This is a genomic window from Paenibacillus lacisediminis (assembly GCF_046567315.2).
This window is the reverse complement of sequence record NZ_JBKIAX020000006.1, coordinates 288,358-346,028: the sequence shown is the minus strand read 5'-3', so window position 1 is coordinate 346,028 and position 57,671 is coordinate 288,358. Positions and strand designations below refer to the sequence as shown.

Genomic DNA, 57,671 nt, shown 5'->3' with positions numbered 1-57,671 from the left:
GCGGCGTGATCAAGCTGGAGGCGGCGACTTTTCTGCAGAACGCCTTGAAGCTGCTCGGCTTCAACGCGGCTGACGCAAGAATCCGCCATATTGCGGCGGCGATGTCGCATGCCAGTCAGGTGCTGATCTACCGCCTTGGCGCTAAAAACGCGGTGCAAGCTAAGGCCACCATCGGCAATTTGACGGCCACGGCCAAATACGGCGGCTCGCGCGGCAATGACCTGCAAATTGTAGTACAGGCCAGCGTGGATCAACCGGACGCTTTCGAAGTACGCACGCTGCTGGAAGGCGAGGAAGTCGACGCCCAGATCGTCGGCTCAGCTGAGGCGCTCGTAAGTAACGACTTTGTCACGTTTGCGGGTAGCGGCGAATTGACCGAAACGGCGGGGACGGCACTGGCGGGCGGCAAGGAAGGCACCGGCGGAAACGGCGACTGGACCGACGCTTTGGCGGCTTTGGAAGCGGAGGAGTTTGACGTGCTTGGTTTGCCGACCGACGATTCCGCGCTGAAGCAGTTGGCCGTGGCTTTTACTAAACGTCTGCGGGACGATGAAGGCAAGAAGTTCGTCACCGTCCTCTACAATTATCCGCAAGCGGACTACGAAGGAGTCATCAGCTTGAAGAACAGCGTCATCACCGCCGATGGACTGACGGTCGAGCCGCTTTACCTGCTGTGGGAAATCGCCGCGATGGAAGCGGGAGCAGCCGTCAACGAATCGCTCACCTATGCGGAGATTCCAAATGCGGTTGACGTAACGCCGAAACTGACGTACAGCGAAACGATCAAGGCACTGCAAAACGGCGAGCTGGTGCTGACGGCAGCGAACGGCAAGGTGCAGATCCAGCAGGATATCAACACCTTCAAGACATTTACGCCCGAAAAAGCCAAGCATTTCAGCAAAAACCGCGTCGTGCGGGTATTGGACACGATCGCACGGGACATTCAGCGTACTTTCGGCGCAAGTTACATCGGGAAAGTCGGAAACAACGCGGACGGCCGCAATTTGCTGAAAGGCGAGGTGCTCAGCTATCTGGGAACCCTGCAGGGCATTGGAGCAATCCAGAATTTTAACGCGGAAACCGATCTGGAAGTGCTGCCGGGCATCGACGGGGACGCCGTTGTCATCAATCTGAGCGTGCAGCCGGTGGATAGTATCGAAAAAATCTACATGACCGTCACGGTCAACTAAGGAGGACGAAACAATGGCAGGTTCTTTTTTTAATGTGAAAGATGCGATAAGCGGTAAACAGGCCAAAGCCTTCGTGAAAATCGGCGATCGGACGGAGGAACTGTTCTACGCCAAAACGTTGGAATCGACGATCGAAAAATCGAAGGTGGACGTCCCGACGCTGGGCAGAACGGGTACGCCGCAGCGGTCGGCCGGCTGGAAAGGTACAGGCACGCTGACCATTTATTACGTCTCCTCCTTTTTCCGCAAGCTGATGGAGGATTACGTAAAGAACGGGAACGACTTCTGGTTCGATCTGATGATTACGAACGAGCAGCCTGGAAGCAGCACGGGCAAACAAACCGTGTTCCTGCGGAACTGCAACCTCGACAGCATCATCGCAGCCAAATTCGACGCGTCCAGCGAGGATATGCTTGAGGAAGAAATTCCTTTTACCTTCGAGGATTATGACGTGACGGAGTCCTTTAACGCGATTCAGCCAACCAACTAACGATTCTTTAACGAAAAAATAAAACCAATCAGGAGGAGATTCACGAATGAGCTCTTTATCTGCTTTTTTTGCGCAAAATGCCGCCGCCGGGCTGGTGGAGGAAGTCGTTGTTTCCGAACGTTTTAAGGATGAGGAGGGCCAGTCGATCCCGTGGCGCCTGCGCAGCATGACTGAGGAGGAGAACGAAGCGATCCGCAAGTCCTGCCAGCGTAAGGTGAAGGACAAAGGGATGGTCAGCTACGAGACGAACACCGACGAGTACCTGGCCAAACTGGCGGTTGCCAGCGTCGTGTTCCCGGACTTGAAAAACGCTGAGCTTCAGCAATCCTATCAGGTGATGGGCGCGGATCAATGCCTGCGGAAAATGCTGCTCCCCGGAGAATACGCCACGCTCGTGCAGAAGGTCCAGGAGATCAACGGCTTCGACAAGAGCATCAACGAACTGGCGGATGAAGTAAAAAACTAATCAATGAGGGCGACGGCGAAACGGTCTGCGCCCTCTTCGCCCTGAACCGCTTTCATTTAATGCCGTGGGAGTTCGCTGCGTTGGGCGCAAAGCAAAAGGCAGCGCTCATCGCAATGATCCAAGAGATCATCAGGAACGAGAAAAAAGCGGCGAAGAAAAAGTGAACATCCTGCCTGGAAAGAAGGTGAAGCCATGGCAACTCCAGATTCCATGATAGTAGTGTACGACAGAATGAGGAACCTGCTTCCTCAAGTCATCCAGCCTGCCGAGCAGTCGATTGTCGTCTGGGAGGCCTCCGCGCGAGCGATGAACGACAACGTTAATGTGATGCTGCAGTTCTTACAGACCCTCCAGCAAATTATATCTAGCGAATTGCAGGCGCATCGGGAAGCGATGCAGGCCACGCAAGCGCAAGAGGAATTTAATCAGGAGCTGGACGAGTCCGCTAAGAAGGGGAACAAGCTTGTTGAAGCTTTTAAAAAGATGGACCTGAGTAAAATCGCGGAGACGGGCAAACAGTTCCTCGGCAAGATCTTAAGCGATGGTGCCCAGCAGCAAGAGGCGCTGAATCAGATATCTTTTCGCGCCGGCAGTCCGGGGGCGGGGCAGCAGATTTTTGACCAGACAGCCTCGCAGGCGCTGCGTTACGGGCAAGATGTGGACACCGCAATGGCCGGTACGCAGAAATTTATGTCGATTACGACCGATCCCGCACAGCTCGCCGAGCTGAATATGCTGGCGATGCGGCTTGAGCAGCTTAACCCCGGGCAAGGGTTAGAAGGGGCGGCCGATGCGCTTTCTCAAGCGCTATCCGGCAATACGGACGGCCTAAGCTCGTTTGATATTCCGGCCGGCACGATCGATAACAGCGGACTCCAAACGGCGGGACAGCAGGGCAACGTAAACGGGGTTATTGCAGCAATGGACCAGTTGCTGAACAAACAGCGGATGACGCAGGCAACTTTTGAAACGATGATGGACTCGCCGGCGGTGAAATGGAAGCGGGTGGTAGACACCTTTAACTTCCAGCTCGGATCGATAGGCCGTCAGGGACTGAACGCGCTTGGCCCGATGTTTGACGCCTTTCTGGAAGTGTTGAACAGCGACGCGTTCCAAGGTTTTATCAACGGCTTGGGGGCAGGGCTGAGCATCGTAGGATCTTTGTTGGGCCAAGTGGCCGATGGGCTGGCGGCGTTCTTTGGAGCATTCACGTCTAACGGATCCTCCTCTTATTTTATCGTCCTCGGAATCATAGCGGCTTTGGGGCTGATGGCAATCATGCTATGGGCGATGGTCGCGCCGGTTGTGACCCAAGCGATAGCTTGGCTGGGCGTTATTGGGCCGATACTGCTCATCGCCGCCGGAATCGCCCTGCTCATCGGTGTGCTGATGAATTTCGGGGTTTCCGCCGAGCAAATCATCGGTTTTGTCGTCGGGCTGTTTTACGGGCTGTATGCCTTTATATATAACGTATTCGCATTAGTTTACAATTTGATTATCAGCTTTGTCGAATTTTGGATCAACGTATTCAGCAATCCAATCTATGCGATTCAAAAGCTGATTTACGATTTGGCGATGACGTTTGGCGGTTATCTGTACGATATGTTGCGTTCCGCCGAGGATTTTGCCGGCGGGTTTATGAGTGTTATTCTTCAGGCGATTAACGGTGCTCTGAAAGGTATTAACAGGTTAATTGAAGGGTTTAACAAGCTGTTTGGCACCGACTATAAGACTATAGAACTGCTTGACGAGAAAAATATTCATGCGCTCAGCGATAAATTTAAGAATAATTTGGATAGCATGGTTCCCCCGGAGATGGCGGATAATGCCGCTGAATTTGGAAGAATGCAATATAAAAACATCGCCGATTCTTCTAAACAAGGGTATTCGGTTGGAGCACAGGGTTTTAACGATCTTGCAAATGGTGCAAACTCTCTCACATCCGGCTTTGGGAAGGATCCGGGCTCGGGCTTTACGGGTGCCGCAGGGCAGGGAGCAAACATCACCAACATCGGCAGCGTCGGGAATGTCGGCAGCGTGGACCGTGTTAATGAGACCGTGGATATTTCCTCGGAGGATTTAAAAATGATGCGTGAGCTGGCCGAACTGAAGAATATCCAAAATTACGTTACCTTGCAGCCGTCGATCAGTTTTGGGGATACCCATGTCCGTCAGCAGAGCGACATCAATACGATCATTGCGCATATCACGGAAAAATTAGAACAGGATATCGTCACCTCGGCGGATGCTGTCTATGGTTGGTAGGAGGGATGGATGGTGCGAGTATATGGCGTTGAGTTAAGTTTTAACAACAGGGCCGAGGTACTGAAGCTGCCGATCAACCCTTCCGAGATCAAAGTCAGTGAGTCCGGTCAAGGCAGTTCGTATGATGTGGCCGGGCTGGGCCAGATCAATGTGATTAAGGATCGGGGGTTGACGGAATACAGCTTTAGCGGCTTGTTCCCGGCCCAATGGTATAAGTTTGTGACGACGGATGACCTGTTGCACCCGGTTGAATATATCAAGATGATCGAAAAATGGATGACCACCAAGCGGCCGATCCGGTTTATTTTCACCAGTGACACTTACGACATCAATACACCGGCCAGTATCGAGTCCTTCACTTGGAAAGAGGTGGCCGGCAGCGGCGGAGACATTGAATACGACATCCAGCTTAAAAAATATGTTTTCTACGCCGCCCAGAAAATTACCCGGGAGACTACCAACGGGGGCAGCCAGGTGCAAAAGAAAACGGCTAAAACCCGGCCAAATGATAAGCAGCAACCGAAGACCTATACGATGGTTGCCGGCGACAGTCTTTGGAAGGTGGCTCAGACGAAGCTTGGAAGTGGAGCCCGCTGGAAGGAAATCCAGAAGCTAAACGGAATTAAGGACTCCGACCTGAAACGGCTGCCTGTAGGAAAGGTGCTGAAGCTGCCATGACCATGGCTGTGAAAATCATCAATCGGGAGGGGACCGGCAACGACGCCGAATGGGATGTTAGCGAAATCGTGAAAGGCCTGTCCTGGAAGACATCCCGGATCGGCAAGGCGGGGAGCGTTTCTTTTACGCTGATTAAAGGCTCTCCTTTTCAAACCACTAATTTTACGTACAACAATGGGGATATCGTGCGGGTCCGGGTGAATGACACGAATGTATTCCACGGCTACATTTTCAGCATTGACGAGGGCCGGGACGAAGCCGTTAAGATCACCGCGTACGATCAGATCAGGTATTTAATGAATACTGACACCTACGTATTTACGGGCGTCACGGCGACGGAGGTTGTCGAGCGGATCGCCAAGGATTTCAGCCTGAAGCTCGGGACGGTGGCTGATACGAGGCATCGAATCCCGACGATGACTGAGGATGGTAAAAAGCTGCTGGATATCATCGACAAGGCGATCACTTTGACCCTTAAACATACAGACCGCGATTACTGCCTCTACGACGATTTCGGTTCGCTCTGTCTGCGCGAAGTGGATGATGCCGGGCTGGATCTGATTATTGGCGACGGCAGTCTGATGTACGACTATGAGGTTAAACGCTCGATCGACAGCGATACGTACAACCAGATTAAGTTATATAAGGACAATAAGGAGACCGGTAAACGAGAAATTTACATGGCCAAGGACACCGTTAATATTAAGCGTTGGGGCTTGTTGCAGCTTTACCAGTCGGTAGACGAAAACTACAACACGGCGCAGATCAGCGAGCTTCTGAACAACTTGGCCCAGCAAAAGAACCGTGTGACCAAGTCGCTCAAGGTAAACGCCCTGGGGGATATCCGCGTCCGCGCCGGCATGCGCGTCCGGATCATCATATCGGAATACGGCGTTGATCAGGCGCTGCTGGTGGATGAGTGTTCTCACGACTTTGACGGGGCGGTGCACACGATGACACTGGATTTGAGGGTGGTGTGAATGGCAGATTTATTGGGTACATTGAAAAAAGCCGCAACGGACGCCGTCCATGCCGGCAACCCTGTCGCAGTACTGTTCGGCGAAGTAAGCAAAGCGGATCCGCTGGAGGTAATCGTTGATCAACGGTTTACACTCACTGCGGATTTTTTGTATGTGACAGAACGCTTAACCCGATATGAAATCGATCTAAAACACAACCATACGTTTGACGGAGGGGCGACCAGTGATGCGCTGACGAACAAACTCGATTTAAAGCATAATCACACGATTGAAGGCGGTGTTACTGGCGATGCGTTGTTAGATCCAGTTGATTTAAAACATAATCACACATATGGTGGCGGTGTTACCGGGGAGGCATTGCCGGAAAAAATAGTGATCCGCGAAGGGCTGAAAGCCGGTGATACCGTATTGCTGTTGCGCATGCAGGGCGGACAAAAATACGTCGTATGGGATAGGGTGGTGAGCGAATCATGATTCCGGAAACAGATGAGAACCTGCTAAATGAGCCGTTAGTGGACCAGCCCATGCCATCCTTGACTTGGCACCTTGATTTGGACAAGGGACGAATCATCGGGAAGACGGACGGCTTGGACGCTATCAAACAGGCGGTATTCAAGGTTTTCCAGACGGATCGCTTTTGGTATGACATCTATTCATTCAATTATGGCCACGAATTAACGCTGCTGCTCGGCAGCAGCCCAGTATTTGCCCGGTCCGAGGCGAACCGGATGATTCAGGAGGCATTATTGCCTGATGACCGGATCGACTCGGTGGAAAATGTGGAGGTTGAAGTAGATGGCGATCAACTCATCATCCGTTTTACCGTGGTGACAGCGTACGGCAGTTTTGAGCAGGAGGTGAGCCGTAATGTATGAACACATGACTTTTGATTTTATATTGCAGCGGATGCTCTCCCGGGTACCGGATACGATCGACAAAAGGGAGGGCAGCGTTATTTATGACGCATGCGCGCCGGCCGCGGCCGAGCTGGCCCAGATGTACATTGAATTGGATGTTAACTACAATCTTTCATTCGTGGACACGGCCAGCGGCGAATATCTGAGCCGGAAAACGGCCGAGTTCGGGGTTAACCGCATACCGGCGACACCGGCGGAGCGAAAAGGGATGTTTTACAACTCGGCCAATGACCTCATGGACGTACCTCTGGGTACACGGTTTGCGATTGCCGATTTGACCTTTACGGTCAAAGAGAAGATCAGCACAGGCATATATAAAATGTCCTGTGAGACACCTGGCACGATCGGTAATACGCAGTTCGGTCCGCTGTTGCCGATCGATTATGTGGCCAACCTGACCCGGGCCGTGTTGGCTGAGGTATTGGTGCCGGGAGAAGACGAGGAGTCGGACGATGTACTCCGCAAACGGTTTTATGAGACCGTCAACGAACCGGCCTTTGGCGGCAATGTCGCCGATTACAAGCAGCGGATCAATCGTATCCCGGGCGTCGGTGCGACCAAGGTTTACCCGGTCTGGCAGGGCGGAGGGACCGTCAAATGCACCCTCATTGCCGCTGACTGGACGCCCCCGTCGCAGGCGCTGGTCGATGAGGTGCAAACGATCATGGACCCGACGGTCAATAGCGGTCAAGGATTTGGTCAGGCACCGATCGACCATAAAGTGACCATTGCCGGAGTGACGGGCCTCCCGATCAATGTCGAGACGACGTTGACACTTTCGGCAGGCGTGACGCCTGGTCAGGTGCAGACGGACGTTGAGGCTGTGATTGCGTCTTACCTGCTGGAGCTCCGGAAGGACTGGGCCCAACAACAGCAGCTCATCGTCCGGACCGCGCAGATCGATGCGCGAATCCTAACTGTGAACGGCGTCGAGGATGTGACCGGGACGATCATTAATGGATCGGCAGCCAACTTAACGCTGGAGGCCGACGTGGTGCCGCAGCCGGGGACGGTGACCCTCCGTGTCTGATGATCGCATTTTGATCCATCTGCCGGCCTTCTACGGCGGCATTGAAGATTTTATCCGGCTGGCCGAAACGGAGACCATCGAGCTTGATTTGGCTCAGGGAGCCATCGACCAGCTTTTTGATGACCAGTTTGTCGAGACGTCCGGGCTGCAGGCGATCAAACGGCGCGAGCAGATGCTTGGCATCCAGGCGGACCCAACGAAAGAAACGCTGGAGTTCCGCCGGCGCCGCATTCTTAACCGCTACCAGACCAAACCTCCGTTTACCGCCAGATATCTGCAGCGGCAGCTCGACACACTGGTTGGCAAAGGGATGGCGATCGCGTCGATGGACTATGCGAACCGGGTTTTGACGGTGACGGCCTCTGTCGACAACGCGAGTGTGTTCAAAGAGGTTCTGCATACGATTGAGACCACCAAGCCGGCCAATATGGTCTATCAGCAAAATACGGCTCTTGAAGATGTGATCGGGCTTGAAGAGCATATCAGCATGAGAGAAATGACGTGGAATTATAGGTTGGACGGATCATGGAAACTCGGAGAAAAACCGTTTGTATCTTTCGGACCGGAGGTGCCGATTAAATGATAGCTTCAAATTTACTACATGATGTTACCGATTATGTAAATGGCCGGGTAGCCAAAGTGGTCATCAACAATTCCTATACCATCACCGATTTTGAGGTTAAGACGGTGAACGAAAAAGTCTTAATCCTCAATTATATTGTTCCGGTCTCTGAGGTATCCCTGATTACATTGGTGGAGCTTAAGGATGCAGCAGATAATGTTTTGAGTAGCAATGCTGTCAACGTGCCGATTACGGCGGACCATTTGATGCTGCAAACTATTGAGATTAAGGAGGGGAATTAAGCGATGGCCAAAACAGACTGGAAGAATTCAGATATTGTTAAGCCGGATGATATGAACCAAATCGGGCAAGAAATCAATCAGTTGTACACTGAAATTGAGGAGCGCCTCGATACAGTCAAATCATCCGATATGACACTGCAGCCCCGCCTGCAGGTGGTCAATGCGGCGAAGGACGCGCGGTTCCGGCTCGGGGAGGTGCGGGGGCGGACGTTGATTAATTTACTCGGAAGCGCCGGATCGTTTGATTCACTGACTGGCTGGTCTGTCGTTGGTACTGCTGCTATTGATACAACAAATAAAGTCGAAGGTTCAGGATGTGCTGCTATAACTGTTACCAATGAGCAATACGCAGACATATTCCAGAGATTTTCTTACAATCCGAGCAAAAATTATATTGCTGTAGCGAGAGTGAAAATGGTAAGCGGAGTAGCGATGGCTTTGCGGATGAATGATAACGCTGTTCCTAAAGAAATGAAGTCACCGCTCATGTCCACGCTAAATAAATTTGAAACAGTGTTTATTCGAGTTCCTGCTAATTTTTTTACTGGGGCTAACATCGTGTATATCAGTGCTTTGCTGTCCGGCCCAAATGATTCCTCCGGCTATGTAGATGCCTTGCGCGTCTATGAGATTTCTGATGCTGAATACGCCGTGATTGATGGGATGACTACGGAGCAGGTTGCCGAGAAATATCCATTTGGCCTTATTGGTATTCGTGGTGTTGACGGCCCGTATACGATCAGTACGTTTGACAATCTAGTTCCACCACTTTACGAGGCGACAATTTTGAGCACACATGCAATTGTAAATCCGTATGAGTTAAGTATGGGTGTAACCGATCAAACAGCCTACACGATTATTCCGCTTATAGCGAAGCCAAATACTGATTATACGATCAAAGTTGAAGGGGACAATTTTTCTTATTCAATCTTCCCTGTAGATTTAACCGAACCAAATCCGCCAGTACCTTGGATCACCAGCAACGTGCATACGTTTAACAGCGGAGATAATACCGAGTTAAGATTGTTGATCAGAAGCTCGGATAGAACAAAACAGGCTGTATTTAAAAACCCAATACTCGTTCCAGGCGCGGAGCCTAAACCTTTCGTACCCCAACATAAGTCTATGCTCGCTTTTCAGACTCCGTTATATGCTAACCCGAATGACGGAAGCGATCCTGATGAATTGTATGAGCAAAACGGGCAGTATTTTAAGTTGGAAAAGTGGAAGAAAGTTGTGCTGGATGGGTCTATACCATGGGTATTTGCACAATCTTTCAGTGGTTATAAAGCCGTTGCTTGGCTTGACGTCCCAGACCCCGTTTCTGATTCAGGAACAATTACTAAGTATGACGGGAAAATATTGGGTGAATGGTTGGCTGGTTCGACTGCTACAGGGACTGACCAGCATGTTTTGGATGGGGCAACGGACGATCTGTGGATTACCATAAGTAATATTGATAGCGGATGGGGGCCGGACTATACTCCGACGCAGGATGAGATAAAGGCGTATTTTTGGGGCTGGAGAATGCGACAAGAAGATACGATAGATCAGCCATACACATCGGGAAAAAAATATTGGCGCAGAATTACAGACAATGAAGGGGTTACGGACATTCTGCCGACATCTTCCTATCTGGGATTCACGCCTTACCAACTTCTTTATCGTCTCGCAAAAGCAACCGTAGAACCCGTCACATCCGAAGGCGCGCTGCTGCTGACGGAAGGCGACAATATGGTGGAAGTCGGAATGGGGATTGTGCTGCGGGAGTCGGCAAAGCCTACGTACTATTCGACCAATGGAAATTACTATATCAACAATACCGCAGTAAGTGGAAGCCTACTAAAGAATAAGGTGTCCCGTATATTGCGGGTTTACCGCAATGGTCAGGTTGATAATTCCGCAAAGGTCGAAAATGATGTTAACGCATATGGCAAACAGCATGTTAGATTTTTACCGGCGGACTTCAATCCAAATGCCGCCTATTCCGTCACATACCTAAAACTCGATAAATCGCCGATTCAGCCGATTGCTGGCAGCCTGGCCGCTAACGAAAAGGCGCAGATCAGTGACCTGACCGCAGGCGTGGCCGAGGCGCTGCGACGTGTGAGCGTCGTTGAGCGGAAGAAGGCGGATGAGGAGGCGCCGGGATGGATAAGTTCAACTTTGCTTAATGGTGCTACTGGAAGCGTAAAATACAGAAAGATTGGCTTGACTTTGTACGTCGGTGGAACGCTGTTTACGGGTGCTAAAATTGCAGGAACCGTATTATTTAGGCTACCGTATGAATACGCGCCGAAAACAGTACTGACATCAGTGCTTGCCACGTATGATTCCGGCGCGGAACTCCGGAGCGTCGTGGTCGATTTTTACCCGGACGGATCGGTGAAACTAGCCTCTGACGCCCGCTCCGTGATTATATTTAATTCTGTTTCCGTATCTTTAGATTGGAGGTAGCACCTGTGAAAGAAGCGATAAAAATAGACCCTGAGGGCTACTATGTTGGTGTCAAACATGTGGACGATGCCTTTTCCGGCGTCGTCCCTTTTTATGCAGATCCGCCAGAGCCAGCCGTGGAGATGCCGACTGAAACCGATACCGAGGCGGCGGACGAGCAGTTGGTAAAGGAACCACAGTCCGCCGGGTATATCGTCGGCGTACCGGTTCCGGCCGGGCTCTATCTGCCGCGCTTCGACTTAGTGGAGTGGCAAACGTACCAGGATGCCGTGGCCGCAGCGCAAGAGGCATACCGAGCCGCCTGTGATGAATGGGCGGCACAGCCAGAAGACGAGCGCGGCGAGATGCCGGCATATACCGTGCCGGAGCAGCCGCAGAAGCTATGGACGGAAGGTTTGACGACGGAAGAGATCGCCGCGCTGCATCCACCGGCGGAGCTGACCGAGCTGGAGCGCCTGCAGGCTGAAAATTTGAAGCTGAAACAGGCGATCGCCGAGCTGGCCGAAGCAAACGAAGCTGATAAAACGAATTGAAAACGATGATAATCCGCCACGTTGCAAAGACCAGGTGCAGGGGTTGCTTGACGCTGACGCCGAATAGATGTTTATTTTGCCCTCGGAGCCAATCCGGGGGCTCCATTTTTGAAGAGATCTGATTATAACACCGTATGCCTCTATTACTATGTCACTCTTTTCTCAATCCTAACAACCATTTCTGTATATTATCGCCCTCTAGCTTTATTGGTTCGTCTTCTGTTCCAACAAAAATATACTGAACTGATACTTCCCCAATTCCTTTTGCATCTTTAAAACTTGTCCCGTATAGAAGTGCTCCATCAAATATAGCGCTTGTTAGATCCACATTGTAAAAATTTGCATGACTTAAATTCGCTCTTCGAAAAGAAGCCCGGCGCATATCTGATCCTGATAAGTCAGCAAAGCTAAGATCTGCGTCGGCAAAAGACGCCTTTATACCAAGGCGATTTCTCAAAATTGAATTTTTTAATGCATGATCGAATACAGTTTTACTCAATATACATTCCGACAAATTCGTTTCATCTAGATTAATCTCTGTTAGATTTAGTTCACGTATCTCTTTTTTTACTATTTCTAACTTTCTTCCACTTTTCCCATCCGACTGTGCCCAGAGGTGATGGCTCAAAAACATATCCTTGATATCCATGCAATACTCCTTTTCAGGTATATCTATGGACAACAATTTAAAATATAATTAGGATTTTGTTTTAAAAAACTACAGCATATTTTCCCGTCTTAAACTTTCCAAAAGCCCCCGGTCAATATATGAGTCTGTTATCACTGAAAAATCGTCTGAATTGTTGTGGAGACCGTGCGATAGTATAAATTTTTCTCCGTTATCCATAACTATCTCAACACCAACCTCATTTGGTAATTCGGCGAGCAAGGCATTTTGCGGATCGCGCTTAATAATATTCACCATACTTATTTTCTTCCCTACTATTCGGCCCCAGTAAGAGTTACTGTATTGTTTATCCAAGGCACTAATAGCATAGAGTTCAGTATCATTTTCGATAGGTTCATCAGTGATGTAGCCTGTATCATCTTTTTCAACCCATATAATAACTGAATTTTGCGATGGGTCGCTGGCGGCTCCAATGACTAACCCCGATTGAAAATACATTAACACTGGTCCTGCCGTTAGTGAAAATACGTCTTCTTCTGGAATTTCACATTGCTCTATGGCATCACTACTTTCCCACCAGCTAAACCTTATCAATTTACTAAGTGTCTGATTTTTTATAATTTGAAATAATTTAATTTTATCAGACGGGAAAGAACTTAATCTAATGTTTGCATCCATTGAGTTCCCTCATTTCAATCTATATTCTTTTTAGCAGCTTCAATAAGTAGATCGATCATTCTCACGTTATTGGCAGATGGCTTTTCGCCAACAATTACGTCTAAAGGATCAGCAACTACAATGCTTCCATCTTTACCTATCAGGAATTGAAGATCATTAATCCTGACTTTTTTCTCAATCATCATTCGTTTTATAGTATTTAAATCATTAATACTTTGTTGATTTAATAAAGGCGACTCTCCCACTATTATTATTTTACCATTTTGCAACCTTACTACATCCTTAGAACCTTGAGCAAATCTATCAAACATAAGTGCTGGGTTATCGTCAACATTTACTGAACGGGCATTAACCGTTGGAAATCCTAGTTCATCCAACTTGTCGAGCAATTTGAGCTCATCATCCAGCAATACCTTTGGCTTTCCAGGTTTTAAAACTCCCACAGCCTCGTTATTCCCGTAAGCATAAACATCCTTATTACCACCACTTCCCAAATGTTCTCCCAACTCATTTTTTGAGATATTTATATTCGGAACCTTTGGCGTTCTCCAGCTACCTTCCCCCTCCATAAACTTCAGGTAATTCTCCTGCCCTGAAGTTTTGGGGAGAGTGACGATATCATCGACGCTCGTTCCGGGAATGGGGGCCATCATGCCCCCGGGGGTCAGCCCTTTTTCGATCTTCACCGAGTCGGAAATCTTCGGCAACAACTCAGCCAGCTTCTTCGAAGTCTTCGCCGAAATTTTGGCCCCGGATTTGACTGCGCCGTTCACCAGCGTTAACGCCATGACGGCTTTGGTCAAGGCACGGCCATAGGTTACGCTCTCTTCGTAGGTGGCTTTGCCGCTGAAGATTTTGTCGGATAGCTCATTGATTTGTTCAAAAGGGACGACGAATTCTTGGGCTAATCCTTCTCCGACTGAATTTTTGATGTCATCGTAGGTGATCTCGCCGCTAGCGATCGCTTTACCCAAATCGTAATATCCCGGGATGGTTTCTGTCCAGAACTGCAGGCTGGTTGGCTGAACGCTTATTGCGTACTCAATAAAATCTGTGGCATCTTCACCAAGTTGCTTGACGATGCCCTCCCCGACGCCTACCGTCGTGAAAGCCGTGCTCATTCCGCGGGTGTCCAGGTCCGGATTATTGCGGATGCCCAGCCCTCTCTCGGCATAAGCCAATTCTAGCAGCTCTTTCGTAATTTTGCCGTCCACTTCAAATTGGTAGCCGTCCAGGCCGAACATGTCCCGGCGCACCGCGGCTACGGAACTGACGGTATTCGCAATGTGTTGGTAGCCCGCGACCGCGATCAAAAATTCCCCATTGTACTTTCCGGTGATTTCCCCTTGATAGATGTTCATGTCTTTCAAATATTGCTGCATTGCTCGAATGTCTTCCTCGGGAACCTCCCGGTTATACGCATCCAACTGTTCCTGCAGCTTTCGTCTTTGCTCGGCGGCCTTAAGGACAGCGGCTTCGATTTCATCGTAGTGGCTCCGCGCCCATTCCCGGTACATGGCGTTCAACATCCCGGCTGCGATGACAAGCCGCAGTTCGCTTTCCTTCCGCATTGGGGATCCGTCCTGTTTGAGCGGATTGTAAGCGCAAGCGTCCAAAGGCGAGCCTTTTTGGAACTCCGCCAAGCTGACTTCTTCCTTGAACCACTCCTGCGATACGCCCAAATCGGCCAACACCTTGCGATACTTCTCAGCCTCTTGATGGGCCTGCTCCATGTACATCCGGTTTCCATAGGCCATGTAAATACGGTAGGCCGCCTGGCTGCGGGCGATTTCTTTAAAACTTTTCGCGATAATCTCAAGTTCTTTTCTTGCGTTCAACTGCTCCTCTGCACTTCCGGTGTCCAAGCTGGCCAAAAGAGCAGCGATCCGCGCATCTTCTTTGACCGGGGCGAGACGGCTTTCGAGCGACCATTCCTGAATCTTCAGCAAAGACTCTTTGATCAGTTGCAGGATAGAGGGAGGCGCCGCCACAACCGTATGCGGTCCCACCCCATTTCCTGCCGAAGCGGCTGCAAACCGGTTCAACCCGCTCTGGAGCACCCCCTTCAGGGTGAACACCGGCGGGTTCTTCCCACGGGTTAACGCCAGCATCTCTTTTTCGGTTTGCCGATATTGGCCGGCGGCCATCGTCAGAGCTTTCGCTTTGCTCCTCATATGATCGTCCAACTGCATCGATAGCGACATGATTTTTCGCAGCCGATCCCTTGCCGCTCGCGCCGCCGAGCGCACGTTATTTTCATGATAAGCCGATTCAACACTGCCGATCAGCCGATTCAATTCCCGGTACATCCCGGTGTTCGTCTCTTCAAAGGTCTGCCTTAACCGGTCCAGTTGGCGAGACAACTGCTTGATTTGATCGGGATTTACCTTTTGCAACATTTTTGATCTCCGCCTTTAGATGGACGTATGTACTCGGAAAAATTTACCACCAACCAGTATATTCACGGGTATTCTACCAATATGAACCAGGCCAAACAATAGATACATCGTACAAATTTCGTTATACGAAAGTCCCATTATTGCGGCTCAACATGGTGTGCCCCAACCGCAGGCTATCCAACCGACTAACAAGCGACTAACAGCCGACTAACAGCGAACAGGACTGTGAACGAGACGTTCAAAGCCCTGTCTTTTGCTTACCCGAATCGGCATTTCAGCGCTTTCCACCCAACAATTTTTCCACAAGCCAAGGTTTGATCACGGGCAACACCACATTAGGCTGCATCGCTTTCGTATGATCCATGCCGCCTCCCGGTAAAAGTTCAATATCCCAGCCATTTTCGCTCAATAGACTCTGGTTCTTTTTCAAGCGCCCAACGATGTCGACCGTAACATTGCCGAAGTTTTCGCCATAAATAATCGTGTCCTGTTCCCCAGCAAAAGTGAGCTTGGGAATCGCCAGTTTGTCCAGAACGCTTCGGTCGTCAAAGTCCATCAAGCTTTGATACAACGTCATGAATTGCTTGGTTACGGACGGATCGATCGTGACGGTGACGTTATCCCAATCGAAATCCGCCGGATTTTCGGGGGCCGCTTGTTGGGAAAGTGTATTCTGCTTATGGTGCAGCGCTTGCTGATATGTTTTTTCGGTGACGACCAGCATTTCGCGATATGGTCCTTCGTAAGGCGGATAACCGCCCATAATCAAACTTTCCAAACGATCCGACCTGACCGCCAGTTGCAATCCCGCGAGCGCCAGCCAGGAGTACCCGTAGTAGCTAAACTGACGGATGCTCAATTCATTCGCGATATGCAGGAGATCGTTCACGATATGCTCCGGCGTGAGGTCGTTCGAAACGGGATTTTGAAACAAGTGCCCCTCATAATCGAAAAATAAAACCTGAAACCGGTCGGCGAGTCCTTCCACCAAGTGCTTTCCTGATTCCGGGTCAACGCCCCACTGCTTTAAACTTTCGGCCTCTTGGCCGTATACCGGTTTTTTGGCAACAGGCAGCATGATCGTTCTAGCGTTGGATTGTCCGGCAAGCCCCACTTCGATGACTGAGTTGTCGGTCAGAGTTATCTTTTTTTTCAAGCAAATCACTCCTTTGGGCGGTTATATTATCATCGTATAACATTCATGCAATCTTTCGCTTTGCTGCTCATCATGCCTTGGTATTCGTGTTATATTAATGAGCAATATTAACGCTGCACTTTAGGGTTTAACTTTAAGGGGTTGTTCAAAAAGTCAACTTTTGATCACGAAGCAGGACAAGAAGCTTAACCGACATCGAATCTTGAATTCAGCCGGGCCAAGCGTATGCTTCCGAAGCATGTTTCCTACGGAAACATTTCAGTTGCTCACGTAGGATCTTCCTACGCTCCGCTACTCAGTCCCTAGCTTCATCCGACCTACAGCGTTTTGAAAAAACGCACTTCGGAAGCATAAGCTTCGGTGCTGAAAAGCCGACTTTTTGAACCCGCATTCTAACCTTTGAACTGGGGGGCAGGAATGAACGAAGTATATACTCCGAAACAAATAGCAAAAATGTTAAATATCAGCACCACGACTTTGCGAAGATACGAGGAACAGGGGCTGATTCCGGATGTCCATAGAACGGCCAGCAACCGCAGATGCTACCGGCCTGTTCACTTACAGGCTTTCACCGTTATCCGAACGCTGCTTCAAGGGTATGACATCCCGCTGGTCTACGAGGTGATGCGAAATATTAAAAAGGGGAACACGGTGGAGGCTTTATGGTTAATCAACCGGCAGCTGCACCTCCTACAGGAGGAGAAGCAGAGAGTGGAAGAAATTTTGACGATGATCAGAAATACGGATTTCTCCAAATACCGCAACATCAAAGTCGCGGAAGCGATGAAAATCGGGGAAGTTGCCGCGTTGGCCGGCGTTAATCCTTCGGCGATCCGGCACTGGGAGAAGGAAGGATTGATCAAATCGGAGAGAGATCGGGAGAACGGGTACAGAATGTACACCGTATCCGCACTGAAGAAGATCATTGTGATTAGCAGTCTGCGAAAAACAATCTACTACATCGAAAATATGAAACAGTTGCTAAATGAACTGGAAACACAGCACTACACGAAAGTGGAGCGGTCTTTTCAACTGGCCCTGCAAAAATTAAATCACCAGCTTGCGACCCGATTCCAAGGCATTGCCGAACTGGTGAAATATGTAGCTCTTTATCGCGAGGAATCTCGTCCCGGCAAACTTGACCTCTCCCGAAATGACGTTTTCCCTAACCCTTCCGGTTAGCTCAAGCCCGGCAACCAATCTCTCATCAGCCGCAAAAAAAGAAGGAGGTACAAGCGTATGCTTGTTTTCTTTACCCTCATTTGCATCGTGGTGCTCCTCGCTGTTGGCTTCGATTTGTTTATGAAGCTGTACCCGCCCTTTGGCGGCAAGCCATCGCCCGCAGAGGTAGAGCGTTACCGGCAATCCCCCAACTACAACGGAAAAAAGTTCGAATATCCCCTGCACACGCAGATGTTTGCACCTACGCCCGGCAGTTTTGTTACGGCGTTGCGCGAATACCTGCAACGCAAACCGCATCTGAGGCCCGACCGGCCCTTGCCGCAGGTCAAGCTGAATCGGCAGGCGATCGAAGGGATCAAGGAGGACACGGTCATTTGGTTTGGCCATTCGGCCTTGCTGCTGCAACTTGGAGGGACGCGGATGCTGCTTGACCCGATGTTTGGTCCCTCTTCATTTCCGATCAAGGGAATGGGCGGAAAAAGATTCAACCAAGAGCTGCCGTTCGGCGATCTGGACGAGCTCCCGGCGATCGACGCCATCGTTTTGTCCCATGATCATTATGATCATCTTGACTACGGCACGATCAGGCGGCTGAAGGACCGGGTGACGCAGTTTATCGTGCCGCTGGGCATCCGCTGCCATCTGGAACGGTGGGGCGTCGAGCCCGAGCGGATCAGCGAGCATGACTGGTGGGATGAGCTCGAGTTTCGAGGCATTCGGCTGGCTTGCACGCCGGCCCGTCATTTTTCCGGCAGGGGATTGTTTAGCCGCGATGGCGGACTATGGTGTTCATGGGTCATCACGACGCCAGAGACAAGGGTGTTCTACTGCGGGGACAGCGGGTACGGGCCCCATTTTAAGGAAATCGGCGAAAAATACGGCCCGTTTGACCTCACCTTGATGGAGTGCGGCCAATATGATGACCGGTGGATTGACGTCCATTTGCTTCCCGAGCAGACGGTGCGGGCCCATCTGGACGTCAAAGGGAACGTGCTGCTTCCGGTGCATTGGGCCGCGTTTACGCTGGCGATGCACAGCTGGTATGATCCGATCCGCCGCCTGACCGAAGAAGCGGGACGGCGGGACGTCCCGGTCACAACGCCGAAAATCGGGGAGCTCGTCAAAGTTGGCGCGTCCGCATACCCGGCCGAGGCGTGGTGGAAATAGCGATGGCGGGCAGAGGCGGACGCATAAGCAGGGGCTTTTCCGTGAGGATGAGGACGATCAAGTTTGAAATCCACGATCCACCTTTCAGAAAAGCTTTTTTGTGCGGGTAGAGTGCCGCACAGTGCTGCTCAGTGCCGCACAGTGCTGCTCAGTGCTGCTCAGTGCTGTCCAGCGCCACCCAGTGCCGCCAAGTGCCCAAGTGCCGACAGTGCCGCGAGAATAACGCCCTTTTTCGGCGCTATTTTCTCATTGCGCGGAAATCGGGGCTTATAGAGGACTTTTTGGTCGTTATTTTAGTGGGAGGGTGGTCTAAAGCCGGTTTCTCCGGGGCCCCGGAGGAAATAGGTACATAAATGTCCGCTATTTGGAGGACGGAGGGAAAATCAAGCCCAATAGCGACCTAAATTCCCGTTATTTCCGGGATATCGGGATCAATGGTGTTATGGCAGGCCACGGAAGGCCATGAAAGGCCATGAAAGGCCGCCCCTCGGTTATCCCAGGTCGCCGCGACTTGCTCGCCAGCCCGAAGAACCGGACAGGCCAGCTCAAAGTACCGACTCATCAACCAAAAGGACCCAACCCATCAGCCAAAAGAACCCGACTCATCAGCCTAAAGGGCTCGACCCATCAGCCCAAAGGGCCGGAACCACACGGTCCCGGCCCTTACCATACGGCATACGGCGGCAGTTTCGCTTACAGCTTCACCCAGGCCACCAGCCCATCGGGCTGATCCGGGTTGATGCCGTGGCGTTCGGCGTTGGCCAGAGCGGCGATTTGCGGGATGAAAATAAACGGAATGCCCCGCACCGCGGCGTCCAGCGGCCGCTCCGTCGTGATCGCGAGATCGACGATGTCATACGGCACCGCCGCCGCCCGATCGGCAAACGCGATCACGGTGGCGCCGCGGTCTTTGATATCACGCATCAGGTTGCGCTGATGGTCGATGCCGCTGTCCGACAAGGCCGCGATCACCAGCGTATCCGGGCCAACCGTCACCATCGGGCCGTGGCGCACATCGAGGAGATGGTAGGCGTGCGCTTGCGTCTTGGCGATTTCGGTCAAGGCGATCGCGCCCTCGGCGGCCAGGCCCTGCAGCTCGCCGTCCGCCAGCACGACGGCGTTCGTCCAGGCGAAATCGGACGTCCGGCGTATGCCGTCCTCCACACGCGCCATGTAGGCTTCGCCTTGGTGAATAGCCGCCTGCATATCGGCGATCAGCGCTTCGTCGCCGGCCAGGAAGGCGGCGAGCAGGAGATTGGCCGCATACAGATTGGTGACCGTACGGGTCTGGCAGACGCTATGGTCGAAAGCCCACGGTAGCTCCAGGGAAAAGTCGGCCGTTGCGGTCAGCGGGGAAGCTTCCACACAGGAAATCGCCAACACGGGAATGCGTTGTTCATCGGATTGGATCAACCGCAGCGCTTCAACCACCTCGCTGGTGCTGCCGGACCGTGACGGCGCGATCGCCAGGGTGCCAACCAGCATCGGGCGGTAGCGGTCGGCATGGAGCATCAGATCGCCGGCGGCCAGGGAAACCGCAGGCAGGCCGGCGCGCAACCGGAAGGAGAAAGCAGCCGCTTCACTCAAGCAATAGCTGGAACCGGAGCCGACGAAGGTCACGGAGTTTACCCCTTCTGCCCTAACAAAGGCCGTAAACTCAGCACGCTTGGCCAGCATATAATCGTAAGTCTGCTGCAAGGCCTTATATTGGCCTTTTATTTCACTGTACGTCAAACTCATAAAAGATACCTCCCGCAAATAAATTAAAATGACGCTTTATGTCAATTTTATAATCATTTCAATCAAAAAAGCAATAAAAAAGATTATTCCAAACAGTAAAATGGACTTTAATTTGCGAATTTGGCGATAAATTTTTATAAAATGATTGATTTAATCAAAATAAACGATTATTATGATCACAAGCACAGGATTTACCCAAGTATCAATCATACGTTTTATCCAACCAGCAGTTGCAATCATTTACCTAGTGGATCGATTCAAAAATAACGTGAACGTTGGTGAAGTGACGGCAAATCGCACCGCATACCGCATACCGTATACCGCATACCGCATACCGTATATCGCCTACCGCTTACCGTATATCGCCTACTGCTTACCGCGTGAAGGCTAACGGACCTGTACGACCTTATTTGCCCGAAAAGAGGCCGATTTTTATTCTAACGGACAGGAGAGCCGCTATTTGCTCAAAAAAGGCCCGATACATGCACATCCAAGCCCAATAAGGTCTGTGGTGTCCGTTACGGCATCAAAAATGGTTGATTTCGCCGAAATAACGGCGCTGGTGTCCGTTAGGGTTGGGGTTTGCGGTACCGTTGCGGTTACGATCACAGTTGCAGTTACGGTTGCAAGCTACAATCTGCGGTTACGATCACAGTCACAGTCACAATCACAATCAAAGCCGCAGTCGCACCAGACCCACCTACACACGTTATTCCCGAATCGCTCCACTAATGAGAGGAAGGTGTTAACTCGTTCGAACCGCCGCCAGCCGAGCCCAAATAGGGGGGCAATGCCTTCGCATAAAGAGGGCTGCAAGGCCCTCGTATAAAGGGGCCAACAGGCCTTCATGTACACGGGCTCCCAACGCCTCTTTTCAATAACGAGGCCCCGATGCTCCCTTCACATACGGCGTGCGGCGATACCTTTTAAGGGGGAAAAGATATGCCACTTATCTCGTCTACTGAAATGCTGCAAGCAGCCCGCAGGGAACAATACGCCGTCGCCGCTTTTAACGTGCACACGCTAGAGATGCTTCAGGCGGTCGTTGAAGCAGCGGTGGAAATGGACTCCCCGCTCATTATTCAATCGACGGTGGGCACCGTCAAACATCTGGGTGCGGATTACATCGCCCATGCGGCCAAAACCGCAGCGGACCGGACGGGTCTGCCCATGGCGCTGCATCTGGACCATTGCACGGATTTTCCGACGATTATCCAATGCATCCGCGCCGGCTACACCTCGGTTATGATCGACGCCTCCATGTTTCCTTTTGAGGAAAACGTGGAACGGACCAGCAAAGTAATGGAGATCGCCCGCGCTTCCGGCGTAAATGTGGAGGCGGAGCTCGGTAAGGTCGGGGGCGTCGAGGATGACATTGTCGTCGATGAGCGGCAAGCGTCGTTGGCCGATCCCGATGAATGCGCGTTATTCATCGAACGCACCGGCGTACCTACACTGGCGCCCGCGATCGGAACCGCCCACGGCATTTACAAGGGCCGGCCGAACATTGATTTTGAGCGGATTGCGCGGATCGCGGACCGCGTGTCCGTTCCTTTGGTGCTGCACGGCGGGTCGGGCATTCCGGCCGAGCAGATCCATCAGGCGGTTGCGCTGGGGATGTCCAAGGTGAATATTGCCACCGAGCTGCGCATTGCGTTCTCCGATGCGATCAAAGGCGTGTTTGCGGCCCATCCCGAAGAAAACGATCCACGCAAATACATGGTTCCGGCGAAGGAAGCGGTCAAACAGCTGGCGATGGAAAAAATGCGGCTCTGCGGCTCCGGCGGAAAAGCGGGGAAAACCGGCACGACCATAGCAGCCGGAATCGTTGAAGCAACCGGAACAACCGGCACGACCGCAACATCCGGGATTGTTGAAGCAACCGGAACAACCGGCAAGACCGGCGCAGCCCGATGATCACCACGGTCACGCTCAACGCGGCCATTGACCGGACGTATTATGTCGACAGGTTCAGCGTGGGCCAAGTGCATCGGGTGGCTCGACAGGTCGACGAGCCAGGCGGCAAAGGCAACAATGTCGCCAAGGTGATCCGGCAGCTTGGAGGCCAGGTCACGGCCACCGGCATCATCGCCGGCACGAGCGGTGCGTTCATCGAACGCGGCCTGGCCGAACGGGGCATCCAGACGAAATTTATCCAAGCCCCGGGAGAGTCGCGGGTCTGCCTCAACATTCTGGATGAGTCCAACGGAAGTTCCACCGAACTGCTCGGGCAAGGACCAGCCGTCACGGAACCCCAGATCGCCGCAATTAAGGAAACGCTGCACAGTCTGGCCCAAAAATCCAGCGTAGTCGTGCTCTCCGGCAGCTTGCCCACGGGTGCGCCGGACGATTTATACGCGGAGCTGATCAGCATCATCCGATCCGCCGGCGCCAAGGCCTTTCTGGATACCGGCGGCGCGGCTTTCAGCGCCGGGCTAAGCGCGTCACCGCGTTTTGTGAAGCCAAACGAGCAGGAACTGGCCGGATGGCTGGGGCACGAACCGCGGGACATAAGTGAATGGACCCGGGCCGCGCAAAAGCTGGCCGACCAGGGAATCGCCGAGGTGTGCGTCACGCTGGGCAGCCGCGGAGCCGTGGCGGTTCTGGATGGAGCGGGGTATGTGGTGACGCCGCCGGCCATTCGTCCCGTGAATACCGTGGGCTGCGGCGACGCTTTTGTGGCCGGCATGGCGTATGCAGAGGAACGCGGCGATTCGGCCGCAGACAGGCTGCGCACCGCCGCTGCGGCGGCCGCGGCCAATGCGATGTCCGCCAAAGCGGGGGATATCGATTATCGTCTTTTCCGGGAATACGAACGGCAGGTGCAGATCATAGCTTTGTGAAGGGTCCGGCAAAAGCGGGCAGCGCACGTTTTTCTAACGGATATTTTTAGCAGGATGCGGGTTCATTTCGGCGTATTGCAATCTATCCTTTCATCCTCCACAATAGAGCTAACACGGGCTAGGCCCACATATATCAAAGAGGATGTTCAAAAAGTCATCTTTTGATCACGAAGTAGAATCAAGGAGCTTACTCGACATCGAATCTTGAATTCAGCCGGGTGGGGCGGATGCTTCCGAAGCATGTTTCCTACGGAAACATTTCAGTTGCTCACGTAGGATCCACAAGCGTATGCTTCCGAAGCCGTTTTCTACGAAAACGTTTAGCTCCGCTACTCAGTCCCTAAGCTTCTTTCGACCTAAAGCGTTTTGAAAAAACGCACAGCGGAAGCATAGGCTTCGGTGCTGAAAACCTGACTTTTTGAACTCGCATTTAAAAGGAGAGAACTATGCAATATTCAAAGGGTGAGCTGCGCAGAGCGAAAACGCTGGAACTGATTAAGGCGCACGGAAAAATATCGCTGCAGGAAATTATCGAAGCCGTCGGCTGCTCGGAAGCAACCGCCAGACGCGATCTGGACGTGCTGGAGAAAGCGGGCGGGATCATCCGCACGACCGGCGGAGCCATTTACGAAGGGGCGCTAACGCCGTCGGCGGCGGAGCTGCCTTTTGCCGCAAAACGCGACTTCAAACGGCAGGAAAAAGAGCGGATTGCCGAAGCCGCGGCCGCCCTCGTCCAAGAGGGAGACATTATCTGCCTGACCGGGGGCACGACGACGTTTTTTATTGCCAAAGCGCTGAAGAAACACCAGAATATTACGATTGTCACCAATGCGGTGAACATCGCTTTTGAACTGGCCGATGCCGAAGGCATTCAAGTTGTGGTGATCGGCGGCGTGATGCGGGCCAAAAGCTATGAGCTAAGCGGTCCGCTGGCGGAGAATGTGATCGATAAAATCAACATTACCAAAATGTTTCTCGGGGTGGACGGAGTATCGCTGAATCACGGCTTTACGATGCATTCCGAGCTTGAAGCCCGGATTGCCCAGTTAATGATGGAACGTTCCAGCGAAGTGTATGCTGTATTCGACCAAAGCAAGCTGGAGAAGAGCGCTTTGTTTACCATTACTCCTCTGAATCAGGTGACGGGGGTAATCACGAATAAGCAGCCGGAGGGATGGTTTGAGCAAGCGTGCCAGGAGCAGCAGATTGCCGTTTATACACCCTTAGACCACACTGCTCCTATTTAAAGAGGTTGTTCAAAAAGTCATCTTTTGATCACGAAGCAGCAGGTCAGGAAGTGGTCTCGACGTCGAATCTTGAATTCAGCCGGGCCAAGCATATGCTTCCGAAGCATGTTTCCTACGGAAACATTTCAGGTGCTCACGTACCCAAAACGTACGCTCCGCTCCTTACGTCCCTAGCTTCATCCGACCTAAAGCGTTTTGAAAAAACGCACATCGTAAGCATAAGCTTCGGTGCTGAAAAGCCGACTTTTTGAACTCGCACTTAAAGGCGCCCCAATCCTCAAGCAACCTCCCCTTCAAATGCTGGCTAATTTGCAGGAGATAAGGGGGATATGCGAATGCGGTTTTCCAAAATCATGCTGATCATCGCGGTGGTTTGCGTTGTATTCGCCGCAGCGGGCTGTGCAGGCCCATCCGCTTCAGGCGGCGATACATCCTTAGATACGGAAGGCAAGGTAAAACTGGTCTTTTGGAGCCACCAAGAAGACGCAATTGTAAACGCATACAAAAAATTAATCTCGAAGTATCAGACCTTGCATCCCGATGTAACGATTGATTATCAGACCTTTCCGTATGACGTGTACAATCAAAAGCTGAAAGCTTCATTTTCCGCGAGCACACCGCCCGATGTCGCCGAGCTGTTTGGCACTTGGGTTCCCGCATATTCCAAGAATGACCTGCTCGTTGAAATCCCCGATGGCGAAAATGTAAAAAAAGCGTACTATGACGCCCCCCTCGGCGGGTATTTGCGGGATGGCAAGCTGTACGGGCTGCCGCTTGAATACAACATTGAAAACGGCGGCATGCTGATCCACCCGCAAATGTTGAAGGAGCAGGGCTTCGATCAGCCGCCGTCCACCTGGGCGGAACTGGTCGATTACGCCAAAAAACTGACTGTCCGCGAAGGCGATGTCCTTAAAGTGAAGGGCTTCGATTTTGTATCGTCGGACAATATCACGTTTACTTACTTATCGCTGATTCTCCAGCAGGGCGCCAGCTTCTGGGGAGAGGACGGACATGTGAATTTCCACACCCCGGAGGCGCAGACGGCGATGTCCGCTTTGGTCTCGCTCGTGGCCGACGACAAAGTTGCGGATTTGACCTCGTTTGGCGGGGAGCTGGACACCTCCGATTATTTTTTTCGCGGGAACTCAGCTATGACCTACCGCGGGCCTTGGACGATTTCCTCTGGACTGAACAACTATAAGGTCAGCGATTTTGAATACGTGCCCGTACCGTCCTTTACGGAGAACCCGCCCGTTTTTGCCGCCGAATCCGGCTGGGGCCTTGCGGTAGCGAAGCAAGGCAAACAGCAGGAAGCCGCGCTTGAGTTTATCCGGTTCATTACGGAAAAGGACAATCTTGAAGAATGGAATACGGACACCTTCACCGTTCCAGCCAAAAAAGAAATCGCCGAAGACCCTGAATTCCTGAAAAACAATCCGTATATGAAAACCTCGCTGGAAATCTTGTCGCTTGGCCAATGGATCGGTCCCGTGGCGGACCGCGATTACTTCTTCAAGCAGGTCAACGACCATTTTCAGCTGATGGCCAGCGGACAGCTGAGCGTAGCGGACGGATTGGCGAAAATCGAAAAAGCCATCAACGATAACCAAGATCAACATAAGTGATAGGGGTGTTCGGGCATGAGTACTGTTGTACCGACCAACAAGGCGGATAAGCTAAAAGCGGCGGGAAAGGCGGCGGGGTACAGAGCAAAGCGGAGATTCATCCTCATTTCATTGGTGCCGATCCTGCTCCTGTTCGGGGTGTTTGCGTTCCTTCCCATCGCCTGGAGCCTGGGCTTGTCCGTGTTCAAGTATGATCCGCTTAGCTCCAAGGCGTTGTTCGTGGGGGCGGACAACTATATCCGCATGGCCCAGGACGCCGTTTTCCTGAAGTCGCTATGGGTCACGTTCAAATTCGTAACGATCACCGTACTGATCAATATCGTCATCACGCTGTTGATCGCCTCGGCCATTCAGCGGGTCAGAATCCCCTGGCTGAAAAGTTTGTTCCGCACCGTATTTTTTCTTCCAACGATCGCGCCGCTGGCGGGAACGGCCATCGTATGGAGCACGATGTTCAATTACAACAACGGCTTGTTCAACATCCTGCTGGCCAAGCTGCATATGGCCCCGATCCAGTGGCTCAGCGATCCGCATTATGCGCTTTATTCCGTCATTATGATGACCTTGTGGGCCGATATTGGCTATAATATCGTTCTTTTCATTGCCGGGCTGGATTCCATTCCCGACATGTACTATGAAGCGGCGATTCTGGAGGGCGCGGGACGGTGGCATATCTTTTTCCACATCACGCTGCCATTGCTGCGCAGAACGCTGCTGTTCGTCTCCGTGACCACAGTCGTTTCCTACTTCCAGGCCTTCCCCCAGTTCCAGATCATGACGAAGGGGGAGCCGTTCAACGAGACGCGGGTGCTGGCGCTGCACATTTACGACCAGGCGTTTGCCAATTCGAACATGGGATATGCTTCGGCGATGGCAACCGTGTTTCTCATGATCATTTTGCTCGTGACCTTGCTGCAGTTGAGATGGGGACGCACCCAGTGGGAGCATTGAGAGGAGGAAAAGAAGCCTATGCCGTATAAACGTAAGTATTGGGACGGGGTTCTTATCGCTGTCCTGGCCATTGCAGCCTGTATCATGCTGCTGCCTTACGCCTGGATGGTGCTGTCTTCGCTAAAAAGCAATATGGAGATCGTCTCGGGCTCCGGCGGGTTGTTCCCCCGGCAGCCCAGCCTGGAGGGATACCGGACGGTTTTTCGCGACGCGCCGTTTGTCACCTGGCTGTTCAACAGCTTGGCAACCTCCGTCATCATTACGGTCATGACCTTGTTCACCAGTTCCCTGGCCGGATATATTTTTGCCAAACATCGATTTAAGGGAAAAAGACTGCTGTTCGTCCTGATCCTGGCGACGATGATGATTCCGTTCCAGGTCATTATGATCCCGACTTATCTCATTACGGCCGAGCTGGGACTCGTCAACCAGCTGATGGCGATCATTTTGCCCAATCTGGTCAGCTCCTACGGGGTGTTCCTGGCCAAGCAATTTATCGAGGAGATCCCGCAGGAACTGCTGGAGGCGGCCAGAATGGACGGCGCCGGCGAGTTCAGGCTGATGCTCCGTATCGTTTCGCCGCTGATCCTGCCGATGCTGTCGGCTTTGGGCATTTTCACGTTCATGAACTCCTGGAACAACTACCTGTGGCCGCTGATTGTATTAAATGATGAGAGCAAGATGACCGTTCCGCTCGCGTTGGTTTATTTTAACGGAACGCATATGGTCAATTACAACGTCGTCATGTCCGCGGCGGTTCTGATTACATTACCGGTTATTATTGTGTTCCTGATCTTCCAGAAGCAATTCATAAAAGGCCTGACGATGACAGGCATGAAATAAGGAGCGAGGAGAAGAGCTATGACGAAAATTTCTATTATCGGTGCAGGCAGTGCGTTTACCCGGGATATCGCCATGGATATCTTGTTGATCGAAGGTTTGGAGGGCGGCACGATCGCCCTGGTTGATATCGACGAGCGGCGGCTGGAGCTGGCGCGCAGGCTGGTGCGCAAAATCGTGGAAATGACGGGGAAACGGTGGGAGGTGATCGCCTCCACGGACCGCAGGGAAGTCATCGGCGGCTCGCAATTTGTGATTAACCAGATTGAGGTCGGCGGCCTGGAGACGGTTCGCTACGAATATGAAATTCCGCTGAAATACGGGGTTAATCAATGCATTGGCGATACATTGGGACCAGGGGGGCTGTTTAAAACACTGCGCACGCTTCCCAGCTGGATCGAGATCGTCCGGGATGTCGAAGAGCTGTGTCCGGACGGGATGATTTTGAACTATACCAATCCGATGTCCGCGGTAACGTTGCTGACTTCCCGCATCACGGACCTGCCGGTGGTCGGCCTCTGCCACTCCATCCAGAACACGTCCGCGCAGCTGGCGGAATATGCCGGGGTTCCTTACGAAGAAATGCATTGGAGAGCCGGCGGCATCAACCACATGTCCTGGTTCGTGGAGCTGGCCCACGACGGGAAGGACCTGTACCCCGTTCTGCTGGAAAAAATCAAAGACCCCGAACTGCTGCGGCAGGACCCGGTGCGCTTTGACGCGATGAAATATTTGGGCGCCTTCGTCTCGGAATCGAGCGGCCATTTCTCGGAGTATATTCCGTACTACCGGAAACGGCAAGCGCTCATCGATTTGCACTGCAATGCCGGCTATAACGGAGCCACGGGTTTCTATGCCGACAATTGGCCAATTTGGCGCAAGGAGAACGATGAGCAGATCGCCCAGCAACTTGAGGGTACGTTGCCGCTCGAAATGCAATCGAGCAATGAATATGCGGCCGTGATTATCGAAGCCGTATTGAAAAACGAGCCAAAGATCATTTACGGCAACGTCCCGAACCGGGGGCTGATCGAAAATCTCCCGGCGGACGGCGTGGTTGAGGTAGCCTGCCTGGTGGACCGCAGGGGCGTGCAGCCTACCCGTTTCGGGAGACTGCCGGAGCATCTGGCCGCATTGTGCCGCTCGAACATGGCCTTTTTTGACCTGGCGGTGGAAGCCGTGCTGCGAAAAGACAAGGAAATGGCCCGCCATGCGCTGATGGTGGACCCGTTGTCCGCGGCCGTTTGCTCCCTGGACGAAATCGGCAGCATGTTCGAAGAGTTGTATGAGGCGGAACAAGGCTTTGTTCCGGTGTTGAAATGATGCGATCGCAAGGGACTCAGGAGACAAGGCCCGTTGTTGTTGTCGCCGGCGAACTGAACGTGGACATCATTGTGTCCGGCGAGGATGTCATGCCGGTATGGAACCGGGAGAAGATGGTCGACGGGTTCGAGGTCGTGCTTGGTTCCTCCTCGGCGATCACGGCCTGCGCGCTGGCCAGCCTGGGGGCGGACGTGAGGTTTGTCAGCGTGGTGGGGGACGACGACTTCGGCGCCTTCTGCACGGGCGAACTGCAGCGGATGGGTGTTAACACTGAGCATGTAACCCGGCTGCCGGGCGTGAAGACGGGCGTGACGCTTTCCTTCTCCACGCCCGCCGACCGCGGGCTGCTAACCTACGCCGGCAGCATCCCGCTGCTGACCCCGGAGTATATCCCGGACACGCTGCTGCGGCAGGCCCGCCATCTGCATTTCGGGTCTTATTATTTGCAAGACGGCATGAGACCGCATTGGCTGGAGCTTTTTGCACGGCTGCGCGCGGACGGGATCAGCACGTCCTTTGATACGGGGTGGGATGTGGCCAACCAGTGGGATCGCGACGGCATCGGCGCGCTGCTGGCGGAAACGGATCTGTTCATTCCGAGTGAGGATGAACTGCTGCATATTTTCCCGGCCGGCCGGGTCATCCGTGTCCTTGAGTCCGGGCTCCCTCCCGTGGCGGGGCTGGTGGCGGTCAAGCAAGGCTCCAGAGGCGCTTCGCTGCGCCAGCCTGACGGAAGCGTGGTCTCGGCCGGGCCTTACGTGGTGCCCCCGGTGGATACGACGGGAGCGGGCGATTGCTTTAATGCGGGGATCATTTACGGCTATCTGCTCGGCCGCCGCGGTGAGGAGCTGCTGCGATTCGCCAACGCGTGCGGGGCGCTGTCGACGCTTGGCATTGGCGGCACCGGGAGCCTGCCGACGGTGGAGGCCGTCCTCAGTTTGCAAACAGGACAGGTTCAGTAAAGTTGTGGTATAATGGCTATACCAAACAAAGGGAGATGAGGAATAATAATGAAATTGGGGAAAATATTACTGGCGAGTTTGGGTGTGGTTTTAGGTCTTGGTTTGGTTGCCGGAAATGTGCAGCCCCCGGCTGCCTCCGCGGCCGGAACCGAATATTATGTGGCGACGAGCGGCAGCGATTCCAACGCGGGAACAAGCAACGCACCGTGGAAGACGCTGCAGCACGCGGCTGACGTGGCCCCTGCGGGCAGCACGGTTTACGTCCGCGGCGGGGTGTATAATCAGAAGCTGAAGATCACCCGCTCCGGCTCCGCTTCCCAGGGTCCCATTGTGTTCACCAACTATGGCAACGAGACCCCCATCATTGACGGCGCTGGACTTTCGGTCAACGGAAGCGAAGGGCTGATCGAGCTGGAGGATGTCGATTACGTTACCGTTCAGGGTTTTGAAGTCCGCGGGTTTACCACGGCTTCCAAGAATGCGGTGCCTGTAGGCATTTATGTCCATGGCGCGGGCGGATTCATTAATCTGTCCAACAACAAAGTCCATGACATCAAAAACACGGCTACCCCGAGCGGCAGCGATCGGCTGGGCCGGGACGCCCACGGCATCGCCGTTTATGGCACGAAAGCTCCCGATTCGATCCACGACCTGACGATCAGCGGCAATGAGCTGTACAATCTTGTGCTGGGCTCCAGCGAAGCGCTCGTTTTAAACGGCAATGTCGATGGCTTTGCGGTGACCGGCAACCTCGTTCACGATAATGACAACATCGGGATCGATCTGATCGGCTTTGAGGGAACCGCCCCGAAGACCGCTTACGATCAGGCGCGAAACGGGCTCGTGAAAGGCAACCGGGTGTACAACAATTCCGTCAAAAATAACCCGTCTTACGGGAAAGACGACAATTCGGCCGGCGGCATTTATGTGGATGGCGGCAAGGACAGCATTATCGAGCAGAACTACAGCTACAGCAACGACATCGGCCTGGAAATCGCCTCCGAACATGCCGGCAAATCCACCAGCAATATTACAGTGCGCAGCAACGTGATCTATAACAACCGTCTGACTGGTATCGCTATGGGCGGTTATGATGACGAGCGCGGCTCTACGGTAAACTGCAAGATCGTCAACAATACGGTGTACAAAAACGATACTTTGAACGGCTATAACGGCCAGCTTCTCGTGCAATACGATACCCAAAACAACGTGATCAAAAACAATATTTTCGTGGCCAACTCCACGGATGTTTTGATCTACAATGAATACACCAAAAACTCCGGCAACGTGGTGGATTACAACTTGTATTTTGCTCCGGGCGGCAGCTCGGATGCCACCTGGACCTGGAAAAATAAAGAATATACGGGATTCTCCTCGTACCAAAAGGGAACCGGCAACGATGCGCATTCGCTGTTTGCCGATCCTAAATTCATAAATGCCGCGAACGGCGACTTCCACTTGCAGTCTTCGTCTCCGGCAATCGATGCTGGGAACACGGACACCGCCATCATCGGAACCGAGGATATTGACGGGGAGCCCCGCGTAAAAGGCAACGCCGTGAATATCGGCGCCGACGAGTAAATGTTATTTTAGCACAATTCTATTGGATTCCTCAAAAGCCCTCTTACCCAAGAGGGCTTTTGTTTATTTATATTATATTTATAAAAATTCGGGCAAGGTAGAGGGCGGTGCGCAGGTAGAGAGGGGGGAAAGAGGAGGAACGTGGGGGGCTAAGGGACACCAGAGCCGTTATTTGAGGAAAAACGGAGGATTGCAAAGTGTAACGGACACAGATGACGTTATTTACCCCAAATCGGCCTGGATGAACGGGTTTAGAGCAAAATAGGTTCATGTGTGTCCGTTAGGCTGGGAAATACCCGGGAAATGGGGAGATAAGGTCGCTGGTGTCCGTTAGAGCAGCGTCGAAAGTTTAGGAAGAGCCACCAATCGCTCCAAAGTAGAAGCCAGAGCTACTAATGGACGCCGTCAGGCGTTTTTCTTATGTTAATCCATGTACCTACAATTCAAAAAAAGTTATCTGCTGCTATGAGACAGATGTCCCGCTATAAACTATAAGTTTCTACTTCAAAGGGATTATTTTTTTGAGACTTCCATTGTTTGGGATATGCATTGTAAGTATAATATCAAGAGCCATGGAGGTAAATATTACCTCCCCTCTGTGAAATAAAACCTAGTTTCCGGGATGGAAAGTAAACGATGAGCATGAAAGTGGATACGGGGAAATTAGAAGAACTCTCCGCGAAGCTGAAAACTTTAGGCAATCAAGTAGAGAACAGCGAGCGCAGGGTTTATCAAGATTTATCCAGGTTAGTGCAAGATGTTCGAAGCGAATATGATGAACGTTCAGTTCAACGGGCATTGGATGAAGTGGACAACAGGCTGCGGAATATTATGAATTTGGCGAGATCTGTGACCGATGAACTTTACGAAAAAGCGGGGGGACTGAAACAGGCGGCACAGGCCTACCTGGACAGTGAGGAAGCGGCCAATAGAGCCGCACAGCAGAAATTTATCCCGCCTTCTTCTTACTACTCGAAGGATGGAATTATCGCCGGTGAAGGCGCAGCAGCCTACTTAAAGGATCCCTTGTTCGAAGATCCGGTGGTGCAAAAGCTGCACGCGCAAACCCTTAGCGGCACAGAAGAGGATAAGGAAGAAGCCAAGGGGCAACTGGACAAGATTTTTAAAGCCAGATACGACATTGCCCGGGCCCAAGTAGCCTATTCTGTATATCAAGCATTTAATAACAAACCTTTGATGGATGGGGCGCATAAAGAAGCGGAAAGGCTTAGAAAAGTGCTGAAGGACCTGAGAATCAGTGAAGACTTTTACGCAGGAAACGTAAACTTAAGTGGATTTTATAAAGAATCTCCCATTACGGCTTGCTCTTACGATCCTTCGTTTCAGATCACGAAAGACGATAAGTTTGTTCCGGTTCTGATGCCGCAGGATAACCAGTATACATATTTGTTAGGCTTGGCCATGAAGGAGGGGCCCGAAGGTGCCTGGGCCAAGATTCAACTGAACGAAATACATAAACTGCTCGCCGAAATCGGCCGGGCCCAAGCAGCTTGGCATGAATATACAGCGAAAAACATGCAAAACGAAATGAACAGCGCGCATGCGTACGCGGAGAAACTCAGATCGGCATTGAAGGAAAAGTATTCCCTGTCTTCGGAAATGGTGGATGATGCCGATTATAAGACGCTGTGGACGGGAATAGGGTTTGCCGGGAAGGCCTTTTCGGGCATAAATCAGGAAAATGGACAGGAGCAAGTGGTAAATACACGGTTCGACTTCACCATTTACCAGAGAACGGTAAAAGCCAATACGAATCCTGGCGGAGCATACAAGCGTAATCATGATTTACTTCTATCCGGGGATCTAGCAAGTAAGTTGTCTGACTCAACAAGAACATTTTTGCTAAAATGGTGGGCAACTCATAAAGCCGTTTATGAGAGGATCGGCCGGGAATTAGACATTCCTCCGGAGTTGGTGTTTGCTATACATTATAGAGAATGCCAAAAATATTTCTCCAAAGGAATGGCTTTTGAATACTCCATGCAGGACGGTAAAAACAAAATTTCAATTGGAACGTCTTTTGAGGATGATTCTATTCAGGTGTTAAAAAATCAGCTCAAGAAAATGAATTTTGGAGTCAAGTTAACATACGATTCAAAAGATTTATCGGCCATGCTCGTTTTTGCGGAGTTATTCAATGGTTTCGGGTATTATTTAAAGGGGCAAAATTCAACTTATATTTTTAATCAAACTACAGTAAGCGTAAAAGGGAAGTATACTTCCGATAGTAATCACAATAGCGAGGCTAAGGATGTCCAACCCGGGATCGCCGCAATTTTACTGGGGGTATTTGGACAGGGGGGAATTCAACAGCAGCCAACGAGCTCAGCCAAGACTTCTCCAACCAGTCAGTCTCAATTTCCCGTAACTCCAAAGAAGGTTGATTTAGGCTCTTACAAATCCGTGGCGAGTGTTGAAATATCATCCAATTGGACAGCGATTCCGAACCTGGGATCCATGCCGATTTTTTCGCAAGACAGGTATTTAGATGGAACAAAGCCAAGTTGGTATAACGAGAAATTAGGGAACAGTACAAAAACCAACATCTATGAGGCAGGATGTACATTAACTGCTGTAGCTATGGCTGAGTCATGGAAAAGGGGCAAGGTTATAAATCCTTCGCAGTTGAACAAAGAGTTGAAGACGAAAGGCGTGTTTGTGGGTGCAAGTTTAAAAATGGAGAGCATCCCCAATATTCAGTTTGACCGTCATATGGGAAGTGAAGCTTTGTTTGATTCAATAACCAGTTCGGACAAAAGTGTCGAAATTTTATACAATTATGCGAAGACCTCGATCGATCAGGGAAATCCCGTTCTGATCGATATTACAAAATCGCAGTATCAAACGGATGCACGCTCTGGGCATTGGATTTTGGCTGTAGGTTACGATGAGAAAAGTAAAGATATGCTGGTGATCAATCCCTCTGGAGGAGAAGTTACCTCTCTTAAGAAGATGTTTAAGCAAGGCTCGGCCAAAGGAGCAAAATATAAGGGATGGGTGGTAGCGGACTATAATGAGCTTTATAGTAAAAGGTAACCGAAAAGAAGTGCTTAGATCGGTATGGATCATCCTCGTTATTCTATTATTGGCGGGTTGTTCGAATAACCCGACGAATAATCAGCCTCTAACCGATAGTAAACAGCCATCCACTGAGCAATCGGTGACGGTTAATAAACAGCAACCGGAACAGCAAGAGGAAAACGATTTGCCCAGTAAAGCCATAGCCTGCTTTAGAGCGCTGGATACAGAAGTCGCTAACGAGCCTGTCCCGTATTTTCCCTACATCTCCCTAGAGGGAAGCAATCTGGATACTTGGGGAAATACCGTGGTTGCTCCGTACGAGTTTACAATGTATCGTTACTGGACCAATGAGCGGTTAAATTCCGCAGGGTTTAAGGGAACGGTGGCTTTGGGAACGAATCCGGTTTGGACTTCGGACACCTTGGATTTGGCCGCCATTATCCCTGTTTTTTCGGATGAAAGCAGAAGGCTTTTTTACAAAGACTCGGGATACATTGACGATCCCGTAGATTTAACCATCTTGGATGAAGGCAACTATTATTCCAACCGGGAATCCTTTCTTGCGAAATTAGCCCCTGAACCAGAAGATGGAGGAGGCGGCCCGGCAGCGTCGAAAGAGCTGAGCAGCTCATGTCAGCCGTTGCTGGACATGGATTCAGAGCGTCTGTATCCCGATGCGATCAAGAGCGGGGATGAGGCGGATACGGAGTGGACTGAGGATACGTATCCATTCCGAAATGTGATAAGCCTTTTTAGCGGTTACCATGATGAATACTTGAAATTGTACGACACTTACGTACTAGCTTATGATACGGACCATTCCGGTTTGATGAACATTGCCGTGCACCTTTACAGTAAGAACCTTCAGGTCGTTCGAGTGTGGATGAAAACCAATGAACAAGAAATTGAACTAAAAAAATCAACATATCTAAATACCGAGGAAATGAATGCCGAAAACTGGACTTTATATGATGCCGAAGTTTCCGCCGATTGGTTTAGCCAGAATACTGCCGCTGCCCAAGTATTTGTAGAACTGAAAGGCGGAGAGATTAAAGAGCTGCATAATATGTGAGAGTCATATCCAAAGCACAGGAAACCTTCTTGAACGGTGTTTCGAGGAAAGGCTCCCTGTGCTTTTCGGGTTTTGAAAGACAAAATAGCGGAATTTTATGTGCTTATAATCCGGAGCCGGGCAGGTTCATCCCCATTAGCGACATTTTTTGTTCTTATTTTACCCAGGAATGGCCCCAAGCTCAGGAATTATCAAACAATTAAGGGAGATAACTACATAAAATGCCTCTATTTCTCTCAAATGGACGGATATCGCATAAATAACGCCGTTTTTTGTCCTTATTTCGACTGGAGGCCTGGATGAAGGATAAAGAAGGAAGATGTTCCATTACCAGCCCCCCTTCGGTTTACTTTGTACAAATTTTTTGTAATTTTTCACGTTTGGGATCTTTTTGTGATGGGCGATCAGCTCTTTATCGCTGATGATCCACGTATGGTTGGAGGAATTTTTGCGGCGAATCGCGACAAAGTTGGTTTTTTCTCCGGAATAAACTTTGTATCCTTTCTGTTTGCAACGCAGGCAAAAAAGGTCATCTTCCCCCACGCTTTGATTGGGGAACTGAACGCGGCTTAATACTTTCCGCTTGAAAACAAGGGTAGCGCCCGGAATTTCGGTGACGGGCCGGTTTTCATCCTGCGGAAAACGAAGGATCAGCGTCTTCGATCCGCGTAAATACATATAATGCGCCCGCTTTCCAATGACGTGAGCGCCGGTTCTTCGGAAGTCCCGCAAACTGGCGGTCAAATAATAAGGAGCATAGTAGTCGTCATCATCGAACTTGGCAATGTAGCGGTGCTTCGTTTTCTTGACGGCGTAGTTTAAACAAGCGCCAAGCGAGAAACTCCCAGGCAAGCGGTAGACGTAAACGTTTCGATATCGTCTTGCCATGTTTAAATAAGGTTCAAGCGGAATTTTATCGTTATTTACGACGATGATCAGCTCTTTTTTGGGATGGAGCTGCCTGGCAAAGTTGTTGAACAGATTTTTGATATAGCTTCGTCGGTTCGTGCAGGTGATAATGGAAATTCCCTGCGGGTAGATCGATTTTTTATGGACGATTCCCATTTCATCACTCCCCCTTATCCGTAATTTCATTCACCAAGTCCGTATCTCACTCTTACAATATGTACGAGGTATATAACGGTAACGGCATATCCACATTGTGGGGGACAACGGTCCGAATGCCCCTGGGAACGATGAATGGCGTGGGCCTGAAATTGTGTATAATAAATCAAACCATCGTTTAGAGCAGGGAGACACTTATGACGACGAAAATAACCGTTTCTACCGCAGGGTGGAACTTTGATAACAGCTATGCCCAATTGCCGGACATCTTTTATTCGCGGATCGACCTGAATCCCGTCCGTCTGCCGAAGCTGGCCGTTTTGAACGAGGCGCTGGCCGGGGAGCTGGGGTTAAACGCCGAGACGCTGCGCAGCGAAGAAAATGTCGCGGTGTTTGCCGGAAATCGGGTGCCGGAAGGAACCTTCCCGCTGGCGCAGGCTTATGCCGGACATCAATTCGGACACTTCACGATGCTTGGGGACGGCCGGGCTTTACTCGTCGGTGAGCAGATCGCGCCTTCCGGGGGGCGCTGGGATGTCCAGCTCAAAGGCTCCGGCCGGACGCCTTATTCCCGGGGCGGGGACGGCCGGGCCGCGCTGGGGCCGATGCTGCGCGAATACATCATCAGCGAAGCGATGCACGCCCTGGGGATTCCCACCACCCGCTGCCTGGCGGTGGTGACAACCGGGGAGCCCGTCTACCGCGAAACGGAGCTGCCGGGCGCGATTATGACCCGGATTGCCGCCAGCCATCTCCGGGTCGGCACGTTCCAATACGCCGCAAATTTCGGCAATGGGGAAGAGCTCCGTGCTCTGGCGGACTATGCGATAAAACGTCATTACCCGGAAGCGTCCGAAGCACAGAACCCCTATCTGGCGCTGCTTCAAGCGGTGATCGGACGCCAGGCTTCCCTGATTGCCGGCTGGCAGCTGATCGGCTTTATTCACGGCGTCATGAATACCGATAACATGGCCGTCAGCGGGGAAACGATCGATTACGGCCCCTGCGCGTTCATGGATGTGTACGACCCGGCGACGGTGTTCAGCTCCATCGATACGGGCGGCCGGTACGCTTACGGCAACCAGCCTTACATCGGGCTCTGGAATTTGACGAGGTTGGCGGAAAGCCTGCTGCCGCTTCTGAGCGACAACGAGGACGAGGCCGTGAAGCTGGCGGAGGGGGAGCTGTCTCGGTATACCGGCCTGTTCCAATCCCGCTGGCTTGCAGGAATGCGTGCTAAGCTGGGGCTGTTCGGTGAAGAAGCGCAAGAAGCCCAAGAAGCGCAGGACGAAGCCTTGATCAAAGATTTGCTCGGACTGATGCATGAGCATCGGGCCGACTACACCAATACCTTTCTGGCGCTTACCTTTGACCGGCAGAATGATTCGGCTTTGTTCGGGGCGCCGGAATTTGCACAGTGGCGGGAACGGTGGGGGGAGCGGCTTGGCAAGCAGCCGGAGTCCAAGGAGGCCTCCCATGAGCTGATGCGGCGCAGCAACCCCGCGCTCATTCCCCGGAACCACCGGGTGGAGGAAGCGTTGGAGGCTGCGGTGGAACGGGAAGACTACAGCGTGATGGAACGGTTTCTGGGGGCGCTCGCGAACCCTTTTGCACACGCTCCGGAACAGGCCGAATACGCCGCGCCGCCCGCCCCGGCGGCTTGCCCGTACCGGACCTTCTGCGGAACGTAATGAAACCCGATGAAAAAAAGGGATCGGATCAGCTCGATCAGCTCCGGTCCCTTTTTCGCGCCAATTGAAATTATTTTTCTCCCATAAAAACGCCAAACGAAAGATGCTCTTGGAAATCCATCAAAAAAGCATGATTTGACGCAAAGAAACCAAGCGCGTTCGGGTCCTGCAGCGTTTCCAGATCAAAAAACTGGTACTGATCGAAGATGTATTCCCCGTCCGAGTCCGCAGGAATCAGGGGCGCAGCTCCGGGTTTCCACGGGTTAACGTTGCGGAATCCGGCCGCACGCATCAGCTCCATCCAGGCCTGCAGTTCGGGGAGCTGGGGATTGCCGTATAGCTTAAACATTTCCGGGTACAGCTCGGGATGAGGTTTTGTTTGATAAAGCTCCCGGTCCCATAACTGTCCTCCGGTTCGAAGTACGCGGTAATACTCCCGAAATGCTTCCACGGGATCCGTGAAAATCGTCACCGACTCCGCAAACACGACATCGAAGCTGTCCGATTCAAACGGAATGGAGCAAACATCCCCCTGAATGACATCAATGTCAATCCCCTGCATCTCTGCCCGTTTTTTGGCTTTGTCCACCATGGTGGAGCTCCGGTCCATAGCCGTAACCTTTGCCCCTTTTTGGGCCAGCAAACAGGCCGTTCTCCCGGTGCCGCACCCAACCTCCAATACGCGCAACCCCAGGGGAATGTCGACCTCGTCAAGAAAAGCAAGTGTCCCTTGAAACCCTCCCGGATGAGCCGCTCCTTCACCCATCGCCGCGATCATCTCATGATAATTCATGTCATCAGCCCTTTCTAGGGTAGCATATGCCCCAGGCCATCAATAATGGTGGGCATCCGCTGATTAGTTACCCGTATATAGACGAATGACCCAATCCCCAAGAGTTGGCAAAGCATAGGATGAACCGAAAGCACCGAGAAGGGAGGCAGAAATGCATGCAGCAGATCTACCCTATTAACGAAGCTGGTTGCAGACCCTATATTGGAAGAACAGTCTGTGCGGTCCTCAATGACGGAAACTGTTATGTTGGAACGATAAGCGCCGTTAGCCCGGACGGCATTCAATTTGACGGGGTTGTACCCGGAGGAGCTTCGGTTCTTTCCAAGCGGTCCCCAAAAGCCAAAAGGCAAATTTCCAATTTAAAATCCAGGGCAAAAACAAAGGCTTTCGGGCCCTTTGGCGGTTTTGGAGGCGGCTTTAGAGGCTTTGGCGGCTTTGGAGGTTTTTGGCTGCCCTGGGCCCTCCTCTCGCTCTTGTTCCTGTGGCCGTTCTTCTTTATCTAGTGCCTGAGTGGTTTACTCTTTAAAGGAGGTGAATGTTACATGGGTTTAGCTAATGCTGGATTCGGTGGATCCTGCGCAGGGTTTGGATTTGGGACTTCCGTGGGTGTGATTCTCGTTCTGTTTATCCTCCTGGTAATCGTCCTCCGCACTTGGATCTAATCCCATAAAGATCAAAGAGCCAATTTCGTTATTTCGAAATCGGCTCTTTTTCCTTTTGAACTGAAACTCGTTTTTTTCGCCCCCGTGCGTCAGACGGCATCGCGGCGATGTTTCGCGTACACATGCGCCGCCGCGTCCTCATCAAACACACTTCCCAGCAGCTCGGAGCTGCCCGCATTGTCCAACAGCGATTCGATGTCCTTTAACTCATTATAGTCTCCAGAAACGGAAAGTCCCTGGTTTTGCTTCTTGTGGCTTGTAAATCCGCTCGGCAGGTTGTTGCCGATATTGATGCAGGAGGCACCTTCGACGGTTCCCACCCGGATGTGGCCAATGACGAAATTGGGGGCAAGCACCAATTCCATACTTACACCTTCTTCCCGGGAACTTGCTGGCCAATCAGCACCGAGTGAAGCCCCTGAATGCGGTTGCCCCGGCCTTGCGAGGCCGCTGCCGCCTGATTGTCCACCGCTGATGAACTCCACCCCGACTGCCGGTTTTCTCCGGCAAAAACGCCCGAAGAACGTTGAATCCGGTCCACCTGTATCTCTCCGATAATATGCAGCTTCATCACAAACCTCCTTATTTCCTGAATGAAAACCCTTTGGGCGTCTGTTGAAACCCGGAACCGGGACGTTGCGGCGGATTTGCTCCCTTAGCATCCGTTCCTTGGGGCTGGCCTATGCTTTTGACCTCATCCGGCTGCTTCTCGTCCGTCTTTTTCGGTTGGGGAACCCCGGTCCCGAAATTGTTCCCCAAATTCAAGGAACCGCTGAGTTCGTCGATATCCAGGCTATCCAATTTAAATGTTAGCTGATCCAGCGCCGGATGATGGATGTGGACCTGATCGATCCGGATATGATATTCGGTCTTCGCAGGGGGCATTTCCTTCAGTTGGGCCTCCATCTTCTCCAGGCGCGCCAGCAGGTCTTCCGGGGGATGCGGTTTGCCCGTGCGCTTGCGTCCGAAGAGGAAACCCATTTACGTTTGCTCCTCCTTCTTAGGCAAAATAGGGACGTCTTGTTCGGGAGTGTCCGGCTTGCATCGAAATGTAGCGGTAAGCAGACCGTATTCGAACACGGCCTCCGCGCTGTCCGGCTCGACCTCGACCGGCAGGGAAACCATCCGGTTGAAACTGCCGAGGGAACGTTCCGATCGTAATAACTGATCTTCATGGACGGGGTAATCGTGCGGAATGACGCCGGTAACCTTCAGGGTTTTTCCGTTCGTCGATATTTTGATCCGGTCGGGTGAGGCGGCGCCGGGAAGCTCAATGACGGCGACCAACTGACCGTCTTGACGATACATATCCATCCGGGGGAACAGCGGCGGAATCAAGCCGGACATATCCTCCCAGAAAGTCTCACCGACCGTTTCGTGCATATGTGCGCGTAAATTGCGCAGCATCCGCTTTGAAGGGTCTACCTCCATGGCCACTCCCCCTTTTTTGGGCAAAAACTTTCAATAATGAAGCCTATTAAAAGCTTATTATTCCCAAGGCCACTTTATGAGTTGAGGCTGGGTGGAGATGGCGCGGGGCCGAGCCCAGAGCTCATCCCGGGAATCGGGACATTTTATGGCTGCATAGGATGAATAAAGGAGTGATTTAGAGTGGCCGTTTCCATTGTCTTCAATGCGATCAACGTGGCGGGCCAGAAAACCAACAGCACGATATCCGTCGGTGAGGTTTTGCAAAACACATGGTCGGCTCACGCCAAGCTAAATATCGGACAGGGGATTCAGTTCGGCATAAACAATACGATTTTATTCGTCAGCACGATCGTGGATCCTGAAGTAGTGGATGCGCCGATTGTCGACAATGATATTGTGGGACCCACTGGCCAAGGTCAAGCCCTATAAGAGTAGTTTGAACATACAATTAAGTCTGAAAGAACGGAGGGATTTCTCTGAAAATAACACCGCTGGGAACGGTGATTTCATTGGATAAATTGTCGGTGAACTCCATAGAATCCAATTCCGGTGTATTTATAGGCACGGTCATTCATGCGGACGGCTGGAGCTCCCACAGCAAGACGAATGCCGGATTCGGCAACTTGTCCGGCGCGGAGCTTTCCCACTGCGTTGGCATCGTCATCGACAATGACGTGATCGATACGATGATCGACGATGCCGATCAGTTTTTGATTCAGCATGCGGGCCGTCCGGCCGAAGGGATTCATGCCGGGACGGGCATCTCCCTGGCGGACATTAACGTCAACGGAATGGCCACGAATGCCGCCTTGGCGGTAGGGGAAGTCGAGCAGACGGGCTGGAGCTCGCACAGCAAAAGGAATGCGGGGGTAGGCGGTTCCAAAGGAATCAACATCGCCCGTCACGGCAAATCGTATGTATTTGACGGCGATGTTGTCGACGCCCCTATCAAGCACAATAACGGAGGTTCATATGGCCAAGGAAGATGAAACTCGAACATGTGTACGTTGTCTCTATGAAGCCAATGGCAAGGATAAATATTGCAAAAGATGCGGGGCGCCCCTGATCAACCGCTGCTCGGACGAGGGGGGGCGGATTGATAAAGGCTGCTCTCACGTGAACGATTCGGACGCGGCCTTCTGCGCGAGGTGCGGCTGCCAGACCACGTTCCGGAAGCAAGGATTAATTTAACGGAAAGGAGATGAGCAGCGTGAACAATCCTTTTTTTGATGACAAATTCCCTTTTCTAAATCAACAGAGATTTTCCGCCTTCATAAACGATCTCGTTCAAAAAGCGGTGTCCGGCCAAAACGCCCTGAACGATTCCAACCTGGTACCCCCCGACCCCCAGTCCGTATCCCAGTATGTGAATGAGATCTTAAGGAAGACGCTGCCGGACTCGATGAGTTCATTCGCAGGGATGGGCCCAACGATGGGCAAGGAGGCTTCGGTATCGGGGTGGATCCCGGGAAAAATCCAATTTGAGAATTTCGAAACCCATCAGTCGGTGATTACCCGTTTTCGCGTGCCTGCGGGCGTGAATCCGCAGGACATCGGGGTTATGGTCGGTGCGGGCGACGTAAGGATTCGGCTGCCGGACGGCGGGGAGGAGCGGAATCCGCTGCCGAGGCGGGTCAGGGTAGAGGACAGCAAGGCCGTATATAAGGACGGCGTTTTTGAGATCAGAATGCCAAAGGAAGCGGAAGACGAACATTACCGGGAAATTTCCGTAAAGTTTAGTTGAGTCCATTTTCGTCGGCCTGTGTTAATGTATAATAAAACCTGAAACCTATACTTGGAAAATCACAGCTGATGGAAATGGGGAGAGATGCTAAGATGTTAAAACCGTCGGAGGACCAGGAATTTTACGAATTGGCCAGTCCCACGCTGCTGCCGAAGGCCTCGGGATTTTTATGGAACGAAAGCATGATGATTCACGTGAATTGCCGCGGATACACAGTGTCCCAGTTTATGCAGCCGGAGCCCGCGAAATATTCGCATGCGCCCAACCTGGAAGCAAAGACGTTCATGCAGCCGGAGCAGCCTTACTACGCGCATCACCCCGGCCGTTTCGTATACGTGAAGGACGAGGAGACTGGGGAAATTTTCTCCGCGCCTTATGAGCCGGTTCGTGTGCCGGCCGATCAATACACCTTTGCGGTGGGCAAAACCCGCATCGTTTGGAACGTGGAATTTGGGGGCATCGCTCTTGAAATGAGCCTGACCCTTCCGAAGGAAGAACCGCTGGAGCTGTGGCGCATCCGGGTGAAAAACCTCTCGCCAGCCAAGCGCAAGCTAAGCATTTATCCCTATTTTACGGTTGGCTATATGTCGTGGATGAACCAGTCGGGGGAGTATAACGAGGCACTGCAGTCGATCGTCTGCTCCTCCGTGACCCCTTATCAGAAATATCAGGATTACGACAAAATCAAACATTTTCGCGATAAAACCTTTCTGATTCCCGACCGTCCGGCCGCTTCCTGGGAAGTGAACCAGGAAGCATTCGAAGGTGAAGGCGGTATCATGCGTCCGTCCGCGCTGGACCGGGAGGAACTGGCTCGGGGAGATGCGCGGTATGAAACGCCGGTGGCCGTGCTGCAGTACCGGATCGCTTTGGAGCCGGGACAGGAGGAGGCCTACCGGTTTATATTCGGCCCGGCCCGGGACGAAGAGCAGATCGCCGGAATTAAAACCGGGTATTTTGGCGGCACAAACGCCGGCGGCGATGACGGGTTCGTCTTGGCGGAGCGGGAGTATGACAGCTATATTCGGGAGGGTGAAGGCTGCATGGAGATCGCCACCCCGGACCCGCATCTGGACAACTTCGTGAATCACTGGCTTCCGCGGCAGATGTACTATCATGGACAAACCAACCGCCTGACGACGGATCCTCAAACGCGCAATTACTTGCAGGACAATATGGGGATGAGTTACATCAAGCCGCAAACGGCCAGAGAAGCTTTCCTGACGGCCTTAAGCCAGCAGGAGCCCAGCGGCGCCATGCCGGACGGCATCATCCTGCACCCCGAGGCCGAGCTGAAGTATATCAACCAGGTGCCGCATACGGATCACTGTGTTTGGCTGCCGATTTGCCTCAGCACGTACTTGGATGAAACGAACGATTACTCTCTATTGGAAGAACAGGTTCCATATGCAGGCGGGAAAGAAGCCAGTTCCGTTTTCGAACATGTGCACCGGGCGATGCAGTGGCTGATCCGGGATCGCGATGAACGCGGGTTAAATTACATCAACCAGGGCGACTGGTGCGATCCGATGAACATGGTCGGCTATCAAGGGAAAGGCGTGTCCGGCTGGCTGACCATCGCCACCGCTTACGCGTTTAACGTTTGGGCGGGCATTTGCGAGCGCAGCGGACAAGCCGGCGCGGCGGAAGAATACCGCCTGGCGGCTCAAGCGACAAATGAGGTCGTCAACGAATATTTATGGGACGGCGAGTGGTACGCGCGCGGCATTACGGACGCGGGCGTCGTGTTCGGCGTGAGCGCGGACCGGGAAGGGCGTATCTTCATCAACCCGCAGGGCTGGTCGCTGTTAAGCGGGGCGGCCGACGGGGAGAAGCGGGAGAAGCTGATGCAGGCCGTCCGGGAGCAGTTGGAAACGCCTTATGGCGTGGAAAAACTGGCACCCTCTTACACCGCGATGCGCGAGGATGTTGGCCGGGTCACCCAGAAGCACCCGGGATCGGCAGAAAACGGCGCGGTGTACAACCATGCGGCCGCCTTCTATATCTACGGGCTGTATTCCGTAGGGGAGAAGGACGATGCCTATCGGCTGCTGCGCAAAATGATCCCTGGGCCGGATCTGGACGATATCGTGCGGCGGGGCCAGCTCCCGGTGTTCGTTCCGAACTATTATCGTGGGGCCTACCGGCAATTTCCGCGCACGGCGGGACGCTCCAGCCATCTGTTCAACACCGGAACGGCGCCTTGGGTTTACCGCTGCCTGATCGACGGGCTGTTCGGGCTGCAGGGATGTCCCGAAGGCCTTCGCATCCGGCCGCAGCTTCCGTCCCATTGGAACGAAGCCAAGGTAACCCGGAATTTCCGCGGGGCCAAGATCCGCATCGAGATGACGCGCGAAGCCGGCGTCCGTGAAGCCGAGGTTTATGCCGATGGCGCGCCTATGGCAGACGGCATCCTGCGGGATGTGCGGCCGGGCGCCGAATATCGCGTGCTGGTTAAGCTTCCGGCCGTAAACTGACCGGCGGGCTTACATGAAATCGAAAAAATACCGGATGACGTGCAGAAACACCGGCGAGGTGTAGGTCAAGGTGTCGACGAGGCTCAAGTAGCTTTTCTTAAGCGCTTGGGCCTTGTCGTCGTCGCCGATCAGCAAATCCCGCTTCAAGACGGATATCGTCAGGCTCCCGAAGAAGCCGCTGACACCGATCAGCATGCCGGAAAAAAGCCCGAAACCCGCGCCGAGCGGCGTCAGGTAAGGGGAGATCAAGCACGCGACTCCAGTCGTGACGAGCAGTCCGCATGCAAAGCCCTCCCACGTCAAATACGGATTGGCGGTGGGGACGATCTTGTGCCGGCCGAAATAAAACGAGGCCGCATGTTGCATGATGTCGTTCAGCTGTGTCAGCAAGACGAGAAACAGCACCAGGCCGGCTCCATATTCCGGCGAGGCCGCCTGGAAATAAGCGAGATGGCTTAGACCGAACACCATCAGCATAAGCCCCCACTGCACCCGGCTGACGCTGCGCAGAAACCCGACCGTGCCCTTGTTGATCAAGCGCGGAAGCGGCAGAAACAGAAAGACGTAGACCGGAATAAAGACGATAAACATGCCGTACCAGCCGATGTAGATCCAATAGAACTGTACGGGAATCGCGAGGTAGGCCCACAGATACAGCCGGCGTTCGGCTTTGTTTGAGCGGATCATGGAGAAATATTCTTTGAGCGCAAAGAAGCATAAGACCATCAGGGCCAGCAGAGAAGCCGCCCGGTTAAACAAGGTGGCGAGGCATAAAATCAGCCACATGCCCCACCAGGTTCGAAGGCGCAGCCCCAAAGCGGCGTAGTCCCGCTCCGGGCGGGCGCGTCCGGTAAAGAGGTATGCCGCGTGGATCCCAAGTAAGGCAAAAAAGAGAATCATCAACGTGAATTGCAAACTGGTCATTTTTTATCACCAACTTGTAGCGTGGTAGAATCCTTGAATCCATGAAAGGGATACTATGTTATTATGAAGGAATAGTTCACACTTGATAAGGGGAATTTTCGGACATGGACGGGGAAAGATCGGTTTATATCCTGCTTACGAATACGGGAACGCTTTTTACGAGGGTGATTAAAGGGTACACGGGAGCACCTTATAACCATGCTTCGATTTCTTTCGACCGCGAGCTTTCGGAGCTGTACAGCTTCGGCAGGAAGAACCCGAACAACCCGCTGAACGGCGGGTTCGTGAAGGAGGACATCAAGACGGGTACGTTCAGCAAATATCCGAATACGACGTGCGTTCTTTACGAGCTTCGGGTGACCGGGCGCGAGGTGGAAAAAATGGAGCGGGTGCTGCAGTTGTTTATCCGCAAGCGGAAAAAATACCTGTACAACCTGCTGGGGGTGATCGGCATCGCCCTCAAAGAGCCGGTGGAGTTCAGCAACTCTTATTTCTGCTCACAGTTCGTCGCGGAGATCCTTGAACGTTCGGGCATCAAGCTGTGGAACAAGCTGCCCGCGCTCGTGACGCCGGACGATTTCCGGCAATGCGGCCGGCTGAAGCTGATTTACGAAGGAAAATTGAGCGAATACGAGCCTTAATCCTTCCCCATTTTTGAATGATCCGCTTTCGAACCGGAATAATAAAATCATCACGAGTTAGGGAGCGGAAAGATGGATATTCTTAAGCTTCTTGAGAAGTTCAAACAAATTTTTGCCAACTGTTCCGATATTGTGTTCCGTCCAGTTATGATCCATGGACAAAACCGGTTGCTTCTGATTTATGTCGATGGGCTGGTAAACGCCAATGCGCTGGAGCAGGTCGTGTTAAAATTAATGATGCCCGAAGGCGTACCGGGAGGAATAGAGAATGCCGAATCGCTGGGGGCCATAATAGAAGAACAGCTAGTCGCTATATCCCGGATAAGAGTAGTTCATCAGATTAGCGAGATCGTAGATGGCATTCTGAAGGCAAATATAGCCGTTCTAACGGATGGAGAGACCAAGGCTTGGCTCGCTGATCTGGAAGGAGCCGAAAAGCGGGCTATCGAAGAACCCAGCGCCGAACTGTCCGTTCGCGGACCGCGGGATGGATTTACGGAAACATTGCGAATCAACACCAGTCTTATACGCAAACGCATCCGCAGTGAAAAACTCAAAATGGAATCGCTCAACATTGGGGAATTTACCCGGACCGATATCGTCATAGCTTATATAGAAGGCGTTGTTTCGGATTCGGTTCTGAAAGAAGTCCGCCGCAGAATCCAGCGCATCGAAATTGACGGGGTACTGGAATCGGGGTACATCGAAGAATTTATTGAAGACGCCCCCTGGTCCCCGTTTCCGCAAATTCAAAATACGGAGCGCCCCGATATCGTAAGTGCCAGCCTGCTTGAAGGCAAAGTTGCCATTCTCGTCGACAATACTCCGTTTGTGCTGATCGTGCCGATGACATTCTGGTCCGGTTTGCAAGCGGTGGAGGATTATTACGAGCGATCCGTTTATACGACCTTCATTCGCCTCATTCGCTACTTCTTATTAAATATTTCTCTGTTGCTTCCGTCTCTGTTCGTTTCGCTTTCCACATTTCATCAGCAGCTTATTCCTACGAATTTGCTCATCAGCATCGCTGCCGCAAGGGAAGGCGTCCCGTTTCCCACGGTGATCGAGACCTTGTTGATGGAGCTTATGTTTGAGGGCCTTCGCGAAGCGGGCATTCGTTTGCCGAAGCCAATCGGTTCGGCCGTTAGCATCGTAGGAGCGCTTGTGATTGGACAAGCCGCCGTACAGGCCGGCATCGTGTCGGCCACGGTCGTAATTATCGTGGCCACGACGGGGATTTCTTCGTTTGTTATCCCGCGATACAATCTCGGGACGGCGTACCGGATGCTCCGTTTCCCCATTTTGATTTTGGCGGGAGTCCTGGGGTTGTACGGCGTCATAGCGGGCATTTTTATCATAGCCATCCACCTCCTCGGCCTTCGTTCGTTTGGTGTTCCCTATATGAGTCCAATGGCCCCGCAAATTTCCGGAAACCTGAAGGATGTCTTCATACGCACACCCAGATGGAGCATGCCCCGCCGTCCCCTGCTCAACTCCGGGCCGAACAAAAAGCGTGTGCCGGAAGGCCGGCGGCCAAGCCCGAGACGAGGGAGAGAGAACAGATGAACAGGAGACAAACGGGTTGTTTAAGGTTGATTGCCCTTCTGTCGTTGTTATTGATGACAGGGTGTTGGGACAGTTCGGAGGTTAATGACCTTGCCCTTGAGCTCGCATGGGGAATCGACGAAGCAAAGGACAAGGGGGTTCTGATTAGCGCACAGGTAATCATCCCGTCCCAGATCAGCAGTGTGCAAGGACAAGGTGGCGGAAGCGGAGGGGGGCAGGAAAAGCCCTATTTTGTCGTAACCGGTGGTGGAAGAGATACGCTGGATGCGGTGCAGCAAATGCAAACGAAGCTTTCCCGGCTGGTATTCCGCGGACACCGGCGGATCATCGTGATCGGAGAACCGCTGGCCAGAAAAGGCATCAAAGATGTATTGGATACGTATACCCGGGATCCGAACCTCAAGCTGCGAACCGATGTATTTATCGTCAAAGGGGGCACCGCCAGGGATTTTCTGAAAGTATCCTACCCTTTGGAGAAAATCCCCGGCCTCGGAGCTTTAAAAGAATATGACCAGATCGGAACGCCGCAGGAAATGGGATTTATCAACCTGATGATCTCCGCGGCCAGTGAAGGAAGCTGCCCGGCTTTACCGGTTGTTGCCGTTGGTTTCGATCCGGCCGATCAAGAAGGTGAGGAGCAGCAAGATCATTCCAATACGAAAGGGTTTCGTATCGCGGGAACCGGAATTTTTGACAAAGATCTGAAATTGCTCGGATTCTTGAATGTGCATGAGGGTAGAATACTGCGGTGGATTAACGGAGATTTACGAAAACTGGTGGTAACGGCAACCGTACCGCAGAAAAACGGCTATGTCAGTTTGGATATGAGCAAGATAGGCAGCAGGATTCAGCCCATGTTTCAAGGAGACGAGCTAAAATTCCAGGTCAACTTAACCGGACAAGGCATAATTCGCGAAAACAATACGAATCTGGATCTCACGCAACTCCATAATCTAGCCCGCGTACAAGACGCGTTAGAAAAACACGTTGAGGAGAGCACCCTTCAAACCATAACCAAGGTCCAAAAAGCATATGGGGTGGATGTCTTTGGATTTGGCGAAACCATACACAGAAAACATTTATCCCGTTGGCGATCTTTAAAAGACGACTGGAACAAGGAGTTTCGGGAAGCCGAGGTTTCTGTCCAAGCGAATCTGACGATCCGGCGGATAGGCGTAACGGGACCGTCGTTGCATTTGCAAGAAAACAACATTCAAAAATGAATAGATCATTATTTTCGCAACTTTTGCCGGATCCACGTCACGATAAGAAGCATCGCCGGCAAGACCAAAAACATAGGCACCCAGAAATAAGGAACCAGTATTTTATAATGCTGGAAATAAATATGCTCGGCGATATTTCTTGACATGGTTAGGCCCAGGAACAAGGCGATCGCGGCTGCCGGGATGACAAGCACGCGGTAATCCTTCATCTTTGTCAGCTGCTGGATGCCTCTCAGCGCCACTAGCATATTGATCACGTTTTTTATTAATGCCGTCATGAAAAAATACATGACTCCGAACATCTGCAGGTTTTCGATGAATTTTCCGATGCTGATCATGCTCAATAAGGTGTATAGCGGATAGAGAAAACGCGAGAACAGATCGCTATAAACCAAAATGGCCAAAAAATCAAAACAGGTGATCATAAGTCCGGCAAGTAAGGTGGCGAGGAAGGTGATTTTCGTAATCTTTTCACGGTTTTTCACATCCGGCCAGAACATGGCGAGCGCAATGGTTTCCCCAAAAGGTTGGGTGATCCCGTTAGGATAAACCACCTTCCAGACGGGTTCCCATCCCTTCTCCAAAACCGGCTGGATATAATCGAAATGCAGGACGCCCGAGCCGAAGAGCAGAACTGTCTCCGTAATGAACATGACGACGACGATGGGGAAGATCAATTCCCCCAGCCGCGCAATGATCTCAATGCCGCCATAGACGCAGTAAGCGATAATAATGGCAAATAACCCCGCAAATATCAGGGGCGGCGTTCCGGGCAAGATGGTGGTCGAAACCATGTCCCTGATGTCCGCAATAATTCGTCCCGTAAGATACAAGAACATGAGCGGGTACAAAAATGCGATGGGCGTCCCGATCCAGCGCCCCAATTGGGCCGGAAACCATTCAACCAGAGATAATCCCGGGTTCATGCGCATTAAGGCGGTATATACCCAAATCACGCAGAGCCCCAGTCCCAGTGACGTCAGATCGCTAATCCACGCATCTCGGCCGGCCAAGCCGCCAAACCCAAAAATGATGGTTGTACCTAATTGGAAAATAAAGGTAATTGTGAATAATTGGTACGTGGAAATTCTGTATGTCATATTTCCTCCTCCCCTCCCTAAGCATCCAAAACAAATATTGAAGCATGGTAGTTATTGTATCCATGGGTTTTTTGTGACAAACGTTGAGCGAAGGCTTGCAGGTGATTTTTGCTGGCAAAAATTTCGGGCATGGTAGAAGGAGATGTTTTTGCAGGTAGAGAGTGGAGGAGAAGAGGAATCAGGGGGCTAAGGGACACCAGAGCCGTTATTTTCGGAAAAACAGAGGTTTGCACAAAGTAACGGACACATAAGACCTTATTTACCTTAAATCGGGCTGGATGAACTGGTTTAGAGCGAAATAGAGTCGTTGGTGTCCGTTAGCCAGGGAAATACCCGGGAAATAAGCGGATAAGGTTGCTGGTGTCCGTTAGAGCAGCGTCCAAAGTTTAGGTAGTGCCTCCAATCGCTCCAAAGTAGAAGTCAGAGCCACTAAAGGACGCCAATAGACGGTTTTCTTATGTGAGGAATGGACGGCTTGACCCTAAGCCAAATGCAAAAGTGCAGTTGAAACGGGCTGAATTCGAGCTATGTGAGCGATGAGATGCAAATGCGAATGTGCATTTGAAAATGGAGGTTAGAAGCGATTTTGCTCAAAATGACGAAAATGGCCTGCACTTTTGCATTTCGCGGCCCATTTGGTACCGCCAACGTACGTAAACATCATGTGAAATAAAATCCCATACAGAATAATATTGGAAATTTCTATTCATAATACTCACGTTAGTCCAAGTGATGGAGGAGTTATTTATGGATAACGTGATGTTGGCCCGGTCCCTGTTTGGATCGTCGATGGCTTTTCATATTATTTTTGCCACCTTGGGGGTGGGGCTGCCCTTTATGATCGTAGTTGCGGAAATCGCTTATCAGGTCAAAAAAGACCGGGACTACGCCTTAATGGCGAAACGCTGGACGAAGTGCCAGGCCATTCTCCTGGGGGTGGGCATTCCATCAGGAACGATGGTTGGCGTCATGCTGTCGCTGCTGTGGCCCGGTTTCATGGAAATCGTCGGCCAGGTGATCGCGTTGCCTTTCCAAGTCGAAATTTGGGCGTTTATGCTGGAGGCCTTGTTCATGTCGATTTACGTGTATGCGGCTGACCGGCTGCCCCCGGTTCTCCGCATCGCCAGCGTGACTCTCGTGGCGCTGGGGGCCAGCGCTTCGGCTGCGCTGATCACCGACGCCCATGCCTGGATGAACACCCCGCAGGGCTTCCGGCTGGAGAACGGGCAAGTGGTCGATGCCGACCCCTGGGCGGCGGTATTTAATCCTAGCTGGCCTACGACGGCGACGCATGTGCTGTTCTCCGCTTATTTGCTGGGCGCTTTTGCCATCGTGTCCGTGGCCGCCGTCAAACTGCTCGCCCGCAAACGGCCGGAGCGGGAGCGGCAGTATCACCGCAAGGGCCTGATCCTCTCGCTGGCCATCGGCGGCCTGATGGCGCTATCGACCGCGCTCAACGGGCATGAAACCGCGCAGATGCTGCACCGCCACCAGCCCGAGAAGCTGGCTGCCGCGGAAGGCCTGTTTGAAACGCAAGCTTACGCGCCGCTGGCGATCGGCGGCTTCACCGACAAGGAAACCCGGACGATCCGGGGGGCAATCGAAGTTCCGTGGGCGCTCAGTTTTTTGGCCGGCAACCGCTTTGACACCGTGGTCAGGGGGCTAAACGATTTTCCCGAGGACGAGTGGCCGCCTCTGTTCGTGCATACGCTGTTTAACTTGATGGTGGGGATCGGTTCCCTGCTTATTGTGGTCTCGGCCGGCACGATCCTTTACCGGCTGGTCAAAAAGAAGGAGTACCCGCGCTGGCTGCTCAGGGGGCTGGTGCTGACCGGACCGCTCGCCCTGATCGGCATCGAGACCGGATGGGTCTTCAGCTGTACGGGACGCCAGCCCTGGACGATTTACCATATTCAGACGACGGCGTCCGCGGCCACCCAATCGGAGAATCTCGGCACTCTGTTCGTCACTTTTATCGGGCTGTACGTGTTTATGCTGGTCGTTACGTCTATAGTGCTGCGGTATTATTTCAAGCGCCATCCGGTGACTCCGGAAATGCTGGAAGCAAGGTAAGAAGAAGGGGGCGAAAAGGATATGAGCGATTCCACGATAGCGATCTCTATTCTTTGGGGATTCCTGTTCATTTACTCGATCATGGGCTCCATCGATTTTGGCGCCGGGTTCTGGTCACTTGTTTTCAGCAAAAAAAATCCGCAGGCCGCCAGCCTTGCCAACCGCTTCCTGTCGCCGTCCTGGGAAGTGACCAACGTCTTCCTGGTGCTGCTGGTCGTCGCTTTGGTCGGCTTTTTTCCGCGCGCCGCTTATCTGCTGGGAACGCTGCTGCTGCTGCCCGTCAGCTTCGTGCTGGTGCTCATGCTGTTCCGCAGCGCCTTTATGGTGTATGCCTATTCCGCGCAGCGGAACGTCCGCAGTTTGCGTTTCGTGTCGGGAGTCACCGGCCTGCTGATTCCGGGTTTGCTTGTCAGCGTGTTGCCTATTACGCTTGGCGGATTTATCCAAGGAGAGAGCGGCTATCCTCAGTTGAACTACGGGGCCTTGCTGGCCAGCCCTTCGCTTTACGCTTATTTGGGGTTTGGGATCGCCACCGAACTGTTCCTGTCCTCATTGTTCCTCTCCGACTTCTCCCGGCAGGCCGGCGATGAAACCTCCTACCGGCATTACCGGACGCTGGCGGTTGTCTTCGGGCCTTTGGCGATGCTGCTCGCCGTCGTCACCACCTTTACGATGGAAAGGGAAGCGATGTGGATGGTGGCCCGGATGAAGGAGCAGGGGCTCTGGTTTATGTTGTCCACCGCGGCTTTTGTCCTTGGCTACGGCTCCTTGTGGATCAAACGGAAAGGCCGGCTCGGGTGGCCCCGGCTCGCGTTTATTTTCGTGGTCGTGCAGTTTGCCCTGGCGAGTTATGCTTACGGGAAAGCGCATATGCCCTATATCGTCTATCCTTATCTAACGGTAGAAGGAGGGATCACGAATCATTCGATGTTTGTGTCCCTCATGTGGGGATACGGCGTAGGGTCGGTGATTCTGCTGCCGGTGTTCGTGTTGTTCTGGTGGCTGTTCTTGAGGGACAAACGGTATCTCCGGGCCGAATAGCCCGCATTGCCAATCCCCGCTCTTGAAAATATAATAGGACTGGAACGAAAAAACATGGTCTGGTTGGTAGTCCAGGCGCACGCGGCTTGAAAATCTTGAAATAAGCAGCGTGTCAGTAACCTTCCCCCCTCGGGATGTCCATCGCTTCCGATTGAACAAGAGGGGGATGTTTGCATTGAAACTTACGATTTACCATGATGGGCAGTATTGGGTCGGCGTGTTTGAAGAGCACAGCCAAGGGAAGCTGCGGGCAGGAAGGCATATTTTCGGAGCGGAGCCGAAGGACGAGGAGGTTCTTGCGTTTATCCGAAGTGATTTGAACCGGCTGCTTGAAAGCATTTCGCAGGGCGTTGCCGTTCAGCTGCCGGAAACCGGAAGGGTAAATCCGAAGCGGTTGGCCAGACAGGCCGCCGTGGAATTACGAAGCCGCGGAGCTTCCACCTTGGCGTACGAAGCGATGCGGCTGGAGTATGAGCAGCGCAAGCTGGCCAAGCGGTCGACCACCAAGCAGCAGCGGGAGGCCGAGAGGGAACGCAAGCGGGAAATCAAAATCCGCAAGGCCAAGGCGAAGCATCGCGGTCATTAACGGACAAAGCCCCATTCCGGTTATGGAAAGGGGCTTTCGCCATGTTTCGGGAGACTACCCTACCGGGGGGGCCAGCCGAATTGGCAATCGGCGGGGCAGCCCAAGTCGGCGAATACTTTGCGCGCGTAAGCGTCGACCGGCAAAAAAACTTGAATTTGCGGGTACAGGCGGCTGCCGGCGGAAATGGACATTTGCCTGTAGCGGATCGGAATCAGCTCGCCCGAGCTTGCCGCTCCGGCCAGGATGGTTTGCGTGCGCTCCGGCTCTTCCTCGGCATCCGGCTTATGGTCATATTTTTCGATCACGTTGTATTTTTGAGCCAGGTGGATCACTTGTTGATACCAAGCGTCATAGCGGGACAGCGCATGATTTCTTTTGAACGCCTGAATCCCTTGTATGGCATGGGACTCCCACTGCTCGAACGACGTTTGGTCGAAGGTGGAGCGGGGACGTACGGACAAATCGGCATTGAAGTGCAGATCGATCCTGTTCAAAGGGGTGTCGCCGGACGGAATAGCGAACAATTGGCGAAACGGCTCATTATATCCCTTAATGTCCTGGGTATGGGTGACGATCATGGCCGGATAAGGGAGCGCCTTCATCGTTTGCTGCGCCCATTCAAGGGCCAGTTCCAGCGCCCGTCCTGCCAATTCGGTTTGAATCGGCAGGTAACCGGCGGTCAGCAGCAGATCGTTGCGCTCGCCGGAAGTACATTCGAGATATTCCGCGATGTCTATAATCGTCTGACGATCCGGGATTCTGTGCGAACGCCCGATCAACAGATTTTTATAGGTGGGACAAGCCTCGTCGTTCAGCTCCTGCTGCGTAAACCTTTTCCAGGGCGCATGAGCGCGGTCGGCCAGCTCCCGCTGCTGCTTCATCCGCAGCGTTTCGATTTCTCCCAGGACGTTTTTTAGCCTCGTGCTTTCCGTATGCATAGCCCCGTTTCTCCTCCCCTCGATTTCAAGAGTAGTTCTGCACTTGGTCCGAAAAAGTGATTAAAGTATACTCCTTTATGAAATCGGAGGTCAATTCAGGTTGACCGCACGACCGCACTATTCCAAGTTTATGGAGGAGATCAATATGATTCGTGCCATTGTAACCGATCCGCAGGCCGCGGAATATTTCGCGATCCAAGAAGTGGACGCCCCGCAGGCCCAGCCTTGGGAGGCGATCGTGCAGGTGCAAGCCGTCTCGCTCAATCGCGGCGAGGTGAAAGACGCCATAGATCAAGGAGCGTCATCCCGGCCCGGCTGGGATTTCGCCGGGATGGTCATCGAGCCGGCGGAAATCGGCACAGGCCCGCAAAAAGGAGCCCGGGTTGTCGGTTTGCTCCCGCTGGGCGCCTGGAGCGAGCAAATTGCCGCCCCCGTGTCGATGCTGGCGGAAATTCCCGATCAGGTCACTTTTGCGGAAGCCGCGACTCTTCCCGTAGCCGGCCTGACGGCGCTGAATGCGCTGCGAAAAGGAGGTTTGCTGCTCGGCAAGCGAATCCTGATTACGGGTTCTACCGGCGGCGTCGGTCTGTTTGCCCATCAACTGGCGGCCGAGTCTGGGGCGTTCGCCGTAGGCACGGCCAGCACGGAGGAGAAGGCGAAGCTGGTCCGGGAGGCCGGAGCCGACGAAGTGGCTGTGGGCGCTTCCGCCATGGAAACGGCTCGCAGCTTCGGGCCCTATGACCTGATCATCGATTCGGTCGGCGGTGATACACTGGCCGCTTTGCTGCCGCAGCTTGCGCCGCAGGGCATTTGCGTTGCGGTGGGATTCTCCTCTTCGCCAACGGCAACGATCGATATGATGAATTTGGTGACCAGCGGAGGGAGAACCCTGTACAGCTTCTTCCTCGGCGAGGAGCTCACCCGCCATTCGGCCGCGGACGATCTGCATTTGCTGGCCCGGCTCGTCGCAAACGGCCGGTTAACGCCCCGGATTGAAGTGGAGGCGCCGTGGACCGAAATTGGAGCTGTTACTCGCAGCCTCATGGACCGCAAATTTTCCGGAAAAGCCGTGCTGCGGATAGATTGACGGATAAATTGGCATTACCGCTGCTCTGCACTGCAATATAGCAATCTAAGACAAGTGACCCGGCCCCGCATTCTGCATTCCGGATCCCGCATACCAGATTAACGCTAACGGTTGTAATCGCGCTTATTTAGCCGAAAAGACCGGAATTTAATTTCTAACGGTTGTAACCGAGCTTATTTTTGGGAAAAAGGCTCGAATCCGTAGAAAAAGGCCAAATAAGCTCTGCCACAACCGTTAGATTTGCTTTCCCCTTCATTTTATCGAAATAGCAGCGCTCACAACCGTTAGAATGACGGCCTCGCTCAAAGATCTGCGCCTTC

The 57,671-nt window shown here is 52.4% G+C and carries 53 protein-coding genes (1 of these 53 running past the window's edge); 39 read left to right on the top strand and 14 right to left on the bottom strand.

The genetic code is table 11. The annotated features are described in order from the left end of the window. From ACLD72_RS14540 to ACLD72_RS14480, 13 genes are all read left to right on the top strand, one after another. On the top strand, positions 1-1,190 hold the 3' portion of the coding sequence (locus ACLD72_RS14540; RefSeq protein ID WP_410995398.1) for a phage tail sheath family protein. It extends 139 nt beyond the left edge of the window; the window shows 1,190 of its 1,329 coding nt (coding positions 140-1,329); its start codon lies off the left edge, out of view; the stop codon is at positions 1,188-1,190. Between the two features lie 13 nt (positions 1,191-1,203). Further along, a complete protein-coding gene (locus tag ACLD72_RS14535) occupies positions 1,204-1,680 on the top strand; it encodes a phage tail tube protein (RefSeq protein WP_410995399.1) in 477 nt (158 codons plus the stop codon). Between the two features lie 46 nt (positions 1,681-1,726). Next, entirely contained in the window at positions 1,727-2,146 is a 420-nt protein-coding gene (locus ACLD72_RS14530; protein WP_410995400.1) for a phage tail assembly chaperone, read from the top strand. Positions 2,147-2,338: 192 nt separating this feature from the next. Then, complete coding sequence (locus ACLD72_RS14525; protein ID WP_410995402.1) at positions 2,339-4,411, top strand: hypothetical protein; 2,073 nt, start codon at positions 2,339-2,341, stop codon at positions 4,409-4,411. Positions 4,412-4,420: 9 nt separating this feature from the next. Next, positions 4,421-5,089, top strand: coding sequence for a LysM peptidoglycan-binding domain-containing protein (locus ACLD72_RS14520; RefSeq protein WP_410995404.1), 669 nt, complete (start codon positions 4,421-4,423; stop codon positions 5,087-5,089). 2 nt (positions 5,090-5,091) lie between these two features. Beyond that, complete coding sequence (locus ACLD72_RS14515; protein WP_458475829.1) at positions 5,092-6,069, top strand: XkdQ/YqbQ family protein; 978 nt, start codon at positions 5,092-5,094, stop codon at positions 6,067-6,069. Beyond that, complete coding sequence (locus ACLD72_RS14510) at positions 6,070-6,543, top strand: DUF2577 domain-containing protein (protein ID WP_410995408.1); 474 nt, start codon at positions 6,070-6,072, stop codon at positions 6,541-6,543. Then, complete coding sequence (locus ACLD72_RS14505; protein WP_458475828.1) at positions 6,540-6,944, top strand: DUF2634 domain-containing protein; 405 nt, start codon at positions 6,540-6,542, stop codon at positions 6,942-6,944. Before ACLD72_RS14510 ends, ACLD72_RS14505 begins: the two co-directional genes overlap by 4 nt. Beyond that, positions 6,937-8,016, top strand: coding sequence for a baseplate J/gp47 family protein (locus tag ACLD72_RS14500; protein ID WP_410995411.1), 1,080 nt, complete (start codon positions 6,937-6,939; stop codon positions 8,014-8,016). Before ACLD72_RS14505 ends, ACLD72_RS14500 begins: the two co-directional genes overlap by 8 nt. Beyond that, complete coding sequence (locus tag ACLD72_RS14495; protein WP_410995412.1) at positions 8,009-8,599, top strand: putative phage tail protein; 591 nt, start codon at positions 8,009-8,011, stop codon at positions 8,597-8,599. Before ACLD72_RS14500 ends, ACLD72_RS14495 begins: the two co-directional genes overlap by 8 nt. Then, on the top strand, positions 8,596-8,880 hold the full coding sequence (locus ACLD72_RS14490) for a ketopantoate hydroxymethyltransferase (RefSeq protein ID WP_251596025.1): 285 nt from the start codon (positions 8,596-8,598) through the stop codon (positions 8,878-8,880). The genes ACLD72_RS14495 and ACLD72_RS14490 overlap by 4 nt, the downstream gene beginning before the upstream one ends. Before the next feature lie 3 nt (positions 8,881-8,883). After that, positions 8,884-11,337, top strand: a complete 2,454-nt coding sequence (locus ACLD72_RS14485) for a hypothetical protein (protein ID WP_410995413.1) — start codon at positions 8,884-8,886, stop codon at positions 11,335-11,337. Between the two features lie 5 nt (positions 11,338-11,342). Then, positions 11,343-11,870, top strand: coding sequence for a hypothetical protein (locus ACLD72_RS14480; RefSeq protein WP_410995414.1), 528 nt, complete (start codon positions 11,343-11,345; stop codon positions 11,868-11,870). A 151-nt stretch (positions 11,871-12,021) separates the two neighbouring features. Here the strand turns inward: ACLD72_RS14480 and ACLD72_RS14475 are convergent, their stop codons facing one another. From ACLD72_RS14475 to ACLD72_RS14460, 4 genes are all read right to left on the bottom strand, one after another. Beyond that, positions 12,022-12,519: a pentapeptide repeat-containing protein gene (locus ACLD72_RS14475; protein WP_410995415.1), complete on the bottom strand. Its 498-nt coding sequence runs from the start codon at positions 12,517-12,519 to the stop codon at positions 12,022-12,024. Positions 12,520-12,588: 69 nt separating this feature from the next. Next, positions 12,589-13,176, bottom strand: coding sequence for a hypothetical protein (locus ACLD72_RS14470; protein ID WP_410995416.1), 588 nt, complete (start codon positions 13,174-13,176; stop codon positions 12,589-12,591). Positions 13,177-13,190: 14 nt separating this feature from the next. After that, the gene (locus ACLD72_RS14465; RefSeq protein WP_458475827.1) at positions 13,191-15,368 is read right to left on the bottom strand and encodes a hypothetical protein; all 2,178 of its coding nucleotides are present in this window, start codon (positions 15,366-15,368) and stop codon (positions 13,191-13,193) included. A gap of 481 nt (positions 15,369-15,849) precedes the next feature. Beyond that, positions 15,850-16,731 carry an alpha/beta fold hydrolase gene (locus tag ACLD72_RS14460; protein ID WP_458475826.1) on the bottom strand — a complete coding sequence of 294 codons (882 nt, stop codon included), beginning with the start codon at positions 16,729-16,731 and terminating at the stop codon, positions 15,850-15,852. A 417-nt stretch (positions 16,732-17,148) separates the two neighbouring features. Here ACLD72_RS14460 and ACLD72_RS14455 point away from each other — a divergent pair, with 417 nt between their 5' ends. Together ACLD72_RS14455 and ACLD72_RS14450 are read left to right on the top strand one after the other, a co-directional pair. Beyond that, the gene (locus tag ACLD72_RS14455; protein ID WP_410995420.1) at positions 17,149-17,913 is read left to right on the top strand and encodes a MerR family DNA-binding transcriptional regulator; all 765 of its coding nucleotides are present in this window, start codon (positions 17,149-17,151) and stop codon (positions 17,911-17,913) included. Between the two features lie 57 nt (positions 17,914-17,970). Next, positions 17,971-19,080 (top strand): MBL fold metallo-hydrolase, encoded by a 1,110-nt coding sequence (locus tag ACLD72_RS14450; RefSeq protein ID WP_458475825.1) that lies wholly within the window; start codon positions 17,971-17,973, stop codon positions 19,078-19,080. Positions 19,081-19,773: 693 nt separating this feature from the next. On the opposite strand, the gene ACLD72_RS14445 is transcribed toward ACLD72_RS14450, so the two are convergent. After that, positions 19,774-20,820, bottom strand: a complete 1,047-nt coding sequence (locus tag ACLD72_RS14445) for an SIS domain-containing protein (protein ID WP_410995422.1) — start codon at positions 20,818-20,820, stop codon at positions 19,774-19,776. Between the two features lie 942 nt (positions 20,821-21,762). On the opposite strand from ACLD72_RS14445, the gene fba reads away from it, so the two are divergent. The 11 genes from fba (at position 21,763) to ACLD72_RS14390 (ending at position 36,309) form a co-directional block, all read left to right on the top strand. Next, positions 21,763-22,737, top strand: a complete 975-nt coding sequence (fba, locus tag ACLD72_RS14440; RefSeq protein ID WP_410995423.1) for a class II fructose-1,6-bisphosphate aldolase — start codon at positions 21,763-21,765, stop codon at positions 22,735-22,737. Continuing rightward, the gene (locus tag ACLD72_RS14435; RefSeq protein ID WP_410995425.1) at positions 22,734-23,663 is read left to right on the top strand and encodes a 1-phosphofructokinase family hexose kinase; all 930 of its coding nucleotides are present in this window, start codon (positions 22,734-22,736) and stop codon (positions 23,661-23,663) included. Before fba ends, ACLD72_RS14435 begins: the two co-directional genes overlap by 4 nt. A gap of 446 nt (positions 23,664-24,109) precedes the next feature. Then, on the top strand, positions 24,110-24,910 hold the full coding sequence (locus tag ACLD72_RS14430) for a DeoR/GlpR family DNA-binding transcription regulator (protein ID WP_251596065.1): 801 nt from the start codon (positions 24,110-24,112) through the stop codon (positions 24,908-24,910). A gap of 335 nt (positions 24,911-25,245) precedes the next feature. Beyond that, complete coding sequence (locus tag ACLD72_RS14425) at positions 25,246-26,538, top strand: ABC transporter substrate-binding protein (protein ID WP_410995426.1); 1,293 nt, start codon at positions 25,246-25,248, stop codon at positions 26,536-26,538. A gap of 15 nt (positions 26,539-26,553) precedes the next feature. Then, complete coding sequence (locus ACLD72_RS14420) at positions 26,554-27,489, top strand: carbohydrate ABC transporter permease (RefSeq protein ID WP_251596069.1); 936 nt, start codon at positions 26,554-26,556, stop codon at positions 27,487-27,489. 18 nt (positions 27,490-27,507) lie between these two features. Further along, a complete protein-coding gene (locus tag ACLD72_RS14415; RefSeq protein ID WP_251596071.1) occupies positions 27,508-28,332 on the top strand; it encodes a carbohydrate ABC transporter permease in 825 nt (274 codons plus the stop codon). A gap of 18 nt (positions 28,333-28,350) precedes the next feature. Then, positions 28,351-29,652 (top strand): alpha-galactosidase, encoded by a 1,302-nt coding sequence (gene melA / locus ACLD72_RS14410; RefSeq protein ID WP_410995429.1) that lies wholly within the window; start codon positions 28,351-28,353, stop codon positions 29,650-29,652. Continuing rightward, the gene (locus ACLD72_RS14405; RefSeq protein ID WP_410995431.1) at positions 29,649-30,614 is read left to right on the top strand and encodes a carbohydrate kinase family protein; all 966 of its coding nucleotides are present in this window, start codon (positions 29,649-29,651) and stop codon (positions 30,612-30,614) included. The genes melA and ACLD72_RS14405 overlap by 4 nt, the downstream gene beginning before the upstream one ends. A 45-nt stretch (positions 30,615-30,659) precedes the next feature. Beyond that, positions 30,660-32,195: a right-handed parallel beta-helix repeat-containing protein gene (locus tag ACLD72_RS14400; protein ID WP_410995674.1), complete on the top strand. Its 1,536-nt coding sequence runs from the start codon at positions 30,660-30,662 to the stop codon at positions 32,193-32,195. A 636-nt stretch (positions 32,196-32,831) separates the two neighbouring features. Next, on the top strand, positions 32,832-35,252 hold the full coding sequence (locus tag ACLD72_RS14395) for a C39 family peptidase (protein WP_410995433.1): 2,421 nt from the start codon (positions 32,832-32,834) through the stop codon (positions 35,250-35,252). Beyond that, positions 35,230-36,309, top strand: coding sequence for a hypothetical protein (locus tag ACLD72_RS14390; protein ID WP_410995434.1), 1,080 nt, complete (start codon positions 35,230-35,232; stop codon positions 36,307-36,309). The genes ACLD72_RS14395 and ACLD72_RS14390 overlap by 23 nt, the downstream gene beginning before the upstream one ends. Before the next feature lie 327 nt (positions 36,310-36,636). Here ACLD72_RS14390 and ACLD72_RS14385 read toward each other — a convergent pair whose 3' ends face one another. Continuing rightward, the gene (locus tag ACLD72_RS14385) at positions 36,637-37,374 is read right to left on the bottom strand and encodes a glycosyltransferase (protein ID WP_410995436.1); all 738 of its coding nucleotides are present in this window, start codon (positions 37,372-37,374) and stop codon (positions 36,637-36,639) included. 197 nt (positions 37,375-37,571) lie between these two features. On the opposite strand from ACLD72_RS14385, the gene ACLD72_RS14380 reads away from it, so the two are divergent. Beyond that, on the top strand, positions 37,572-39,065 hold the full coding sequence (locus tag ACLD72_RS14380; RefSeq protein WP_410995437.1) for a protein adenylyltransferase SelO: 1,494 nt from the start codon (positions 37,572-37,574) through the stop codon (positions 39,063-39,065). A 70-nt stretch (positions 39,066-39,135) separates the two neighbouring features. Here ACLD72_RS14380 and ACLD72_RS14375 read toward each other — a convergent pair whose 3' ends face one another. Continuing rightward, on the bottom strand, positions 39,136-39,858 hold the full coding sequence (locus tag ACLD72_RS14375; protein WP_410995438.1) for a class I SAM-dependent methyltransferase: 723 nt from the start codon (positions 39,856-39,858) through the stop codon (positions 39,136-39,138). 155 nt (positions 39,859-40,013) lie between these two features. Between ACLD72_RS14375 and ACLD72_RS14370 the strand changes: the two genes are divergently transcribed. Next, positions 40,014-40,361: a hypothetical protein gene (locus tag ACLD72_RS14370; RefSeq protein WP_410995439.1), complete on the top strand. Its 348-nt coding sequence runs from the start codon at positions 40,014-40,016 to the stop codon at positions 40,359-40,361. A 248-nt stretch (positions 40,362-40,609) separates the two neighbouring features. Here ACLD72_RS14370 and ACLD72_RS14365 read toward each other — a convergent pair whose 3' ends face one another. From ACLD72_RS14365 to ACLD72_RS14350, 4 genes are read right to left on the bottom strand one after another with little or no spacing between them, the layout of a single operon-like run. Then, positions 40,610-40,885, bottom strand: coding sequence for a hypothetical protein (locus ACLD72_RS14365; protein ID WP_251596084.1), 276 nt, complete (start codon positions 40,883-40,885; stop codon positions 40,610-40,612). A gap of 2 nt (positions 40,886-40,887) precedes the next feature. After that, positions 40,888-41,091, bottom strand: coding sequence for a hypothetical protein (locus ACLD72_RS14360; protein WP_251596086.1), 204 nt, complete (start codon positions 41,089-41,091; stop codon positions 40,888-40,890). A gap of 11 nt (positions 41,092-41,102) precedes the next feature. Then, positions 41,103-41,501, bottom strand: a complete 399-nt coding sequence (locus ACLD72_RS14355) for a hypothetical protein (RefSeq protein WP_410995440.1) — start codon at positions 41,499-41,501, stop codon at positions 41,103-41,105. Next, the gene (locus tag ACLD72_RS14350; protein WP_410995441.1) at positions 41,502-41,951 is read right to left on the bottom strand and encodes an Hsp20/alpha crystallin family protein; all 450 of its coding nucleotides are present in this window, start codon (positions 41,949-41,951) and stop codon (positions 41,502-41,504) included. A 180-nt stretch (positions 41,952-42,131) separates the two neighbouring features. Between ACLD72_RS14350 and ACLD72_RS14345 the strand changes: the two genes are divergently transcribed. The 4 genes from ACLD72_RS14345 (at position 42,132) to ACLD72_RS14330 (ending at position 46,172) form a co-directional block, all read left to right on the top strand. After that, positions 42,132-42,380 carry a hypothetical protein gene (locus ACLD72_RS14345; RefSeq protein WP_410995442.1) on the top strand — a complete coding sequence of 83 codons (249 nt, stop codon included), beginning with the start codon at positions 42,132-42,134 and terminating at the stop codon, positions 42,378-42,380. Positions 42,381-42,451: 71 nt separating this feature from the next. Further along, positions 42,452-42,940, top strand: a complete 489-nt coding sequence (locus ACLD72_RS14340; RefSeq protein ID WP_458475824.1) for a hypothetical protein — start codon at positions 42,452-42,454, stop codon at positions 42,938-42,940. A gap of 221 nt (positions 42,941-43,161) precedes the next feature. Next, positions 43,162-43,695: an Hsp20/alpha crystallin family protein gene (locus tag ACLD72_RS14335; protein WP_410995444.1), complete on the top strand. Its 534-nt coding sequence runs from the start codon at positions 43,162-43,164 to the stop codon at positions 43,693-43,695. A 92-nt stretch (positions 43,696-43,787) separates the two neighbouring features. Next, positions 43,788-46,172: a GH36-type glycosyl hydrolase domain-containing protein gene (locus ACLD72_RS14330; protein ID WP_410995445.1), complete on the top strand. Its 2,385-nt coding sequence runs from the start codon at positions 43,788-43,790 to the stop codon at positions 46,170-46,172. 9 nt (positions 46,173-46,181) lie between these two features. Here ACLD72_RS14330 and ACLD72_RS14325 read toward each other — a convergent pair whose 3' ends face one another. Then, positions 46,182-47,096, bottom strand: coding sequence for a phosphatidate cytidylyltransferase (locus ACLD72_RS14325; RefSeq protein WP_410995447.1), 915 nt, complete (start codon positions 47,094-47,096; stop codon positions 46,182-46,184). Between the two features lie 104 nt (positions 47,097-47,200). Between ACLD72_RS14325 and ACLD72_RS14320 the strand changes: the two genes are divergently transcribed. The 3 genes from ACLD72_RS14320 to ACLD72_RS14310 all read left to right on the top strand — a co-directional run bounded on the left by ACLD72_RS14320 (position 47,201) and on the right by ACLD72_RS14310 (position 50,526). Then, complete coding sequence (locus ACLD72_RS14320; protein WP_410995448.1) at positions 47,201-47,737, top strand: hypothetical protein; 537 nt, start codon at positions 47,201-47,203, stop codon at positions 47,735-47,737. 72 nt (positions 47,738-47,809) lie between these two features. After that, positions 47,810-49,303: a spore germination protein gene (locus tag ACLD72_RS14315; RefSeq protein ID WP_410995449.1), complete on the top strand. Its 1,494-nt coding sequence runs from the start codon at positions 47,810-47,812 to the stop codon at positions 49,301-49,303. Then, the gene (locus ACLD72_RS14310) at positions 49,300-50,526 is read left to right on the top strand and encodes a Ger(x)C family spore germination protein (protein ID WP_410995450.1); all 1,227 of its coding nucleotides are present in this window, start codon (positions 49,300-49,302) and stop codon (positions 50,524-50,526) included. The genes ACLD72_RS14315 and ACLD72_RS14310 overlap by 4 nt, the downstream gene beginning before the upstream one ends. An 8-nt stretch (positions 50,527-50,534) precedes the next feature. Here the strand turns inward: ACLD72_RS14310 and ACLD72_RS14305 are convergent, their stop codons facing one another. Next, on the bottom strand, positions 50,535-51,626 hold the full coding sequence (locus ACLD72_RS14305; protein WP_410995451.1) for a GerAB/ArcD/ProY family transporter: 1,092 nt from the start codon (positions 51,624-51,626) through the stop codon (positions 50,535-50,537). Positions 51,627-52,373: 747 nt separating this feature from the next. Here ACLD72_RS14305 and ACLD72_RS14300 point away from each other — a divergent pair. The 3 genes from ACLD72_RS14300 (at position 52,374) to ACLD72_RS14290 (ending at position 55,326) form a co-directional block, all read left to right on the top strand. Further along, entirely contained in the window at positions 52,374-53,699 is a 1,326-nt protein-coding gene (locus tag ACLD72_RS14300; RefSeq protein ID WP_410995452.1) for a cytochrome ubiquinol oxidase subunit I, read from the top strand. A gap of 21 nt (positions 53,700-53,720) precedes the next feature. Further along, positions 53,721-54,740 (top strand): cytochrome d ubiquinol oxidase subunit II, encoded by a 1,020-nt coding sequence (locus tag ACLD72_RS14295; RefSeq protein WP_410995453.1) that lies wholly within the window; start codon positions 53,721-53,723, stop codon positions 54,738-54,740. Positions 54,741-54,915: 175 nt separating this feature from the next. Next, positions 54,916-55,326 (top strand): YjdF family protein, encoded by a 411-nt coding sequence (locus tag ACLD72_RS14290; RefSeq protein WP_410995454.1) that lies wholly within the window; start codon positions 54,916-54,918, stop codon positions 55,324-55,326. Between the two features lie 59 nt (positions 55,327-55,385). On the opposite strand, the gene ACLD72_RS14285 is transcribed toward ACLD72_RS14290, so the two are convergent. Next, complete coding sequence (locus ACLD72_RS14285; RefSeq protein ID WP_410995455.1) at positions 55,386-56,264, bottom strand: hypothetical protein; 879 nt, start codon at positions 56,262-56,264, stop codon at positions 55,386-55,388. A 145-nt stretch (positions 56,265-56,409) separates the two neighbouring features. Here ACLD72_RS14285 and ACLD72_RS14280 point away from each other — a divergent pair, with 145 nt between their 5' ends. Further along, positions 56,410-57,351, top strand: a complete 942-nt coding sequence (locus tag ACLD72_RS14280) for a zinc-binding dehydrogenase (protein ID WP_410995456.1) — start codon at positions 56,410-56,412, stop codon at positions 57,349-57,351. Positions 57,352-57,671 lie beyond the last annotated feature (320 nt).

Excerpts from the sequence above, each read along its gene's own strand:
- ACLD72_RS14470 (WP_410995416.1), bottom strand. The coding sequence starts at position 13,176 with ATGGATGCAAACATTAGATTAAGTTCTTTCCCGTCTGATAAAATTAAA.
- ACLD72_RS14520 (WP_410995404.1), top strand. The coding sequence starts at position 4,421 with ATGGTGCGAGTATATGGCGTTGAGTTAAGTTTTAACAACAGGGCCGAG.
- ACLD72_RS14445 (WP_410995422.1), bottom strand. The coding sequence starts at position 20,820 with ATGAGTTTGACGTACAGTGAAATAAAAGGCCAATATAAGGCCTTGCAG.
- ACLD72_RS14430 (WP_251596065.1), top strand. The coding sequence starts at position 24,110 with ATGCAATATTCAAAGGGTGAGCTGCGCAGAGCGAAAACGCTGGAACTG.
- ACLD72_RS14350 (WP_410995441.1), bottom strand. The coding sequence starts at position 41,951 with ATGGAGGTAGACCCTTCAAAGCGGATGCTGCGCAATTTACGCGCACAT.
- ACLD72_RS14285 (WP_410995455.1), bottom strand. The coding sequence starts at position 56,264 with ATGCATACGGAAAGCACGAGGCTAAAAAACGTCCTGGGAGAAATCGAA.
- ACLD72_RS14425 (WP_410995426.1), top strand. The coding sequence starts at position 25,246 with ATGCGGTTTTCCAAAATCATGCTGATCATCGCGGTGGTTTGCGTTGTA.
- ACLD72_RS14360 (WP_251596086.1), bottom strand. The coding sequence starts at position 41,091 with ATGAAGCTGCATATTATCGGAGAGATACAGGTGGACCGGATTCAACGT.
- ACLD72_RS14485 (WP_410995413.1), top strand. The coding sequence starts at position 8,884 with ATGGCCAAAACAGACTGGAAGAATTCAGATATTGTTAAGCCGGATGAT.
- fba (WP_410995423.1), top strand. The coding sequence starts at position 21,763 with ATGCCACTTATCTCGTCTACTGAAATGCTGCAAGCAGCCCGCAGGGAA.
- ACLD72_RS14370 (WP_410995439.1), top strand. The coding sequence starts at position 40,014 with ATGCAGCAGATCTACCCTATTAACGAAGCTGGTTGCAGACCCTATATT.
- ACLD72_RS14295 (WP_410995453.1), top strand. The coding sequence starts at position 53,721 with ATGAGCGATTCCACGATAGCGATCTCTATTCTTTGGGGATTCCTGTTC.
- ACLD72_RS14475 (WP_410995415.1), bottom strand. The coding sequence starts at position 12,519 with ATGGATATCAAGGATATGTTTTTGAGCCATCACCTCTGGGCACAGTCG.
- ACLD72_RS14465 (WP_458475827.1), bottom strand. The coding sequence starts at position 15,368 with ATGCAGTTGGACGATCATATGAGGAGCAAAGCGAAAGCTCTGACGATG.
- ACLD72_RS14385 (WP_410995436.1), bottom strand. The coding sequence starts at position 37,374 with ATGGGAATCGTCCATAAAAAATCGATCTACCCGCAGGGAATTTCCATT.
- ACLD72_RS14505 (WP_458475828.1), top strand. The coding sequence starts at position 6,540 with ATGATTCCGGAAACAGATGAGAACCTGCTAAATGAGCCGTTAGTGGAC.
- ACLD72_RS14490 (WP_251596025.1), top strand. The coding sequence starts at position 8,596 with ATGATAGCTTCAAATTTACTACATGATGTTACCGATTATGTAAATGGC.
- ACLD72_RS14535 (WP_410995399.1), top strand. The coding sequence starts at position 1,204 with ATGGCAGGTTCTTTTTTTAATGTGAAAGATGCGATAAGCGGTAAACAG.
- ACLD72_RS14515 (WP_458475829.1), top strand. The coding sequence starts at position 5,092 with ATGGCTGTGAAAATCATCAATCGGGAGGGGACCGGCAACGACGCCGAA.
- ACLD72_RS14530 (WP_410995400.1), top strand. The coding sequence starts at position 1,727 with ATGAGCTCTTTATCTGCTTTTTTTGCGCAAAATGCCGCCGCCGGGCTG.
- ACLD72_RS14450 (WP_458475825.1), top strand. The coding sequence starts at position 17,971 with ATGCTTGTTTTCTTTACCCTCATTTGCATCGTGGTGCTCCTCGCTGTT.
- ACLD72_RS14310 (WP_410995450.1), top strand. The coding sequence starts at position 49,300 with ATGAACAGGAGACAAACGGGTTGTTTAAGGTTGATTGCCCTTCTGTCG.
- ACLD72_RS14510 (WP_410995408.1), top strand. The coding sequence starts at position 6,070 with ATGGCAGATTTATTGGGTACATTGAAAAAAGCCGCAACGGACGCCGTC.
- ACLD72_RS14280 (WP_410995456.1), top strand. The coding sequence starts at position 56,410 with ATGATTCGTGCCATTGTAACCGATCCGCAGGCCGCGGAATATTTCGCG.
- ACLD72_RS14315 (WP_410995449.1), top strand. The coding sequence starts at position 47,810 with ATGGATATTCTTAAGCTTCTTGAGAAGTTCAAACAAATTTTTGCCAAC.
- ACLD72_RS14405 (WP_410995431.1), top strand. The coding sequence starts at position 29,649 with ATGATGCGATCGCAAGGGACTCAGGAGACAAGGCCCGTTGTTGTTGTC.
- ACLD72_RS14500 (WP_410995411.1), top strand. The coding sequence starts at position 6,937 with ATGTATGAACACATGACTTTTGATTTTATATTGCAGCGGATGCTCTCC.
- ACLD72_RS14300 (WP_410995452.1), top strand. The coding sequence starts at position 52,374 with ATGGATAACGTGATGTTGGCCCGGTCCCTGTTTGGATCGTCGATGGCT.
- ACLD72_RS14525 (WP_410995402.1), top strand. The coding sequence starts at position 2,339 with ATGGCAACTCCAGATTCCATGATAGTAGTGTACGACAGAATGAGGAAC.
- ACLD72_RS14455 (WP_410995420.1), top strand. The coding sequence starts at position 17,149 with ATGAACGAAGTATATACTCCGAAACAAATAGCAAAAATGTTAAATATC.
- ACLD72_RS14320 (WP_410995448.1), top strand. The coding sequence starts at position 47,201 with ATGGACGGGGAAAGATCGGTTTATATCCTGCTTACGAATACGGGAACG.
- ACLD72_RS14395 (WP_410995433.1), top strand. The coding sequence starts at position 32,832 with ATGAGCATGAAAGTGGATACGGGGAAATTAGAAGAACTCTCCGCGAAG.
- ACLD72_RS14415 (WP_251596071.1), top strand. The coding sequence starts at position 27,508 with ATGCCGTATAAACGTAAGTATTGGGACGGGGTTCTTATCGCTGTCCTG.
- ACLD72_RS14355 (WP_410995440.1), bottom strand. The coding sequence starts at position 41,501 with ATGGGTTTCCTCTTCGGACGCAAGCGCACGGGCAAACCGCATCCCCCG.
- ACLD72_RS14325 (WP_410995447.1), bottom strand. The coding sequence starts at position 47,096 with ATGACCAGTTTGCAATTCACGTTGATGATTCTCTTTTTTGCCTTACTT.
- ACLD72_RS14330 (WP_410995445.1), top strand. The coding sequence starts at position 43,788 with ATGTTAAAACCGTCGGAGGACCAGGAATTTTACGAATTGGCCAGTCCC.
- ACLD72_RS14380 (WP_410995437.1), top strand. The coding sequence starts at position 37,572 with ATGACGACGAAAATAACCGTTTCTACCGCAGGGTGGAACTTTGATAAC.
- ACLD72_RS14375 (WP_410995438.1), bottom strand. The coding sequence starts at position 39,858 with ATGAATTATCATGAGATGATCGCGGCGATGGGTGAAGGAGCGGCTCAT.
- melA (WP_410995429.1), top strand. The coding sequence starts at position 28,351 with ATGACGAAAATTTCTATTATCGGTGCAGGCAGTGCGTTTACCCGGGAT.
- ACLD72_RS14435 (WP_410995425.1), top strand. The coding sequence starts at position 22,734 with ATGATCACCACGGTCACGCTCAACGCGGCCATTGACCGGACGTATTAT.
- ACLD72_RS14390 (WP_410995434.1), top strand. The coding sequence starts at position 35,230 with ATGAGCTTTATAGTAAAAGGTAACCGAAAAGAAGTGCTTAGATCGGTA.
- ACLD72_RS14420 (WP_251596069.1), top strand. The coding sequence starts at position 26,554 with ATGAGTACTGTTGTACCGACCAACAAGGCGGATAAGCTAAAAGCGGCG.
- ACLD72_RS14365 (WP_251596084.1), bottom strand. The coding sequence starts at position 40,885 with ATGGAATTGGTGCTTGCCCCCAATTTCGTCATTGGCCACATCCGGGTG.
- ACLD72_RS14305 (WP_410995451.1), bottom strand. The coding sequence starts at position 51,626 with ATGACATACAGAATTTCCACGTACCAATTATTCACAATTACCTTTATT.